Annotated in this window: 55 protein-coding genes (1 of these 55 only partly in view); 28 read left to right on the top strand and 27 right to left on the bottom strand. The window is 62.3% G+C overall.

Features of this window, described 5'->3' with window-relative positions:
* Positions 1-131 precede the first annotated feature (131 nt).
* From DN611_RS03030 to DN611_RS03005, 6 genes are all read left to right on the top strand, one after another.
* Positions 132-644 (top strand): ferritin, encoded by a 513-nt coding sequence (locus DN611_RS03030; RefSeq protein WP_021749276.1) that lies wholly within the window; start codon positions 132-134, stop codon positions 642-644.
* Between the two features lie 120 nt (positions 645-764).
* Positions 765-1442 carry a response regulator transcription factor gene (locus tag DN611_RS03025; RefSeq protein ID WP_025544799.1) on the top strand — a complete coding sequence of 226 codons (678 nt, stop codon included), beginning with the start codon at positions 765-767 and terminating at the stop codon, positions 1440-1442.
* A gap of 1 nt (position 1443) precedes the next feature.
* Complete coding sequence (locus DN611_RS03020) at positions 1444-2367, top strand: sensor histidine kinase (protein WP_025544800.1); 924 nt, start codon at positions 1444-1446, stop codon at positions 2365-2367.
* A 134-nt stretch (positions 2368-2501) separates the two neighbouring features.
* Positions 2502-3173, top strand: coding sequence for an ABC transporter ATP-binding protein (locus tag DN611_RS03015; RefSeq protein ID WP_021749279.1), 672 nt, complete (start codon positions 2502-2504; stop codon positions 3171-3173).
* 5 nt (positions 3174-3178) lie between these two features.
* Positions 3179-5842 (top strand): ABC transporter permease, encoded by a 2664-nt coding sequence (locus DN611_RS03010; protein ID WP_119310612.1) that lies wholly within the window; start codon positions 3179-3181, stop codon positions 5840-5842.
* 163 nt (positions 5843-6005) lie between these two features.
* A complete protein-coding gene (locus DN611_RS03005) occupies positions 6006-7025 on the top strand; it encodes a Gfo/Idh/MocA family oxidoreductase (protein WP_119310611.1) in 1020 nt (339 codons plus the stop codon).
* Between the two features lie 113 nt (positions 7026-7138).
* Here the strand turns inward: DN611_RS03005 and DN611_RS03000 are convergent, their stop codons facing one another.
* The 12 genes from DN611_RS03000 to murI all read right to left on the bottom strand — a co-directional run bounded on the left by DN611_RS03000 (position 7139) and on the right by murI (position 17549).
* Entirely contained in the window at positions 7139-8212 is a 1074-nt protein-coding gene (locus DN611_RS03000) for a TPM domain-containing protein (RefSeq protein ID WP_119310610.1), read from the bottom strand.
* Between the two features lie 217 nt (positions 8213-8429).
* Positions 8430-9602: a toxic anion resistance protein gene (locus DN611_RS02995; RefSeq protein ID WP_119310609.1), complete on the bottom strand. Its 1173-nt coding sequence runs from the start codon at positions 9600-9602 to the stop codon at positions 8430-8432.
* A 26-nt stretch (positions 9603-9628) separates the two neighbouring features.
* Positions 9629-10006 carry a hypothetical protein gene (locus tag DN611_RS02990; protein ID WP_119310608.1) on the bottom strand — a complete coding sequence of 126 codons (378 nt, stop codon included), beginning with the start codon at positions 10004-10006 and terminating at the stop codon, positions 9629-9631.
* A 14-nt stretch (positions 10007-10020) separates the two neighbouring features.
* Positions 10021-10743 carry a 5-bromo-4-chloroindolyl phosphate hydrolysis family protein gene (locus tag DN611_RS02985; RefSeq protein ID WP_119310607.1) on the bottom strand — a complete coding sequence of 241 codons (723 nt, stop codon included), beginning with the start codon at positions 10741-10743 and terminating at the stop codon, positions 10021-10023.
* 125 nt (positions 10744-10868) lie between these two features.
* Complete coding sequence (locus DN611_RS02980) at positions 10869-11405, bottom strand: DUF6512 family protein (RefSeq protein ID WP_119310606.1); 537 nt, start codon at positions 11403-11405, stop codon at positions 10869-10871.
* A gap of 71 nt (positions 11406-11476) precedes the next feature.
* The gene (locus tag DN611_RS02975) at positions 11477-12664 is read right to left on the bottom strand and encodes a hypothetical protein (protein WP_145985050.1); all 1188 of its coding nucleotides are present in this window, start codon (positions 12662-12664) and stop codon (positions 11477-11479) included.
* Positions 12665-12856: 192 nt separating this feature from the next.
* Positions 12857-13192, bottom strand: coding sequence for a branched-chain amino acid transporter permease (locus tag DN611_RS02970; RefSeq protein ID WP_119310604.1), 336 nt, complete (start codon positions 13190-13192; stop codon positions 12857-12859).
* Positions 13189-13914: an AzlC family ABC transporter permease gene (locus DN611_RS02965; protein WP_119310603.1), complete on the bottom strand. Its 726-nt coding sequence runs from the start codon at positions 13912-13914 to the stop codon at positions 13189-13191. Before DN611_RS02965 ends, DN611_RS02970 begins: the two co-directional genes overlap by 4 nt.
* A gap of 26 nt (positions 13915-13940) precedes the next feature.
* On the bottom strand, positions 13941-14222 hold the full coding sequence (locus tag DN611_RS02960; protein ID WP_145985049.1) for a hypothetical protein: 282 nt from the start codon (positions 14220-14222) through the stop codon (positions 13941-13943).
* Between the two features lie 30 nt (positions 14223-14252).
* Positions 14253-15998, bottom strand: coding sequence for an arginine--tRNA ligase (gene argS, locus DN611_RS02955; protein WP_119310601.1), 1746 nt, complete (start codon positions 15996-15998; stop codon positions 14253-14255).
* Between the two features lie 302 nt (positions 15999-16300).
* Positions 16301-16747: a DUF1934 domain-containing protein gene (locus DN611_RS02950; protein ID WP_119310600.1), complete on the bottom strand. Its 447-nt coding sequence runs from the start codon at positions 16745-16747 to the stop codon at positions 16301-16303.
* On the bottom strand, positions 16734-17549 hold the full coding sequence (gene murI / locus DN611_RS02945) for a glutamate racemase (protein ID WP_021751452.1): 816 nt from the start codon (positions 17547-17549) through the stop codon (positions 16734-16736). The genes DN611_RS02950 and murI overlap by 14 nt, the downstream gene beginning before the upstream one ends.
* Positions 17550-17750: 201 nt before the next feature.
* Here murI and DN611_RS02940 point away from each other — a divergent pair, with 201 nt between their 5' ends.
* Both DN611_RS02940 and DN611_RS02935 read left to right on the top strand, forming a co-directional pair.
* Positions 17751-18161: a hypothetical protein gene (locus DN611_RS02940; RefSeq protein ID WP_021751450.1), complete on the top strand. Its 411-nt coding sequence runs from the start codon at positions 17751-17753 to the stop codon at positions 18159-18161.
* Between the two features lie 87 nt (positions 18162-18248).
* Positions 18249-19370: a DUF362 domain-containing protein gene (locus tag DN611_RS02935; protein ID WP_021751449.1), complete on the top strand. Its 1122-nt coding sequence runs from the start codon at positions 18249-18251 to the stop codon at positions 19368-19370.
* 63 nt (positions 19371-19433) lie between these two features.
* Here DN611_RS02935 and DN611_RS02930 read toward each other — a convergent pair whose 3' ends face one another.
* Complete coding sequence (locus DN611_RS02930) at positions 19434-20249, bottom strand: DUF4358 domain-containing protein (RefSeq protein WP_119310599.1); 816 nt, start codon at positions 20247-20249, stop codon at positions 19434-19436.
* Between the two features lie 279 nt (positions 20250-20528).
* Here DN611_RS02930 and brnQ point away from each other — a divergent pair, with 279 nt between their 5' ends.
* The gene (gene brnQ, locus DN611_RS02920) at positions 20529-21809 is read left to right on the top strand and encodes a branched-chain amino acid transport system II carrier protein (RefSeq protein WP_119310597.1); all 1281 of its coding nucleotides are present in this window, start codon (positions 20529-20531) and stop codon (positions 21807-21809) included.
* A 40-nt stretch (positions 21810-21849) separates the two neighbouring features.
* Positions 21850-22242, top strand: a complete 393-nt coding sequence (locus DN611_RS02915; protein ID WP_021751445.1) for a VOC family protein — start codon at positions 21850-21852, stop codon at positions 22240-22242.
* A 129-nt stretch (positions 22243-22371) separates the two neighbouring features.
* Here the strand turns inward: DN611_RS02915 and DN611_RS02910 are convergent, their stop codons facing one another.
* Positions 22372-23661 carry a sensor histidine kinase gene (locus tag DN611_RS02910; RefSeq protein ID WP_119310596.1) on the bottom strand — a complete coding sequence of 430 codons (1290 nt, stop codon included), beginning with the start codon at positions 23659-23661 and terminating at the stop codon, positions 22372-22374.
* A 2-nt stretch (positions 23662-23663) separates the two neighbouring features.
* A complete protein-coding gene (locus DN611_RS02905; protein WP_036631374.1) occupies positions 23664-24377 on the bottom strand; it encodes a LytR/AlgR family response regulator transcription factor in 714 nt (237 codons plus the stop codon).
* Positions 24378-24624: 247 nt separating this feature from the next.
* Between DN611_RS02905 and DN611_RS02895 the strand changes: the two genes are divergently transcribed.
* The 3 genes from DN611_RS02895 to DN611_RS02885 are packed head-to-tail and all read left to right on the top strand — an operon-like array spanning position 24625 to position 28295.
* Complete coding sequence (locus DN611_RS02895) at positions 24625-25398, top strand: TraX family protein (RefSeq protein ID WP_025544916.1); 774 nt, start codon at positions 24625-24627, stop codon at positions 25396-25398.
* A 19-nt stretch (positions 25399-25417) separates the two neighbouring features.
* Positions 25418-26161, top strand: a complete 744-nt coding sequence (locus tag DN611_RS02890; RefSeq protein WP_025544914.1) for an ABC transporter ATP-binding protein — start codon at positions 25418-25420, stop codon at positions 26159-26161.
* Positions 26162-26165: 4 nt separating this feature from the next.
* Positions 26166-28295: an FtsX-like permease family protein gene (locus tag DN611_RS02885; RefSeq protein ID WP_119310595.1), complete on the top strand. Its 2130-nt coding sequence runs from the start codon at positions 26166-26168 to the stop codon at positions 28293-28295.
* A 69-nt stretch (positions 28296-28364) separates the two neighbouring features.
* On the opposite strand, the gene DN611_RS02880 is transcribed toward DN611_RS02885, so the two are convergent.
* A complete protein-coding gene (locus DN611_RS02880) occupies positions 28365-29291 on the bottom strand; it encodes a helix-turn-helix domain-containing protein (protein WP_333637353.1) in 927 nt (308 codons plus the stop codon).
* Between the two features lie 30 nt (positions 29292-29321).
* On the opposite strand from DN611_RS02880, the gene DN611_RS02875 reads away from it, so the two are divergent.
* A complete protein-coding gene (locus DN611_RS02875; RefSeq protein ID WP_051365634.1) occupies positions 29322-29783 on the top strand; it encodes a fumarylacetoacetate hydrolase family protein in 462 nt (153 codons plus the stop codon).
* A 506-nt stretch (positions 29784-30289) separates the two neighbouring features.
* Here DN611_RS02875 and DN611_RS02870 read toward each other — a convergent pair.
* Together DN611_RS02870 and trkA are read right to left on the bottom strand one after the other, a co-directional pair.
* Complete coding sequence (locus DN611_RS02870) at positions 30290-31756, bottom strand: TrkH family potassium uptake protein (RefSeq protein ID WP_025544910.1); 1467 nt, start codon at positions 31754-31756, stop codon at positions 30290-30292.
* 17 nt (positions 31757-31773) lie between these two features.
* A complete protein-coding gene (trkA, locus tag DN611_RS02865) occupies positions 31774-33141 on the bottom strand; it encodes a Trk system potassium transporter TrkA (RefSeq protein ID WP_025544909.1) in 1368 nt (455 codons plus the stop codon).
* A 210-nt stretch (positions 33142-33351) separates the two neighbouring features.
* Here trkA and DN611_RS02860 point away from each other — a divergent pair, with 210 nt between their 5' ends.
* From DN611_RS02860 to DN611_RS02800, 13 genes are all read left to right on the top strand, one after another.
* Positions 33352-33678, top strand: a complete 327-nt coding sequence (locus DN611_RS02860; RefSeq protein ID WP_021751427.1) for a hypothetical protein — start codon at positions 33352-33354, stop codon at positions 33676-33678.
* 160 nt (positions 33679-33838) lie between these two features.
* A complete protein-coding gene (gene acpP, locus DN611_RS02855; protein WP_021751426.1) occupies positions 33839-34069 on the top strand; it encodes an acyl carrier protein in 231 nt (76 codons plus the stop codon).
* A 66-nt stretch (positions 34070-34135) separates the two neighbouring features.
* Positions 34136-34561 carry an acetyl-CoA carboxylase biotin carboxyl carrier protein gene (locus tag DN611_RS02850; protein WP_021751425.1) on the top strand — a complete coding sequence of 142 codons (426 nt, stop codon included), beginning with the start codon at positions 34136-34138 and terminating at the stop codon, positions 34559-34561.
* Positions 34555-35946, top strand: coding sequence for an acetyl-CoA carboxylase biotin carboxylase subunit (gene accC, locus DN611_RS02845; RefSeq protein ID WP_021751424.1), 1392 nt, complete (start codon positions 34555-34557; stop codon positions 35944-35946). Before DN611_RS02850 ends, accC begins: the two co-directional genes overlap by 7 nt.
* A gap of 5 nt (positions 35947-35951) precedes the next feature.
* Positions 35952-36806, top strand: coding sequence for an acetyl-CoA carboxylase, carboxyltransferase subunit beta (gene accD, locus DN611_RS02840; protein ID WP_036628633.1), 855 nt, complete (start codon positions 35952-35954; stop codon positions 36804-36806).
* Positions 36803-37621 (top strand): acetyl-CoA carboxylase carboxyltransferase subunit alpha, encoded by an 819-nt coding sequence (locus DN611_RS02835; protein WP_021751422.1) that lies wholly within the window; start codon positions 36803-36805, stop codon positions 37619-37621. Before accD ends, DN611_RS02835 begins: the two co-directional genes overlap by 4 nt.
* Positions 37618-38565: a beta-ketoacyl-ACP synthase III gene (locus DN611_RS02830; RefSeq protein ID WP_021751421.1), complete on the top strand. Its 948-nt coding sequence runs from the start codon at positions 37618-37620 to the stop codon at positions 38563-38565. The genes DN611_RS02835 and DN611_RS02830 overlap by 4 nt, the downstream gene beginning before the upstream one ends.
* A 98-nt stretch (positions 38566-38663) precedes the next feature.
* On the top strand, positions 38664-39611 hold the full coding sequence (locus DN611_RS02825) for a DUF561 domain-containing protein (protein ID WP_119310593.1): 948 nt from the start codon (positions 38664-38666) through the stop codon (positions 39609-39611).
* Complete coding sequence (fabD, locus tag DN611_RS02820; RefSeq protein WP_119310592.1) at positions 39608-40552, top strand: ACP S-malonyltransferase; 945 nt, start codon at positions 39608-39610, stop codon at positions 40550-40552. The genes DN611_RS02825 and fabD overlap by 4 nt, the downstream gene beginning before the upstream one ends.
* Positions 40552-41295: a 3-oxoacyl-[acyl-carrier-protein] reductase gene (fabG, locus tag DN611_RS02815; RefSeq protein WP_036631366.1), complete on the top strand. Its 744-nt coding sequence runs from the start codon at positions 40552-40554 to the stop codon at positions 41293-41295. The genes fabD and fabG overlap by 1 nt, the downstream gene beginning before the upstream one ends.
* A gap of 339 nt (positions 41296-41634) precedes the next feature.
* A complete protein-coding gene (gene fabF, locus DN611_RS02810) occupies positions 41635-42876 on the top strand; it encodes a beta-ketoacyl-ACP synthase II (RefSeq protein WP_021751416.1) in 1242 nt (413 codons plus the stop codon).
* Between the two features lie 4 nt (positions 42877-42880).
* Positions 42881-43318 carry a 3-hydroxyacyl-ACP dehydratase FabZ gene (fabZ, locus tag DN611_RS02805; protein ID WP_119310591.1) on the top strand — a complete coding sequence of 146 codons (438 nt, stop codon included), beginning with the start codon at positions 42881-42883 and terminating at the stop codon, positions 43316-43318.
* 54 nt (positions 43319-43372) lie between these two features.
* A complete protein-coding gene (locus DN611_RS02800; protein ID WP_021751414.1) occupies positions 43373-43837 on the top strand; it encodes a MarR family winged helix-turn-helix transcriptional regulator in 465 nt (154 codons plus the stop codon).
* Between the two features lie 38 nt (positions 43838-43875).
* On the opposite strand, the gene gluQRS is transcribed toward DN611_RS02800, so the two are convergent.
* The 8 genes from gluQRS to DN611_RS02760 all read right to left on the bottom strand — a co-directional run bounded on the left by gluQRS (position 43876) and on the right by DN611_RS02760 (position 53797).
* On the bottom strand, positions 43876-44850 hold the full coding sequence (gluQRS, locus tag DN611_RS02795; RefSeq protein ID WP_119310590.1) for a tRNA glutamyl-Q(34) synthetase GluQRS: 975 nt from the start codon (positions 44848-44850) through the stop codon (positions 43876-43878).
* A gap of 489 nt (positions 44851-45339) precedes the next feature.
* Positions 45340-47079, bottom strand: coding sequence for a dihydrolipoyl dehydrogenase (gene lpdA / locus DN611_RS02790; protein WP_119310589.1), 1740 nt, complete (start codon positions 47077-47079; stop codon positions 45340-45342).
* A 142-nt stretch (positions 47080-47221) separates the two neighbouring features.
* Positions 47222-48577 (bottom strand): dihydrolipoamide acetyltransferase family protein, encoded by a 1356-nt coding sequence (locus tag DN611_RS02785; RefSeq protein ID WP_119310588.1) that lies wholly within the window; start codon positions 48575-48577, stop codon positions 47222-47224.
* A 27-nt stretch (positions 48578-48604) separates the two neighbouring features.
* Positions 48605-49579 (bottom strand): alpha-ketoacid dehydrogenase subunit beta, encoded by a 975-nt coding sequence (locus DN611_RS02780; protein WP_021749712.1) that lies wholly within the window; start codon positions 49577-49579, stop codon positions 48605-48607.
* Between the two features lie 20 nt (positions 49580-49599).
* Complete coding sequence (locus DN611_RS02775; protein ID WP_021749711.1) at positions 49600-50589, bottom strand: thiamine pyrophosphate-dependent dehydrogenase E1 component subunit alpha; 990 nt, start codon at positions 50587-50589, stop codon at positions 49600-49602.
* A gap of 206 nt (positions 50590-50795) precedes the next feature.
* Entirely contained in the window at positions 50796-51887 is a 1092-nt protein-coding gene (locus DN611_RS02770) for a DctP family TRAP transporter solute-binding subunit (protein WP_021749710.1), read from the bottom strand.
* Between the two features lie 78 nt (positions 51888-51965).
* Entirely contained in the window at positions 51966-53273 is a 1308-nt protein-coding gene (locus DN611_RS02765) for a TRAP transporter large permease (RefSeq protein ID WP_021749709.1), read from the bottom strand.
* Positions 53270-53797, bottom strand: coding sequence for a TRAP transporter small permease (locus tag DN611_RS02760; RefSeq protein WP_036630559.1), 528 nt, complete (start codon positions 53795-53797; stop codon positions 53270-53272). The genes DN611_RS02765 and DN611_RS02760 overlap by 4 nt, the downstream gene beginning before the upstream one ends.
* Positions 53798-54258: 461 nt before the next feature.
* Here DN611_RS02760 and DN611_RS02755 point away from each other — a divergent pair, with 461 nt between their 5' ends.
* A complete protein-coding gene (locus DN611_RS02755) occupies positions 54259-54972 on the top strand; it encodes an MBL fold metallo-hydrolase (protein WP_021749706.1) in 714 nt (237 codons plus the stop codon).
* 60 nt (positions 54973-55032) lie between these two features.
* On the opposite strand, the gene DN611_RS02750 is transcribed toward DN611_RS02755, so the two are convergent.
* Positions 55033-55897, bottom strand: the 3' portion of a protein-coding gene (locus DN611_RS02750; protein WP_051319960.1) for a lipoate--protein ligase. The gene runs 134 nt beyond the window's last position; the window shows 865 of its 999 coding nt (coding positions 135-999); the start codon falls outside the window, past its right edge; it ends in the stop codon at positions 55033-55035.

The following is a 55897-nucleotide window of genomic DNA, read 5'->3' as shown; positions in this document are numbered from 1 at the left end:
TGTAGCACAGCGCCTCCCGCCCGTCCACCGCTTTTTTCCCGGCTGCCGTTGCATTTTCTGCAGTCCGTGATATAATGGTTAGATAGAACAAACAAGGACATTTCGTCCGCTGCAGAAAGGAAGCGCATACAATGCTGAACGAAAAAGTATCCCAGCTGTTGAACGATCAGGTGAACAAGGAATTCTACTCTGCGTATCTGTATCTCCAGTTCTCCAATTTCTATGTGGAGCAGGGCCTTGCCGGTTTTGCCAACTGGTACAAGGTCCAGGCCCAGGAGGAGCGGGACCACGCCATGCTGATGCTCCAGTATCTCCAGAACAACGACGTGCCCGTAACGCTGGAGGCCGTCGCCAAACCGGATGCGGAGCTGAAAGCCAACATGGACCCCCTGAAGGCCGGTCTCGCCCACGAGCAGTATGTCACCTCCCTGATCCACGCCATCTATGAAGCCGCGTACGAGGCCAGGGATTTCCGCACCATGCAGTTTTTGGACTGGTTCGTGAAGGAGCAGGGTGAGGAGGAGACCAACGCCACCGATCTCATCAAGAAGATGGAGCTGTTCGGCTCGGACCCCAAGGGGCTCTATATGCTGGACCAGGAGCTGGCGGCCCGGACCTATGCCGCCCCCTCCCTGACCCTGTGACCCGCGATCCCGCGACCCACGCACGGCGGCCTGTCCGCCGTGCGTTTCTTCTGCCCGCTCTGGACGGCGGCGGCCGCCCGTGGTATACTGGGCGCAGTTTGATCCCAAGGAGGTTCCCCGATGAAAGACCTGCTGATCGTGGAGGATGACCCGACTCTGGGCGAGGGTATCCGCCTGGCCCTCCAGGCGCCGGAGCTCCGCCCCCAGCTCTGCCGGTCCCTGGCGGATGCCGGGGAGCTGCTCTCCCGCCGGAGCTTCGACCTGCTGATCCTGGACATCAACCTGCCTGACGGCAATGGACTGGACCTCCTCCGTGCCCTCCGGCGGGAGAGTGAGGTTCCCGTAATCCTGTTGACTGCCAATGACCTGGAGACAGACATCGTGGCAGGTCTGGAGCTGGGGGCGGATGACTATATCACCAAGCCCTTCTCTCTGGCGGTGCTGCGGGCCAGGGTGAATACTCAGCTGCGCCGGACCGCCGCCCCCCAGGCGGAGCGGGTGCAGCTGGATGGCTTCACCTTCGATTTCGGCCGGATGGAGTTCTCCCGGAACGGCGTTCCGGTGGAGCTCAGCAAGACGGAACAGAAGCTGCTGCGGCTGCTGGTGGAGCACCGGGGCCAAACCCTTACCCGGGCCGCCCTGGTGGACCGGATCTGGACGGACGGGGCGGAGTATGTGGACGAAAACGCCCTCTCCGTCACAGTGAAGCGGCTGCGGGACAAGCTGGAAGACATGCCGTCCAAGCCCCGCTATATCAAGACCGTGTACGGCCTGGGCTACACATGGGCGGTGAACTGACATGACAGTGGAATATACCCTGCTGGCCCTGGCGGTTCCGGCCCTGCTGGCAGCGGCAGGATTCGCCGTCTGGACCCACCTGCGGACCCGCCGGATGCTGGACACTCTGGGCAAGATGCTGGATGACGCCATCCGGGGCGAGTTCCGGGAGTCCCTCTATGACGAGAGCCGCCTCTCCGCCCTGGAGACCCGGATGGCCCACTATCTCTCCGCATCCGCCGTATCGGCCAAAAATCTGGCGGAGGAGAAGGATGCCATCAAGACCCTGATCGGGGATATCTCCCACCAGACCAAGACTCCCATCGCCAACCTCCTGCTGTATGCCCAGCTGCTGGAGGAGCAGGACCTGCCGCCGGAGAGCCGGGAGTATGTCTCCGCTCTGGAGCATCAGGCGGAGAAGCTGCGGTTCCTCATCGACGCGCTGGTCAAGACCTCCCGGCTGGAGAGCGGCGTCCTTGCCATGACGCCCAAGCGTCATGGCATCCAACAGCTGTTGGATGCCGCCTCGGCCCAGGCCGCTCCCGGAGCGGAGGCCAAAGCGATCACCCTGACGGTAGAGCCCACGGACCTGACCGCCCGGTTCGACCCCAAGTGGACGGCGGAGGCCCTGTATAATCTGGTGGACAACGCGGTGAAATACACCCCGGCGGGCGGCGCCGTCACCCTCCGGGCCGTGGGGTATGAGCTGTTCTGCCGCGTGGACGTGACGGACACCGGCCCTGGCATCCCGGAGTCCGAGCAGGCCAGGATCTTCCAGCGGTTCTACCGCTCCCCCTCCGCCAGCGAGGCGGAGGGCGTGGGAATCGGCTTGTATCTGGCCCGCCAGATCGCCGCCGGTCAGGGCGGATACCTGAAGGTCAGCAGCCGCCCCGGGGAGGGGAGCACCTTCTCCCTGTTCCTGCCGAGGGCGGAGGAGAGGACATAGAAGGCGGGGCGTTCCGGCCCGGACATCCCAAATCTTTCAGAACTGTTAGATTTCAGAAAGAATGTGGAAAGATTTCTTTGGTACAGTCTGTATTGTCGAAAGGCAATACAGACTTTTCCTTGGAGGAATGAACAATGACGATCTTGGAAACAAAGGATCTGCGGAAGGTATATGGCTCCGGCGATACGGAGGTCCGGGCCCTGGACGGGGTCGATCTGACCGTGGAAAAGGGCGAATTCGTGGCGGTGGTGGGCACCTCCGGCTCCGGCAAGTCCACCCTGCTCCACATGCTGGGCGGGCTGGACCGCCCCACCGGCGGCACCGTCACGGTGGACGGCAAAGAACTCTCTGCCATGCGCGATGAGGAACTGACCATCTTCCGGCGGCGGAAGATCGGCTTTGTGTTCCAGAACTACAACCTGGTGCCGGTGCTGAACGTGTATGAGAACATCGTCCTGCCCATCCAGCTGGACGGCAACGCGCCGGACAAAGCCTATGTGGAACGGATCATTGAGACGCTGGGGCTGGAGGCAAAGCTCCAAAACCTGCCCAACAACCTCTCCGGCGGCCAGCAGCAGCGGGTGGCCATCGCCCGGGCTCTGGCGGCCAAGCCCGCCATCATCCTGGCGGATGAGCCCACCGGCAACCTGGACTCCGCCACCAGCCTGGACGTGATGGGACTCCTGAAGGTCACCGCCCAGAAGTTCAGCCAGACCATCGTCATGATCACCCACAACGAGGAGCTGGCCCAGATGGCGGACCGGATCATCCGCATCGAGGACGGGCGGATCGTGGTGCGGGGGTGAGCGCCATGATGAAGGTATCCAACGGCAAGACCATCCGCCGTCTGGGCTGGCGGTCCATGAAGGCGGCCAGGACCCGCAACCTCATCGCCGTTCTCGCCATCGCCCTGACCACGGTGCTGTTCACGTCCCTCTTCACCATCGCCATGTCCATCAACGACGGGTTCCAGCAGTCCAACTTCCGTCAGGTGGGCGGCTTCTCCCACGGCGGCTTCAAGTACCTGACGGAGGAACAGTTTAACAATCTGAAGGATGACCCCCTCATCGACCAGTGGGGAATGCGGCGGTTTATCGGAATGCCCACGGAGGTGCCGTTCAACAAATCCCACGTGGAGGTCAGCTACGCCGACGCCAATGAAGCCCACTGGATGTACTGCGACCCGGTGGAGGGCCGTCTGCCCCAGGAGGGCACCGACGAGGCCGCTACCGACACCCACGTGCTGGAGCTGTTGGGGGTGGAGCCGGAGATCGGCGCCAGGTTCACCATCTCCTTTGACGTGGACGGCCATACCACCACCCAGACCTTTACCCTCTGCGGCTGGTGGGAGTATGACGAGGCAATTGTGGCCAACCACATCCTGATTCCGGAGAGCCGGGCGGACGCCATTCTGGACGAGGTGGGAACCGTCCCGCCCGGAGAGGATGGCATGACCGGTTCCTTAAACCTGGATGTGATGCTGAAAAGCGGTTCCCGCCACATTGCGAACGATATCGCTCAAATTCTGGAAAGTCACGGCTATCAGGATCAGAGCGCCGGAGCGCCGGATTATATCCACACTGGCGTCAACTGGGGCTATACCGGCGCCCAGCTCAGCGATAATCTGGACCCCTCTGTGGTGATTGCTGTGGCCGCCATGCTGCTGCTCATCATCTTCACCGGGTATCTCATCATCTACAACGTGTTCCAGATCTCCGTCACCAACGATATCCGGTTCTATGGCCTGCTGAAGACCATCGGCACCACGCCCCGGCAGCTGCGGCGGATCATCCGCCAGCAGGCGCTGACGTTGTCCCTGGCGGGCATCCCCCTGGGGCTGGTGCTGGGTTGGTTGATCGGCGGCCAGCTGACGCCGGCCATTGTGTCACAGCTAAACGGCGTGGTGCCCATGACCTCCGTGAGCCCGGTGATCTTCATCGGCGCGGCGCTGTTCTCTCTGGTGACGGTGCTGCTCTCCTGCCGGAAGCCCGGCCGCATCGCCGGCAAGGTCTCTCCCATCGAGGCAGTGCGCTACACCGAAGGCGGCGGCATCAAGCGCAAGACGAAAAAAGGCCGCAGGGGCGTGTCCCTGCTGTCCATGGCCTGGGCCAACCTGGGCCGCAGCCGGGGCAAGACCGCCGTCACCGTCACGTCCCTGTCTCTGGCGGTGGTACTGCTGACAGTGACGGTGAACTTCACCAACGGCTTCGACATGGACAAGTACGTGTCTCATTTCGCATCCAGCGACTTCATCGTGGCGGACGCCGGCCAGTTCCAGACCGGCGGGGACATCTTCAACACGGATATGGGCATCCCCCAGTCCGTCATTGACGAGATCAATGCCCAGGGCGGCATTATCGACGGCGGCGTGATCTACGGCAAGACGTTCGATGCCCTGGAGTACGTTACCGAGGACTGGTTCCGGCAGAACAAGGAGCACTTCTATACCCAGGAGCAGATGGACAATCTGATCCGCCTGACCGGGCGGAACGAAGAGGGCCTGCTGGCCGACCGGATCCAGTTCTCCGGCATGAGCGATTTCGCATTGGACCACCTGACGGTACTGGAGGGAGACCTGTCCAAGCTCTATGAGGACGGCGGGCGGTATGTGGCCGCTGTGTACAGCGATGATGATTACGGCAATCCGGAGATGGACTCCCACTGGGCCCGGCTGGGGGACATCGTCACCGTCCGGTACGTGGAGGAGACGGAGTATGTAGATCCGGACACCGGCATCGCCTACGCCAGCCCGGAGGACGTGCCCGCCAGTGCCAACTATGTGGCGCAGCCGGTGAAATACCGGGATGTGGAATACGAAGTAGCCGCCCTGGTTGCCGTGCCCATCTCTCTCAGCTACCGCTACTACGGCGCGGACGAGTTCATCCTGAATGACCAGACCTTCATGCAGGACAGCGGCACAGACAGCGTGATGTACTACGCCTTTGATACCACCGACGAGGCCAACGGCGCCATGGAGAAGTTCCTGGCAGACTACACGGAGAACGTGAATCCCCAGTTCGACTATGAGAGCAAGGCGCTCTACGCATCGGAGTTCGAGGGGATGCGCTCCATGTTCCAGCTGTGCGGCGGGGCCCTCAGTTTCATCGTGGGGCTGGTGGGCGTGCTGAACTTCTTCAACGCCATCCTCACCGGCATCATCGCCCGCAAGCGGGAGTTCGCCGTGCTCCAGTCCATCGGCATGACCGGCAAGCAGCTCAAGACCATGCTGGTGTATGAGGGGCTGCTCTATGCCCTGGGGGCGGCGGGGATCTCCCTGGTGCTGACCCTGATTTTCGGCCCGGTGGCCTTCAAGGCGGTGGGGAGCATGTTCTGGTTCTTCACCTACCGCCTGACGCTGACCCCGTTCCTGATCGTGGCCCCGGTGTTCGCCCTGCTGGGCGTCCTGGTTCCCCTGGCGGTGTACCGCTCCGTCTCCAAGGCCACCATCGTGGAACGGCTGCGGGAGGTGGACTGATCCCCAGGGACCACTTTCCCGCAAAACAGCGGCACGGCTCTCAAGAGCCGTGCCGCTGTTCAAGTTCTTTAGCAGTATCCAGCTTTCAAGGCAGGTCCCGCTTGTATTTTTTGGGGGATTAGACTATACTGTAAAATTGAAAACCCCAGAGAGAAGGTGCTATATGGAATCTGTTAAAATCGGCTCTGTCGGCCTGGGCCGTCTGGGCTACGAACATGCAAAAAACTTAGCCGCATCCATTCCCGGCTGCGTCCTCCACGCCATCTGTAACGTGGATACCTCCCGTCTCCGGGCGGTGGCAGAGGAATTGGGCGTTTCTCATACTTACACCGATTTTGCCGCCATGTGCGCCGATCCGGAGTTGGACGGCATCGTCATCGTCTCCCCCTCTTTTCTTCATGTGGAGCAGATCAAAATTGCCATGGAGCACGGCAAGCACGTTTTCTGTGAAAAGCCTCTGGGCACCAATGTGGCTCAGTGCAAGGAAGCTGAAAAGGTTGTTGAGGCCCATCCGGAACTGGTGTTCCAACTGGGCTTCATGCGCCGGTTTGACCCCTCCTATGCTGAGGCCAAGCGCCGTGTGGACGCCGGTGAAATCGGCAAAGTGGTGCTGGTCCGCTCCTGCACCCAGGATCCCCGCAGCACCATTGAATCCACACTGAAATTTCTCCCCCACTCTGGCGGCCAGTTCCTGGACATGTGCGTCCACGATCTGGATCTGATCCGCTGGTTCACCGGCTCTAACATCCGTAACGTCTGGGCCATCGGTGGTGTCTTTGAGTTCGACCTCTGTCGGGAACTGCATGACACAGACAATGCCGCCGCCATGGTCCAGTGCGAAAACGGCGCCATGGGCTTTCTCTTTGCCAACCGCACCCATGCAGCAGGCTGCAATGTAGAGACGGAAATCGTCGGAACCCACGGCACGCTGCGCATCGCCCCCGTGGGCGCCCGGAACCTGCTGCAGGTCGTGGATGAGCATGGTGCGCGGCAGGAGTACTATCCGGACTTCATGTCCCGCTGGCACACCGCTTTTCTGGCTGAGATGCAGGCGTTTACGGACCACATCCGTACCGGCACACACCCTGCGGACCTGACGGTCTACGACGGCACCGCCGTATCCGAGGCGGCCTATCGCTGCAAGGAATCCTTTGAGACCGGCAAAATGCTCCCCATCCGCTGAGCCGCACTGCAAAAGTAATACTTCTTCCAACGCAAAAGCAGGAGGATCGTCCCGGAACTCCGGGGGATCCTCCTGCTTTTCAAATGGCATACAGGCCCCGTTATATCTGTCTCTTACCGGCGCCCGCCGCGGAAAGAGCCTCCGCGTCTCCCCCCGCCGCTGCGGAAGGAGCCTCCGCCAAAGCCGCCGCGACGGCCGCCGCTTCCCCGGAAGGTCCCTCCGCCGAGGCTGCCCCGGGACCCTCCGGCACTCCCGAAGGAGCCTCCGCCGAACATGCCTCCCCGGCTGCCGCCGAAGCCGACCCCGCCGAATGTTCCGCCGGAGGGCGGCCGGCGCGGTGGCTTTGGCGGTCTTGGAGGACGGGGTGGCCTGGGCCGCTGGGGCCGTCCCCAGAAGATGGGGTAGTACAGCACCGTGGGCCGTCCCATACCGGGCCGCAGATACCGCCGGCGGTAGCGGGAGTACCGCATTCCGTCCAGGATCACCCACAGCACCAGCAGCACCACTAGCAGCACCACAACGCCGCTCACCAAGGACCCAAAGGCCGGCGCCACATAGCCGTGGGTCTCCGTATAGTAGTACCCGCTGCCGCTGGAATAGGTCTCCCGGACGGCAGGGATATACCCCTCCCGGATCGTGACGCCGTAGAAGTCGGCAAACCAGGCGATGAAGGCATCAAAAGTCGCCTTCACACCGGCGTCGTACTCCCCGGCAGCGAAATCATTCTCCAGGTAATAGGACTGCAGACTCATGAAATCGTCCGCGTGGCTCTCCAGCCCGGTCCCCACCACCACGCAGTAGTCGCCCATCAGGCCGCTTTGGGAGATGTTGTCCAGCGCCAGCAGCATCACCACGCCGTTGTTCCGCTCTGCGGAGCCTACGCCATAGCTGTTCCCCAGATCCGAGGCATAGTCCATGATGTCCGCGCCGCCAGTGGAGTTCACCACACTTACCAGGATCTGGGCCCCGGTCTGGGCAAACAAGGAGGCGTTCATGGCGTCGATATGCTCCATGGTCTCATCCGTCAGCACCCCGGCGTAGTCATATACATACGTATAGGACCCCACAATGGCGGTGGACGCCTGGCCTCCGGTGTCCGGCTTCTTGGCCTGCCCAATCACCACCCCGGCCACGATGGCTAAAATCAGCACCACCGCCGCCACGGCCCGTTTCTGAAAAAACTTCATAAGCGTATGTCCTCTCCGTCCCTTCCCCGCAAGCGGGAAAGGGGGCTAAGGGAAAGCCTCCGGTTTTCCCCAGTTCTTCCGCCATTGGCGAAAGAAGAAATTTGAATCATTTTCACCGCAGCGTGTACGTGGCGAAACTACCTTGATCCAAGCGCCCCGGGCGCGTTCACCAGTCCGCAGACTGGTGGGGATTCCAAAGGGGGATCCTGCTCTCCCTTTAATTTCTCAGCTCCAACAGCTTTTGCTTCAGCTCGCCCTCGATGCGGCCCAGCTCCGCCTCGGCGGCCCTGCGCTTCTGGGCGCCCTCCCGCTGGATGTTCAGCACCTCGTCCAGCGTGGAGATCAGCTGTTGGTTGGTGTGCTGCAGCGTCTCAATGTCCACCACGCTCCGCTCTGCCTCCTTGGCGGTCTCAATGGTGCCCATCTTCAACAGATCCGCGTTCTTTTTCAGCAGCTCATTGGTCATCTCCGTCACGGCGCTCTGGGCCGCCGTGGCCTGGCGGCCGTGCTCCAGCCCCAGGGCCAGCACCATCTGACTCTTCCACAGGGGGATGGTGTTCACCAGGGAGGACTGGATCTTTTCCACCATCAAGGTATCGTTGTTCTGCAGCAGCCGAGTCTGGGGGCCCATCTGCACAGAGATCATCCGGGTCAGCTCCAGGTCGTGGAGCTTCTTCTCAAACCGCTCACACATCTGGACCATGTCGTTGTATGCCTGGGCGTCCTCCTGAGCGCCGGACTGTTCTGCCTTGGCCTTCAGAGCAGGCAGTTCGCCCGCCCGCATGTCCTCCAGCTTCTTCTTGCCCGCCAGAATGTACATGGTGAGCTCCTTGTAGTATTTCAGGTTCAGCTCATACATCTGGTCGAACATGGCCACATCCTTCAAAAGCGTGACCTGATGCTGCTCCAGCTCCCGGGCGATCTTGTCCACGTTGGACTCCACCTTGGCGTACTGGGCCTTCATGGCCTCCAGCTTGCTACCCGTCTTTTTGAAGAGGCCGAAGAGCCCCTTCTTCTCCTCTTCCTCGCCGAAGCCCTTCAACTCCACCACCAGCTCGCTGAGGGACTTGCCCACCTCTCCCAGGTCCTTGGTGCGCACAGAGTTCAGGGCATTCTCAGAAAAGCTGGCCACGTTCTTCTGGGCCGCCGCGCCGTACTGCAGGATCAGGTTGGAGTCCGTCAGGTCGATCTTCTTGGAAAACGCCTCCACCGCCTGTTTCTCCGCGTCGTTCAGCAGGTTCTCGTCCATCCGCACCGGCGTCGCCTCCGGCTTGGCGGCCTCCGGTGCGGGGGCGGCGGGCGCTGCCGGGTCCAGAGTCAGTTGGGGCACCGCATCCGTCCGGCTGGGATCCAGGGTCAGTTCAGGCATCATGCTCTTCTCGTCTGCCATTGTGTCATCCTCCATCATAGTATCATTCACTCTCTGCCATTTTCTTCATTCCGGCGGGCTTCTCCCGCCGCCCGCACACCGCAGACAGCATAAACCACTGCGTACACCACCCCCAGCACACCGCAGAGGGTACAGATGCCCGGGGCCTGCTTCATAAAACCGATACCTAGCAGCAGCCATATCACAGAAGAGAAAAAGTGATGGGCAGCCTCTCCCCACCTTCCCGCCTGTTTACAGGCCTTGTCCAGCCGAAGGCCCAAAGCCACCGCCCCCGCCAGCCATGCCAGCGGCAGCAGGAGCTCCGCGTTATGCAACCCGCCACGCTCCAGTTTCCAGAACAGAAGGACAAATCCTGCGGCCATATAGAAAACCAGGCCCGCCATTCTGATGGCGATCTTTCTCATGGCGTTTCCTCCGATCACAGCTCCAGCCGGATATCGGTCTCTTTCTTCTCGTCCGGCTCCGCCTTCAGCGGGCTGTCCACCAGTCCCTCCCGGGCCATCATGTTCTCCAGCACCGTGATATCCGTGGAGATGTCCAGGGCCTCGGCGCCGTACAGGCTGTCCAGCTGCTTTTCAAAGGCCGCCACGATGGTCCGCATCATCCCCTCCACCTTGGCCAGGGTGGTGTCGATGTTCTCTCCGGAGACCCCGGTGCCGCTCATGCGGTCATAGGCATTCAGCAGCTTCAGGGTGGTAGGCAGGTAGTAGTCCAGAAAGCGCCTGATCTGGGGCAGCTTCTCCGGGTGCGTGCGCACCTCGTCGAAGATTCGGGCGCTCACCTGCTCCAGCCGCACGATGTCGGCGGAGATGCCGGGGTCCGCGATATTCTCATCCAGCCGTTTCATCTCCCGGATGGCCATCTCCCCGTCGCGGACCATCTTGTCCAGCTCAGGATTTCCTGTAGAGGCCGGTTTCTTTTCAATGGGCTCCTCGGCCTTTTCCGGCGGCGCCTTGCCAGCCTCCTCTCCTACGGGGCCGCCCCGGCACAGGGCGGCCGCCGCCGCGAACGCCAGAAGGGAGGCCCCCGCCGCCAGGGCATAGTGCAGCGGCTCATACAGCGGCAGCACCAGCGCGTAGGCCAGCCATACCGCCGCAGCGGCGTAAAAAGGCGCCGCACGCTTCTGTCTTGTGGTCTTCATCCGCTTCAGCCTCCCCAGGTCGCTTTTAACAATATTATACCCCGCCGGAGAGAGCCGGTCAACGGCAGGGACAGAAAATCCCCGGAAGCAAAGCGGCGCCCCTCTCGAAGGAGGGGCGCCTGCTTTCATTTGGGGAGCCCATAGCCCAGCGTCACCGGGTCCTGCCATAGCCCCAGCTCCGGCGGATGGAACGTGCAGTAGACGAAGAGGAACGCCAGCCCCCATAGCGCCAGCAGGCCCAGGATCTGCTGCCAGAGAGAGGTGAAGCGCCCCCGCCGCAGAAGCCGGAAATCCAGGGCGAATGCCCCCAGCACGGAGAGGTAGAACACGGCGATGTCCGCCCAGAGCAGATGCCGCCCCAGCACGCCGGTGTACGTATAGAACAGCACCGGAATCAGCGCAACCCCTGTCACCGTGCTGACGCCCCGGGCTGCCAGAAAGTTCGGATAGTTCCGTCCCAGGCAGCACACCTGCACCACGGAAAAGAGAAACATGGGGAAAAACAGCAGCTTCATATGTTCCCAGGTGGACTCATTCACCGCAGAGAAGGCAGCCGCCGCGCCCCATCCGCCACTCCAGTCGTAAACAAAGTGCAGCAGCGTCCCCATCGCCGCCGTGAACAGCGCACCCGCCAGCTCCCAGTAAAACAACCGCTTCCCCATATCCACCTCCACGACAAAACAAAAGGACTGCGGCCTGGCCGCAGTCCCAGTTTATACCGGCGTTGGCAGATTTATGCATCCAGATACGCCCCATAGCTTCCCAAGGCCGCCGCCAGCGTCTCCGGCGTCCAGTCCCAGTAGTCGGCGTCCCGCAGGCACCGGCCCAGGACAGCGCACAGCTCCCGGGCCTCTGCGTCTGTCCAGGCGTCCAGCAGGGCGGGCAGGGCCGCCATGTCCTCTGCCGGGCGGCCCAGGATGTAGTTGGGCAGCAGCCAGTCATGGGAGACCCCCTCAGTCAGGAAGAACGCGTCCACCAGCTCCGAAAGCGGGGCTTCTTCCCCAGAGCCGGACAGCGGCAGCGCCACGGCGCTGCCGCCGGTGGCCAGACCGCCGCAGGTCCAGTCGCCGTCCTCATTTTTCTGGATGCCGGTCTCGCCGCCATAGCCGTAGTACCCGTCCGCATCCGGTTCTCCCAGCCCTGCGCCCGCCTGCCAGCTGTTGGCCATCTCTCCATACGGATCATCCACCAGCAGCCGGAACCCCAGCCCGGCACAGAAGTTCTCCGGCTCACCGTAATAGGCGTCAAACACGCTGGCACCGTTGGCCTGGAAGTCCAGGGGCTTCCAGCTGACCCAGTCCGGCACATGGCGGACATTCTCCGCCATGGCCTCGTTCAGCTGCCGGGCGATCTCTTCGTAGTCCATCTCTGCCCCATCCACCGTGGGACCGCAAAACGCCGCGTCCCACAGGGCGTCCTCGGCGATCCCCTGCAGCAGCCCGCTCAGACCGGATTCCCCCTCCGCCGCAGCCGTCACACAGGCATAGTGGGTCTCCCCGTCCACGGTCCACAGCACCACGTCCCCGCCGGTGCAGCACTGGAGGGTGGTCTCCCCGTCCGGGGCGGTCATGGCAAAGAGCCGTCCTCTGCTTTTGATGTCGCTCCACTGGTCTCCCCAGGCCTCCGCCGAGGCCGGCTCCCACTGATAGCCGATGGGGAACAGGTTCTCCCGCCCCGCCACGTTCCAGGCGGCCTCCGGGGTGATGGAGAGGCTGATGCCTGTGGCATCTTCCTCTTCCACATACAGGGTGAAAGTCAGGTCCTTCGTAATCTCAGCGTACGCCGCCATGGCGGAGGGCGTCAGCTCCTCGCCGGAGAGGGGCTCCGTCTCTTCCGTGACTTCCTCCGGCAGCTGCTCCCCGGCAGTGCCGCAACCAGCCAGCAGCGCCAGCAGCACCCCGCAGAGAAGAAATCGCTTCATGTTCCGCACCTCGCTTTCCAGGTCCTGGTTTTTGTGCTCCGTTCTCTGTATTTCATGCCCAGAATACCCTGATTTTTCGCAAAAATCCCCTCAGTTTCACAACAAATTGTAACGATTTGGAAACAAGGAAGCCTCTCCCGGCGCTGAAAAATGCCGGTCGGACTTCCGCCGGCCGGCATCTCTTCTCTTTTTTCACACAAACACCGCCTGTACCAGCACCATGTACAGTACAGTACCCCCAGCGATAGACAGAAGCACATTCCGCTTCCAGAGGTGGAGCCCTGCCACCGCCGCAATGGCGATCAGCTCCGGCGCTCCGTGGGGCACCGACAGCCAGGAGATGCTGCGCAGGCAGTACACCACCAGCAGGCCCATCATGGCGGGCGGAAGGACTTTCCCCAGGTATGCCACTACGGCAGGGGGCTGTTTCTTCTCCGGAAACAGCCAAAAGGGCAGCCATCGGGTCAGCTGGGTCCCGGCAGCCACCGCCAGGATGATGCCCAGCGTCTGCAAAGGCGTCAGCGTCACAGGACTCCCTCCTCTCCGCTGCGGTCCAGGCGGCGCCGTGCACCCAGCAGCACCGCCAGCACCAGCACCATAGCGGGGATCACCATGTTGTCCGCTCCGAACACCGCCAGGCTGGCAGCGGCGCAGAGGATCCCCATCACCCCGGCGGGCCGGTTCTCCGGCTTCTTCCACTGCTCCAGGAACAGCACCACGAACAGCGCCGTCAGAGCAAAGTCCAGGCCCGTAGTGTCAAAGGTGAGGAAACTCCCCAGCAGGCCGCCCAATGCTGTGCCCGTAATCCAGTAGAGGTAGTCCAGCAGGGAGATCCAGAAGTAGAAGTCCCTCCGGGCCACGCCTTCCGGCGGCTCCAGAGTGGACATCAGGGAAAACGTCTCGTCGCACAGCACGTAGATCAGAAACGCCCGAACCTTTCCCAGGCCCTTGTATTTGTCCAGCAGGCTCAGCCCGTAGAACATGTGCCGGGCATTGACCATGACGGACAGCAGAAACGCCTGCACGGGGTCAAAAGCCGTAGTCAGCAGCGTGACGGCCACAAACTGCATACTGCCGCCGAAAGCGATGGCGCTCATGAGGACGGACCATCCCGGCCCATACCCCTTGGACTGCATCAAAAGGCCATAGGCAGTCCCCAGGCACAAAAAGCCCGTCATCACCGGGATGGTGGCGGGAAACGCCGCCCGCAGGGCTCCATTGTGACAGCTTGTACGGCGAATTCTCTCCATAGGCTCTCCTTCTGCATTGGTGGCTGCTACTGCTCTGCGGGCAGGCCGCCACACAACACCACCAGGAACGCCAGTGTCAGCAAAACCGCCATCAGTAAATTGGGTGTGGAGTTGACAAAGCCCATCCGTCCTACCTCTGTCTGCCTCCCCTTTGGGTCCTGGGCCCAGTCGATCCATGCCGCCGCACACAATACCCCCAGGAAGGCGATCTTCCAGCCCGAAAACACGCCGGCCAGCCCGGCCGCCAGCAGGAGCGCGGCCAGCGTCAGCAGGATGATCCGCACCAGCCGCAGGCCCCTTTGCTTCACCACTTCACCCCCAGGTCTGGAATGCGTCGCTTACATCTTCTCCGGTGCGTCCACGCCGATGAGCTTCAAGCCGTTCCGCAGGACGATCCGGGTATCATCCGCCAGCTTCAGCCGGGCGTCCCGGACCGCCGGCTCCTCGCCCTTGATGCGGCAGGCGGTGTAGAACCGGTGGAAGCAGGCCGCCAGCTCCTGGAGATAGCGGTTGATGTGGCTGGGGTCGTAATCCCGGGCCGCCAGCTTGATCTCCTCGCAGAACTGGGCGATCTGCTTCAGCAGGGCCCGTTCCGCCTCGCCGGAGAGCAGGGACATGTCCACGTCCGCCTGTCTGGGCACGGAGGTGCCCTCCTCCGCCAGAGCCCGCAGCAGTGAGCAGATCCGGGCGTGGGCGTATTCTACGTAGTAGATGGGGTTTTCGCTGTCCTCCCGGACCGCCAGGCCCAGATCGAACTCCATCTGGGTATCCGGCTTGGCATTGAAGTACCACCGGGCAGCGTCCACGCTGACCTCGTCCAGCAGGTCGGACAGGGAGATGGCCTTGCCGGTACGCTTGCTCATCCGTACCACCTCACCGTCCCGCAGCAGCTTCACCAGCTGCATCAGCACGATATCCAGCCGCTCGCTGCCGTTGAGGCCGAGCGCGTCCAGGGCGCCCTTCAGCCGGGCCACGTGGCCGTGGTGGTCCGCACCCCAGATGTTGATGACCTTGTCGAAGCCCCGGACAGCGAACTTGTTCCGGTGATAGGCGATGTCCGCGGCGAAGTAGGTGTAAAACCCGTTGGCCCGGCGCAGTACGTCATCCTTCAGGTCCAGCTTCTCGATGTCCGCCTCTTTCTTCCCCTGCCTGCGGTAGTGGTCCCGTAGGATGTCGGCCGTGCGGAGCCACAGGGCGCCGTCCTTCTCATAGGTCCAGCCCCGCTCCGCCAGCAGATCCACTGTCTCCTTCACATAGCCGCTCTCATGGAGAGAGGACTCGTAGAACCAGTTGTCATAGTGGATCTTGTACCGCTCCAGATCGGTCTTCATCTTAGGCAGGTTGATGGACAACCCGAACTGGGCCAGCGCCTCCTGGCGCTCCGCCTCCGGCACATCCAACAGCTTATCTCCGTTTTTCTCATAATAGGCCCGGGCCAGGTCCTTGATGTCCTCACCCTGGTATCCGTCCTCCGGGAAGGGCACCGCGTCCTCCCCCCGGATGATCTGGAGATACCGGGCTTCAATGGAGTGGGCGAACTTATCGATCTGGTGGCCCGCGTCGTTCACGTAAAACTCCCTCGTCACGTCGGCGCCGCACGCCGCCAGCACGCTGGCCAGGGTGTCTCCCAGCACGCCGCCCCGGGCATTGCCCATGTGCATGGGGCCCGTGGGGTTGGCGGAGACGAATTCCACCATGATCTTCTGCCCCTTCAGGTGGTCGGCGGTGCCGTAGCCGGCACCCTCGCTCTCCACCGCCTCGCAGACGGCAGCGTACCAGCTGTCGTTGAGACGGAAGTTCAGAAAGCCCGGTCCCGCAATCTCCGCGGAGGCAAAGTAGCTCCCCGCCAGGTCCATGTGGTCCAGCAGTGCCTGGGCGATATTACGGGGCGGCTGCCGCAGCGCCTTGGAGGCCGCCAGGGCAAACGTGGTGGTGAAGTCGCCGTTGGCGGTGTCCTTGGGGATCTCCACCGGGGCGGTCTTCACCTCCGCCTGGGGCAGCGTCCCGTCCGCCACTGCCGCCTGATAGGCGGCCATGGCCAGCGCCGCCGCCTGGTCCTTCGCGTTTTGTACCATGTTGATCATATCGTTCCCTCTTTCGTGAATGAGGAATTCAGAATGAGGAATTTTGGTGTCCGGCAAAGCCGGACAGATTCCAATTGCCACCTGCGGCGGCACCGCAATTCCTAATTCCCAACCCCTGTTTTTCCCGTTTTACCCGGGTCTTAAAGCTGTTTTTCCCTGTCACCGTGCGCTTCCCACGGGACAGATCCCGGGGGACCCCTTTTCTCGGAATCCCCGGGCGAAATGAATTCGCCCTCCGCCAAAGATTTTGGCTCCTCCAAAATACTTGGACGCGCTGCCGCACGGTTTGCCGGAACGCTCTCTTACTTTCGCTTTACCCGGATCTTGAAGCTGTTTCTTCCTGTCACCGTATGCTCGACCGCGATGGAGTACTTGATCTCCAGCAGGCCGCCCCGCTCGCTGAGGTTGTGCCGCAGGGCGCTGGTCTGGATATCCACCGACAGCTCCCCGTAGGGGGTCTCATACAGGGACGTGTGCTGCCGCCCCTCCTCAAACACCATCTGGGAGTTCACACTGCCCACCCGGCGCAGGATCACCTGGGGCCCGCTGACCTCAAAGGTGGTGGTCGTCCCCTCCATGCCGGTGAGGGCTGTCTCCTGATAGGTCAGCAGCAGGCCCTCCTCCGTCAGCTCCAGGGTCCCCTCCGTCGTCAGCTCCGTGGCATCCGGGTCCACATCGTCAAAATACTGCTCTCCCCGGATGAAGAGCAGCACCGGCAGCTTCTTCTGCCGCGTCTCAATATCGCTCAATGTCAATCCTCCGTGCTGTATGGCGCAGGTCCTCCTGCAGAAACAGCGAGGCCGTCCGCTCAAAATCCTCCACCCGGTCACTGACGTAGAACTCCGTCTCGCCGCGGCGGCGCTCGTCCGCCCGCAGCTCCCGGGCCTTCAGCATCCGTTTCAGCTCAAAGGCGGACTCCTCCCCGGCGGACACCAGCTCCACGCCCGGCCCCATCACGTCCCCGATCACATCCGTCAGTAGCGGGTAATGGGTACAGCCCAGAATCAGGGTGTCCACCCCCGCATTCTTCAGGGGCGTCAGATACTCCCGGGCCACGGTCTCGATCACCACGTCTCCCCGCCGGATGCGCCCGGCCTCCGCCAGGGGCACGAACAGGGGGCAGGCCCGGCTGAACACGGTCACCTCCGGGTCCAGCCGCCGGAGAGCCGCCTCGTAGGCACCGGAGCGGACGGAGGCCGCCGTGGCAATGAGCCCTACCCGCTTGTTTTGGGTCATCAGCACCGCCCGGCGGCAAGTGGGCTCTACCACGCCTACCATGGGCAGGTCGTTTTCCGCCTGCAGCGCCGCCAGCGAGGTGGTGGTCACCGTCCCGCAGGCGATGAGGATGGCCTTCAGATCGAAGGAGCGCAGGAAACGCACATCCTGGCGGGCGTATTTCAAAATGGCCTCCCGGGAACGGCTGCCATAGGGCACCCGGGCGGTGTCGCCGAAGTAGATCAGGTCCTCCTCCGGCAGGATGCGCCAGAGGGAGTGCACCGCCGTCAGACCCCCCAGGCCTGAATCGAATACCCCGATGGGACGCTGGTCCATCCCGCTCCGCCTCCTTCTTCTCCCGCCGCCGGACCGGCGGCCGCTTCATGCTCATTTTGCATCTGGATTACATATTATACTATGCGGCGCCTTCTGCCGCAAGACAGATTTTAGTCTTTTTGCCCTGTTTTTTATGTGGAATTCTGCGTATGTCTCTGCTATAATCGTGACAGTATCATCTATTTGGGAGGTGTCTGCCCCATGAAGATCGAACTGACGGAACAGCAGTTCCGGTATCTGCTGGATCTGGTATACATAGGAAACTGGGTCATCAATTCCACCCGGGAGAACGACCGCATCCAGGAATACGACCAGGTGGAGAGCCTGATTTTCTCCCACTGCCTGCACCACAAGATGAGCAAGCTGGTGGAGCTGTACCGGGGGGAGCTGATCCCCTCCCGGGCCTTTGCGGACGGCGGCATCCACGAGGCCATCGAGCAGTATGAGGACGTGGTGTTCTATGAGATCCTGGCGGAGGAGCTGGCCCTGCGGGACATGGATGGGGAACCCCTGACCCGTGAAAACTATGGGGAGCTGATGGAGCGGATCGACGCTTATCTCTCCGAGTTTGACGAGCACGGCACCGACAACATCTCTGTGGACCTGCCGTAAGGCGGAAGGCACGCCGCCCCGGCACCGGAGAGGTTTCTCTCCAGGCTTGTTTCAAAGAACAGAAAGAGAAAAAGGAGCAACGAGATCATGGCTGAAAAATCCAAAGTCTACTTTGCGGACTTCCGCGCCCCCAGCTGGCGGGAGAACCTGCCCCAGAAGCTGGCCCGGCTGATGATGACCGCCGGCTTCGGCGATATCGATATGGACGGCAAGTACGTGGCCATCAAGATGCACTTCGGCGAGCCGGGCAACCTGGCCTACCTCCGCCCCAACTGGGCCCGGGCCGTGGTGGACCTGGTGAAGTCCCACGGCGGCAAGCCCTTCTTGACGGACTGCAATACCCTGTATGTGGGCGGCCGGAAAAACGCCCTGGACCACATCGAATCGGCTTATATCAACGGCTTCACCCCCTACTCCACCGGCTGCCACATCCTGATCGCCGACGGCCTGAAGGGCAACGACGAGGTGGAGGTTCCCGTGGAGGGCGGGGAGTATGTGAAGTCCGCCAAGATCGGCCGTGCGGTGATGGACGCGGACGTGTTCATCTCCCTGACCCACTTCAAGGGCCACGAGCAGGCCGGCATGGGCGGCGCTCTGAAGAACATCGGCATGGGCTGCGGCTCCCGGGCCGGCAAGATGGAGCAGCACAACTCCGGCAAGCCCTTCGTCAAGCAGAAGAAGTGCATCGGCTGCCGGGCCTGCGCCAGGATCTGCGCCCACGGCGCGCCCCAGTTCGGTGCCGACGGCAAAGCCACCATCGACACGGACAAGTGCGTGGGCTGCGCCCGGTGTCTGGCGGTGTGCCCCAAGGATGCCATCCAGTGCCTGTATGACGAGGCGCCCGCTATTCTGAATAAGAAGATCGCCGAGTACACCAAGGCCGTGGTAGACGGCCGCCCCTGCTTCCACGTGTCCCTGGTGGTGGATGTCTCCCCCAACTGCGACTGCCACGCGGAGAACGATGTCCCCATCGTCCCGGACGTGGGCATGTTTGCCTCCTTCGACCCGGTGGCTCTGGACCAAGCCTGTGCCGACGCCGTGCTGGCCCAGACTCCCGCGCCCAACTCCGCCCTGTTTGACGAGGGCTGCGACTGCTCCTCCGGTGACTACTTCCACGCCGCCCATCCGGACACGGACTGGGCCGTCTGCCTGGAGCACGCGGAGAAGATCGGCATCGGCACCCGGGCATACGAGCTCATCAAAATCTGATCGGAACGAAACGAAGCAGGACTTAAAAAGTCCTGCTTCGTTTTCCGCATTGCGGGACCCCACTCAGGCGAACAGGGCGTTGAACTGCTCCACCACCGCGTCCGCGCCGGTGTGCGCCACCAGCATCACAAAGTTGCCATTGGAGACAATCCGGGACTCGTTCCGCCACATCTCCGTGGGCGCGGGGTACCAGGCACCGCCGGGGCTTGTGCCGTCCCCCACCTGATAGTCGATTCGGGCCTGGAAGATGTCCTTCACCGCCTGGACATCGCCGCTGTTCTCCACCTCTACCAGGGCAATCTCGTCACCGGAGGCGGAGATCATGGCCATCTGCACCAGACACTGCTGGGTGGCGATGGCGGAGAGTCCCGCATAGAACGTATCCAGCGTCTCACCCTCCACGGCCATCAGGGCGGGCCACGTCTCCTGGTCCCCGGTCACGGAAGCGCAGAAATCCGCTAGATCCACGCCGGAAGCAGACTCCGCTGGAGGGGCAGGGGCGGGCTGGGCCGGCGTCTCCGGCTCCTTGTCCGGCTGCTGGGGCTTTGTGTCCTCCACCGGCTGGTATATCGGCTTCTCCGCCGGGTCTGCCGGACGGCTCCCCGTCTCCGGCTCCTTCGCCGGGTCCGCGGGGCGGGAGCCCAGATCCGGCTCGTCCTCCTGGAGCTGCTGGGAATCATCCGCCGTCTCAGGGCCCTCTATGGTCACAGGGACGCCGTCCTCCCCATCGGTTTCCGAAGTCTCTTCCTCCTGGGGCGGCGCAGCTTCCTCCATCTTCTGGTCCTGGGCGGCGTCCTCCTGCGCCTCCGTTCCTCCACAGGCACCCAGCGCCAGTATCAGCGCCAGAGCCAGCAATCCTGCAAGTCCTCTCTTTTTCATGTTTTTCTCCTAACCTCTCACGGGATTTCACGGCGCTCCGCCGCGGTCTGAGAGGTTAGACGGGCTCTACGGAAAAAAGTTCCCGCTCCGGCGATTTTTCTCCGCTGCTCCGCCCATGACCGCCTCGGTGTGTATAACATTGACTTTTTTCGGAAATTCAAATATAATTGTTTCAAGCATAAACATCAAATAAATACACAGGCCGCGCGTCGTCCGCGCGGCCGCTTTGCCCTTATTCAGCGGACATCCGTCCACCTGCAAGGCAAGAGGAGGTCTCCTATGAAGAAACACCTTCAGGACAGCTTGGTCATCGGTTTCGCCCTGTTCTCCATGTTTTTCGGCGCAGGTAATGTCATCTTCCCCCCTTATCTGGGACTGGAATCGGGTCCGGAGTGGCTGGCCGGCTTTTTCAGTTACTTTATGGCCGACATCGGACTGGCCCTGCTGGCTATGTTTGCCATTCTCCGGCAGGGAAGTCCCGACGGGATCACCGCCCGCATCGGCAGGATTCCCTCCACAGCGCTCATGTGCGCCATTGTGCTGTGCATCGGTCCCATGCTGGCCATTCCCCGGACTGCCGCCACCACCTACGAAACCTCTCTGGCCCCGCTGGTGTCCGGCTTCAGTCCGGCGCTCTTCTCCATCCTCTTCTTTCTGCTGATCCTGCTGCTGTGCGTGCGGGAAACAGCGGTGGTGGACATCGTGGGAAAGATCCTGACCCCCGCCCTGCTGATTGGCCTGCTGATCCTGATCGTGGTGGGTGTGGTGAATCCCATCGGGCCGGTGGGTGAGCAGCCGCTGGTGGAGAATGTGGCCGCCACCGGCGTGGAAGCCGGCTATCAGACCATGGACGTGCTGGCGGCCATCGTGTTCGGCTATATCATTCTGAAGAGCGCTCGGGAGAAGGGACACACGACTCCCGGCGCCCAGCTCCGGGTGGTGTCCGGCGCCAGTCTGGTGGCAGGCATCGGCCTGCTGGTGGTCTATCTGGGGCTGACTTATCTGGGCGCCACCACCGCCCGCTTCTTCGACATCACCGTGGACCGCACGTTCCTGGTGGTGTCCATTGTCCGGAACCTGTTGGGGCAGGCGGGCATCATCCTCTTTGCCGTGGTGGTGGCTCTGGCCTGCGTCACCACCGCTGTGGGGCTGGTCAGCGCATGCGCCGATTACTTCTCCGGCCTCTCGGGGGGCCGCGTTTCCTACCGCACGCTGGTGTGCGTCATCTGCGTGTTCAGTGCCGTGGTATCCAACTTTGGTCTCAATGAGATCATCGCCATCGCCTCCCCCATCCTCAGCGTGGTCTATCCCCCCACGCTGGTGCTGATCGTGCTGGCCCTGTTCGGCAGCCGCATCCGCCGGGACTGGGTGTTCCGCCTGGCGGCCCTGGGCGCCCTGGCAGTGAGCCTGCTGGAGGTAGTCCGCACCTACACCGGCGTGGAGCTGGCCTTTCTGGACCTGCTGCCCCTGGCGTCTCTGGATTTCGGCTGGGTGTTGCCCGCCGCTGTCTGCGGCGCAGTGGGCGCCCTGATCCCCGGCGGCCGGACTGCCGCCTCCTGATGCCATATTTTCATTTTTCACATACTGGAGGACTGATTGTATGAAACAGCACTATCAAGGTCTCGGCCACATTGCCGTGTATACGGCGGATATGGATGCCAGCATCGCCTTTTACGAGAAGATCGGCGGCAGCCTGCATCTCCGGGCCCCCGCCTGCCCGCCGGAACAGCAGCGGGAGCTGGCCCTTGTGGAGTTCGGCGGCTTCCTGGTGGAGTTGATCGCCGCCCCTGTGCCGGAGGGTGCGGGCTGCATCCCTCATTTCGCCGTCTATGTGGACGATGTGGACCAAGCCGCCGCGGATCTCCGCGCCGCCGGCGTGGACACCTTCCAGACCGCAGAGAAGTGCGTGATGCCCAACACCTTCGGCGGGTTGGAGAACTGGTTCTTCACTGGCCCCTCCGGGGAACAGATCGAACTTTTGAAGATGCTTTGAGTCCGCTTTGGCTGCGGAGCAGGGAGACCGTCCATTGGACGGTCTCCCTGTTTTTCTGTGCAAATACACCGCAGATATGGAAAATCGAGCTCTCTCCTGTGTCTGCGGCGGCCGTCAGCGCATGGGGATTTACAGTGTTTCGGCCTGCCCTGCCAGGGGCAGGCACACCACCAGCTCGAACCCGTTGTCCCGGACCCCGGCGTCCAGGGTGCCGCCATAGCGCTCCGCGATTTCCCGCATCCCGGGGATGCCGAAGCCGTGGGCGGCCTTGTCCGTCTTGGTAGTTGCAAGATCCGGCTGCACCGCGCCGCCCAGGGTGTTCTCCACCCGCAGCATGAAGAGTCCCTTGTCCGCCTTGCAGCGGATGGTGATTCGCCGTTCCCCGGTGCCCCGGCTGCCCTCGATGGCGTTGTCCAGAGCGTTGCCCAGCAGGGCGCACAGATCCATATCCGCCACAGGCAGGTCCCGGGGCAGGGAGACGGCGAAGTCTGCGGCGACTCCCTCCCGCTCCATGGCCTCCGCCTTGGCGGTGAGGACGGCATTGGCCGCCTCGTTTTCACAGAGCCGTCTGGTTCCCCGCAGGGCCGGGGAACCGGCTATCTGGTCCAGATAGCCGATGGCCCCCTGTTCATCTCCCTGCTCCAGAAAACCCCGGACCGCCGTCAGGTGATTCCGCAGATCGTGGCGGAGACGGCGCACCTGGGTCTCCTGCTGCCGGAGGCCCTGATAGTAGACCTCCCGCAGACCTGCCAGGCGATTTGCCTGCTCCAGCCGCTCGTGATCCGCCAGGATCAAAATGGCGAACAACAGGACCAGAGAGGTCAGAAATACAAAGGGCAGCACCACCATGCCCTGGTACATCGCCACGGTATTGACCTCGATAGAGTCATACCGCCGGAAGGTCAGCAGCACCACGGCGATCAGGGCGCACAGGGGCATGGCCGCTAGACCCAGCACCAGCTTCCACAGCCGCCGGGAGAGCACCACCGGCTCCCGGGGCAGGCGGCGGCGCAGCAACAGCCACAGCGGGCCGAACACCAGCGGGCGGGCCAGGCGCACCAGCACGTCATAGAGCGCATTCCTGTTGATCCGCTCCACATAGGTGTCCAGCAGGGCACACACGGACATCTCCAGGCAGAAGAGGATGATGCACACCGCCACCCGCCCTATCCGGTCACCCCGGGTAGAGAGGAGGAACAAGGCGAAAAACGCCGGCAGCGTATAGAGCAGGTTGGGGTCGCCGATCCAAATCACCATGCCGGTGGACCCCGCCAGGGTCAGAAAGAGCAGCACCCTCCAGAAGCGCCCATTCCGGGGGCGGACAAAGGGGGCACAGAGCTTGTAGAGGAAAAAGCCGCTGGCCGCCACGGTCAGAAAATAGCCGCAGTTGAGCCAGATCTGCCAGAGAACATCCCGCATCCTCATCCCTCCAGCTCCGCCCGGGTAAAGGCCAGCAGGGCCGAGGGCTGGCAGGACCGGCTGACCGGCAGCCGCCGGCCGTCCCGCAGCACCACCTCGCCGCCCTCCATCCGGTCCACAGCTCCTGTCCGAACCAGATACCGCTGGTGGATGCGGACAAAGTCCGCCCCCACCTCCGCCGCCACCGTGTCCAGCTTGCCGTAAAACGTGTACTCCCGTCCGGCGGTGACACAGGCCACCTGCCGCCGGTCCGAGACAAAATACAGAATGTTGGCAATGGGGATCCGGTAGTGGGTGTCCCCGCTGCGGCAGATGTAGGCCCGGTCCAAATCCCGGACCAGCGCCGCCTGTGCCCGGTCCAGCACCTCCTCCAGCTGTTCCGCCTTCGGGGGCTTTAAGAGATACCCCAGGGCCCCCACGGAGTACCCGTCAAAGACGTGCTCTGCATATCCGGTGACGAACACCAGCTGCAGTCCGGCGTCCGCCGCCCGGAGCCGCCGGGCGGTCTCCATGCCGTCCAGCTCCCCCATCTCCATGTCCAGAAACACCAGGTCCAGCTCCCCGGCGTGGCTCTCCAGCCAGCGGAGCAGTCCCTCGCCAGAGGAGAACTCCCGGAACTGCCCTTGAACGCGCCGCTTTTCCAGGACCCGCTCCAGAGCGGCCCGAAGCACCAGCCTGGCGTCGTAGATATCGTCACAGATGCCGATCCGCAGCATCCCCATCACCTCAAACCGAAAACTGCCCGCCGGGGTCCGGCAGGGGGCGCTTTTCGCCCTAAACTACCTGCCCATTCTACCACAGGAACCGCCGTCTGCCAAACCAAACTTGACGGCAAATCCGCCAAACTTGACATCCCCTCCCCTCCCAACGCAAAACTTGACATCCAGGCCGCCGCAGATGACACCCCCGTTTGCGGCGGCTCTTTTTTCGCGGTACGCTGGTGTCAACAAGGAGGGAAACACCATGACAAACGCCACTGCCATCTCCCGCTCCCGTGTGTGGAGCGTGCTCACCACTCCCGCCGCCATCCCCCAGACGGGGCCACGGCTGAAAACCAATCTGGACACGGATCTGCTGAAGCTCATCGCCATCGCCGCCATGCTGATCGACCACATCGGCGGCGCCTTTTTCCCGGAGGTGGGCGTGTTCCGCTGGATCGGCCGACTGGCCTTCCCTATCTTCTGCTACTGCCTGACGGTGGGCCTGCTGTACACCCACGACGTGCGGAAGTACCTGACCCGGCTGGGCATCTTCGCCCTCGTCAGCCAGCCCTTTTACATCCTGGCCTTCCACCCGGTCGGCGAATTCTGGGCCAACCTCACCAACTGGAACATCTTCTTCACCCTGTTCCTGAGCCTGCTGGGCATGTACGGCCTGAAGGAACGGAAATGGTGGCTGTTCGCCCTGGCGCTCTTCACCGTCAGCTGGTGGAACTTCGATTACTCCGGCACCGGCATCCAGCTGATGCTGATTTTCTACCTCTGCCGGAACCGGCCCCGCCTGGGCGCGGCCCTCTACCTCCTCAGTTATCTTCCGGCCCTGATGAACGGCTGGCCGGAGGATCCCCTGTGCCTGACGGTGGGCGGCCTCTGCATCGACTGGTCCATTTTCGCCGTGTTCGCCGCGCCCCTGATCTTCTGCGCCACGCACTCCCGCATCAAGATCAACCGCTGGTTCTTCTACGCCTTCTATCCCGCCCATCTGGCGGCCATCGCCCTGGCGGGGAATATCCTGTGAGACAGAAAGGAAGAGTTTTATGTTAACAGTCAAAGATCTGCACAAATCCTACCAAGTGGGCAAGACCACCTATGAAGTCCTCAAGGGCGTGTCCCTCACGGTGGAGAAGGGGGAGTTCGTGGCTGTCATGGGCCCCTCCGGCTCTGGCAAGACCACGCTCTTAAACTGCATCTCCTGCTACATCCCCATCGACAGTGGGGAGATCATGCTGGGGGATCGGCAGCTGGCAAATCTCAGCGAGGACGCTTTGGCAAAGGTCCGCAACCGGCAGCTGGGCTTTGTGTTCCAGGACTTCCTGCTGCTGGACGGTCTGACGGTCCGGGAGAACATTCTCCTGCCCGCCATCATCGGCGGCGCCGTCACCGGCCAGACGGAGGCCCGGGCGGACCAGCTGTGCGATGTATTCGGTATCTCCGCCATCCGGGACAAATACCCGGCGGAGATCTCCGGCGGTGAGAAGCAGCGTACCGCCGTGGCCCGGGCGCTCATCAACCATCCCCTGCTGATCCTGGCGGACGAACCCACCGGCAACCTGGACAGCAAGTCCAGCCGGGCGGTGATTCGCTCCTTTGAACAGGCCAAGGAATCCCTGGAGGCCACCATCTTCATGGTGACCCACGACTCCTTTGCCGCCTCCTTCTGCGACCGGGTGGTCATCCTCCGGGACGGAGTGGTGTGGCGGACCCTGGAAAAGGGCGCCACGGACCGCACCGCCTTTCAGGACCAGCTGTTGGACGCCATCCGGGACATGGGGAAGGAGTGAGACCATGCGGCACTTTTCCGACGCCTACGCGGCCCTGCGCCGCAAAAACAGGGGCCAGTACGCCTTGCTGGCAGGGTGCAGCTTCTTCTCCGTGCTGCTGATCACTGCCTATGTCTGCATGATGCGCTCCCCCACCATCCTCTCCGTCTTGCCGGAGGGCGGCGACAGCCGCAAGCAGGTGATGATGGTGTTCGTTCTGGCGGTCATCGGCTGCGCCGTGTTCACCGCCTATGCCGCCGGGCTGTTCTTCCGGCAGAAGTCCCGGGAGACCGGCGTGTTCCTGGCTCTGGGGGCCACCCGCCGCCAGCTGCAGCGGGAGATGGGCAAGGAGCTGGCGGTGATCTCCCTGGGCTCCTGCGCCGCCGGGGCGGCCTTAGGCGGCCCTCTGGCTTGGGGCGTGTGGCAGCTGTTCCGCCTGTTCCTGGTGGACTCCCAGGAGATGGCCCTGTCCTTCGATCCCCGGTCCTATCTGCTGTCCATGGTCTTTGCCGCCTACGTGGTGGGGATGCTGTTCTTCCTGGGCGGCCGGTCCATCCGCCGCACCAACATCATCGACATCGTCCAGGAGTCCCACAAGTCCGAGCCTATCCGCGAGGTAAAGCGGTGGTATGGAAGCGTGGGCATCGTCCTGGTGGTGATCGGCGCCCTGGCGGGGTATCTGATGCCGTCGTTCTTTGTCACAGTTCTCCAGTGGTATCCCCCCTCTGGGGTGGAGGCCGTCTTTTACCTGCCGGCGCTGGTCGGCATGTACATGATCCTGCTCCACACGGTGGTGAACGGCTGGCGGAAGCGCCATAAGTACCGGGACATCATCGCCACGTCCATGATGAAGTTCCAAGGCCGCCAGACGGTGCGGAACATGCTGGTGATGACGCTGCTGATCGCCGGTGCCTATTTCGCCTCCTTTTACGCCCCCATGCTGAATACCAGCTCCACCTACAGCTTCTCCACCCGGCCGGTGGACTTCGAGTACCACTGGCGGAATGATCAGAACTGGCCGGAGCGGGGTGAGGTGGAATCTCTGGCGTCGAAGCATGGTGTTGACATCACCTCCTGGACCCAGGTGGACGCCGCCACCCTGGGCTGTGACGGCACCGTCTCCATCGAGCAGAGCGCCGGAGCTCTGGGCACCACCTACACCAAGGAATACCGGGAGATCCAAGGCGGGGCCACCTATTTTTCCGAGAGCGCCTGGAACGCCCTCACCGGCCAAGCTGTGGACCTGGCCCCCGGCACCTGTGCCAATGTGCTGGATGATGAAGGCGGCAGCGACTACCTCTCCGGCGGCGACGTGACGCTGGTCACCAATATGGTCACCGGGGCCAGTCTGTCCGTTACCCCGGCGGAGCCTCTGTGTTTCACCATGCTGCTGGGCTGCTACGTGCTGGATGACGCCGACTACGAGATCCTCACCGCCGGACTCACCGACCTCTGGCGGGAGACCTGGGTATTCTTCAATGTGGCGGACTCGGAGGCCAGCTATCCCTTTGCCGACGCCCTGTTCAACGAGATCGTGGACCGCTCCGGCGACGATGTGCTGCAGATGGACGCCTACGACCTGGTAAGTGCGGCGCTGGCGGAGGAGGCCGGCGAGGTCTATGACTACGACCGGGCACATATCGCCGCCCATGGCTTCCCGGTGATAGAGCGGGAGGACCGGGACACCTCGGAGTTCCGCAACTACTGGCTCTACATGCCCCAGTTCCGGGTGCTGGATCAGAACGACTTCGTCACCACCATGGCGGTGTTTTTGGTGCTGTTCATCTTTATCGCCCTGATCTGCTTCGCGGCGGTCATCGTCATTGCCTTTACCCGGTGCATGACCATCGCCCTCACCAACGCACGGGTGTACGACGACCTGCGGCACCTGGGGGCGCCGAACCGCTATCTGTTCCGGTCCGTAAAGGGGCAGGTGTCCAAGGTGTTTCTTGTGCCCGCCATCGTGGGCACGGCAGTCATCTCCGCCTTCTACCTCATGATTATGTACTTCAATGATAACCGCTTCACCCCCGGCGAGATGGCCGGCATGGCCGTCTGTGCTGCGGTGATCGCCGTGCTTTCGGCGGTGCTCTATGGGGTATACCGCATCACCCGCCGCAGCGTCTGCCGCGCGCTGGGAATCCAAGGCAAGTGAAGCTTCCGCGCTGCCGGAAATTTGGTCCGGGGGCACAGGGATATTCCCTGTGCCCCCGGACCTTTTTGTTTATTTTCCGCCGCTGCCGGCGATCTTTCTCCACAAGGTGCTTCGGCCGATTCCAAGCCGCTTGGCCGCAGCGGACTGATTCATGTTCTCCTCCCGCAGCACCTGTTCGATCACTCTCCGCTCGATGTCCTCCAAGGTCCCGGAGAGATCCACCGCCGGCGGAAGGGCACTCACTTTCCGCATCTCGTTCTGCAGGACCGCGGCCACCTCAGCGGCAGTGATATAAAATCCCGAGGACGCCGCGATCATCTGGCGCAGCACCTTTTCCAGCTGCACCAGATTCAGCGGCCACTCAAATTCCACCATCAGCTCCATGGCATCCGGCTCCATGCCCACGGTGGATTTGGCCAGCGCGGTATTGTACTGGGGAATCATCATATTGACAAAGGCGGGAATATCCTCCTTCCGCTGGGCCAGAGACGGCACATTGATGGTGAATCCGCTGAGCTGCAGATAGAGCCGGCTGGAGAACTGTCCCCGGGCCACCTCGGCAGACAGGTCACAGCAGCTGGAGCTGATTACCCGATGGCGGTGGGTCATCTTGGTATCCTCAATATAGGTCCCCACCTGCTGCTGCAGATCCTTCGGCAGCGTATCCACGTTTTCCAGATATACCGTGTATCCCGTGGCATGAATGGGAGACGCGGCATTATTCAACAGCATGTCCCAGTTTTTCTCCGTCAGGTCCCTGCACTGCAGGCGCATCAGCGTGGTCCCCTCCGTGGCGCTTTTGGTGTGGATGCGACGGGCCACCACGCCCTTGTGGGTCCCCACCGCCCCCTGGATCAGAACGGGCAGCGCGGAACTGCCGGCAGTCTGGATGAGCTTGTCCATTGGGCGCAGATACAGCTCGCTGGAAGCCGGCAGGCTCTGCGCCTGGCGGATGTCCTCCGGGCCCTGGGCGATGGGGAGGCGATCGACGGCCATCTGGATTTTGTCTCCAAGCTGGATTATGAAGTGGAGCTGGCCGTTGTCCTGGGCAGGGACGCGCTCCATGTCCGGGAGGAAGATGTGGGCGACTACATCTTCGGATACAGCGTGGCCAACGACGTCAGCGCCCGGGACGTCCAGTACCGCCACAAGCAGAACTTCCTCGGAAAAAGCCTGGATACCTTTTTTGCCATGGGGCCGGTCATTGTCACTGCGGACGAATTCCCCTGCCCGCCCGCGCTATCCATCAGAAGCTTTGTCAACGGAGAGCTGCGGCAGAACAGCGTGACGGACCAGGTGTTCTTCAATATCCGCCACATCGTCAGTGAGCTCTCGCAGGGCATGACGCTGCCGGCGGGCACCATCCTCATCACCGGCACCCCCGCCGGAGTGGGGATGGGAATGGATCCCCCCTGCTTCCTCAAGCGCGGAGATGTGGTCACCTGCGAGATCGACGGGATCGGTCGCATCTCCAACCCCATCCGCTAGCGTTCTGTTTTGAAACGATTCCTGTCCAATCCCTTCAAGGGGCCCCGGAGGTTTTGCCATTGTCCTCCGGGGCCCCGCTCTTTTGATTCCACAGCTCCGCCGGGGTGCAGCTTCTTCTCGCCCATCAGGATCCGGGCCGGGCGTCTCTCCAGAGCCCGCCTCTGTCCGGATGCCGCCGTCTACTTGCCTCCTCTTCGTATCCGTCAGCCGATCCTTTAGCCGCCGTGATGCCCGAAGCCCATCCCGCGGGACGCCGCTCACAGCGTCCCGCAGGCCCTCCTGTCCGCTTGCCGGTGGGGCGGCGCTCCGGGGAAACATATTCCTCTGTTTGGGGCGGGCAGCTTTGGAGACGCGGTTGCCGGTGGCCGTTGTCCCGCGCTGCCCGGCAATTTCCCCCCACCGCAGAAAAAAAGCGCCCTCCGCGGCGGCGGGCGCTTGACAGGACGGCAGGACTGCCGCAGATCTCCGCGGCGGTCCTGTTCCGTTGGATTTGATTTTCAGGCAAGTCAGTCCACCAGCCTGCGGGACGGCAGCCGCCGTTTCCAGATGGAAGGGGCGAACAGAAGCAGCATGGGGAAGATCTCCAGCCGTCCCACCAGCATGTCGAAGGACAGCAGCAGCTTGGACCAAGGGGAGAAGCTGGAGAAGTTACCCATGGGACCTACAATCTCCAGACCGGGCCCCACGTTGTTGATGCAGGCAGCCACCGCTGTGAACGTGGTCACCAGGTCCAACTGCTCCAGAGACACCAACAGGCAGGACGCCACGAAGACCATCAGGTACACCGCCAGAAACAGATGGACGCCCCGGATGCTCCGCTCGTTCAGGGGCTTGCCCTCGAACTGGATGGCGGGCACCGCATTGGGGTGGAGCATCCGCCGCATCTCGCTGACAGACACCTTCTGCAGGATCACCACCCGGGCCACCTTGATGCCGCCAGCGGTGGAACCGGCGCAGCCGCCGATAAACATCAGCGCCACCAGAATGGCCTTTGAAAAGGTGGGCCAGGTGTTGAAATCCACCGTGGCATAACCGGTGGTGGTGATGATGGAGGACACCTGGAAAAACGCGTGCCGCAGGCTGGTGCCCACCGACTCGTACATGTGCACGATATCCAGGGTGATGGCAGCCACTGCCGTCGCCACAATGAGGACATAGGCCCACAGCTCCTCGGACCGGAACACGTCCCGGAACCGCCGCACCAGCAGGAAGTAATACAGATTGAAATTGATGCCGAAGAGCAGCATGAAAATGCCGATCACAATTTCAAAATAGGGGTTGTTATAAGCTCCCACACTGAGATTCCGGCTGCTGAAGCCGCCGGTGCCCGCACTGCCGAAGGAGTGGATGCAGGCGTCAAACAGCGGCATCCCGCCCGCCAGCAGTAGCACGATCTCAATGACAGTCATCACCAGGTAGATGCCGTAGAGGATTTTGGCGGTGTCGCTCATGCGGCTCACCAGCTTTCCCACCGCGGGTCCAGGCATCTCCGCCCGCAGCATGTGCATCCCGTGGCCATCCCCGCCCATAGGCAGAATGGCCATGACGAACACCAGAACACCCATGCCGCCCACCCAGTGGGTGAAGCTGCGCCAGAACAGAATGCCCCGGTTCAGCGACTCCACCTCCGTCAGGATGGTGGCCCCCGTGGTGGTGAAGCCGGAGACTGTCTCAAAGAAGCAATCTACAAAGCTCTCTATGGAGCCGGAGATGTAAAAGGGCAGCGCACCGAAGAGGGACACGGCAATCCACGCCAGCGCCACTACCGCCAGGCCGTCCCGTGCGAACAGAGACGCCTGCCGCGGCTTTTTGAAGCTCAGCAATCCTCCGCACAGCACCAGCAGCGCCGCAGGGAGCAGATACGGGACAGGGGATTCCCCATATCCCAGAGCCACCGCCATGGGAAGCAGCAGCAGCGCCGCCTCCACCAGCAGGATACGGCCAATGGCAAAGCCGATCATTCGATAATTCACAGAACTTACCTGCCTTCTCACTCTGCAAGGATATCCCGAAGATCCTCCAGCTGGGTGTCCGTGGTCACTACGATCACATCGTCGTGGAGGTGCAGGACATCATTGCCGGAGGGGATGACGATCTGCCCGTTCTGCCGCACGATACCTGCCAGTAGCAGGCCCCGCTTCAGATTCAGATCCCGCAGGGGCACGCCGGCGAAGGAGATGTCCGGCGTCACGCTGAACTCCAGAGCCTCCACCTTCTCATCCACGATGCGGTGCAGCGTTTTCACCTTGGAGGCGGAGGCGTTCTTCATGGCCCGGATATACTGGAGGATCAGCTCTGTGGTCACCGCACCGGTGGACACCACACTGTCGATCAGGCTCTCGGTGGAGACCAGCTCCAGCAGGGACTTGCGGTTGATCTTCGCCACCACCTTACAGCAGTCGCCGGACTGCTTGGCGGCGCTGAGTGCCATGAGGATGTTGGCCTCGTCCAGGCCCGTGATGGCCACGAAGGCGTCCGTCTGGCTGATTCCCTCCTCGCTGAGGAGCTCGCTGTCCGTCCCGTCTCCCACGATCACCAGCGCGCGGGGCAGTTTCTCGCTCATCTCCACGCACCGCTGCTCGTTTTGGTCGATGATCTTTACGGACATGCCCATCTCCAGCAGCTCAGATGCCAGATAGTAGCACATTTTGCTGGCGCCCACGATCATGACCGAAGAGGCCCGGGCCCGGAATACGCCCAGAAGCCGGAAGAACTTCTCCAGTTCCCGGGGTGCGGCGGTGAGATAGATCTTGTCTCCCGCCCGCAAGGTGAAATCGCCGGAGGGAATGATCGTCTCCCCCTGCCGGGCCACGGCGCAGATCAGCACCCGGACCTTGAAATTCCGGTACAGTTCCGAAAGCCGGGTGCCGTCCAGGGCCGTGTGCTCCGCCACCCGGTACTCCACCAGCTCCAGCCGCCCCTTGGAGAAGGACTCCAGCTTCATGGCGGTGGGGAACCGCAGCACACGGGCAATCTCACGGGCCGTTGCCGCCTCCGGATTGATGGCCATGGACAGCCCCAGCTCACTGCGCATAAACCGCAGCTGGCGGCCGTATTCCGGGCTGCGGATACGGGCGATGGTGTGCTGCACACCCATTTTCTTCGCCACAAGGCACGTGAGGATATTAATCTCGTCGCTGGAGGTAGTGGCGATCAGCAGATCGGCCTGCTCCACATCCGCCTCCTTCTGCACATCGTAGCTGGCGCCGTTGCCGCATACGCCCATCACATCATAGATGTTGATGATGTTCTCAACCAGATGTGGATTTTGGTCGATCACTGTGACCCTGTTCTCCACGGCCAGATGGCGCGTCAGGGCCACGCCCACCTTGCCCGCGCCCACAATGACGATCTTCATGCGGTCCTCCATCCTTTCTTCCGCCGGGACAGGTTCCGTTGGGGATCCTCCGGCGCAATCCTCCCACATTATAGCGGATATATCGGCAAAAGCAAATATCTTTTTCGTCAAATCTCCAAAAAATAGGACGCCGTCTTTCCCCCTGCCTCCCCTTGTGGTATGCTGTTCTGCGGAATATGGGCCCCGCCCGGAGAATAAGGAGACGATGAAATGAGCACCCCTGTCAAACTGCGCCTGTACTGTTCCATCTGTGCCCGGAACGACTTCTACATGGACCGCATCCGGGCCGTTGCCGACGGTCTCGGCCTGGACTACACTCTGGAGAAAATCACAGACGACGATGTGATCGACCGGATGGACCTGCTGATGCCCTGCCTGTACGCCTACTGCCCCGGCTGCCGGGTGCTGAACGAACAGGTGACGAGTGAGCATCCGGAGACCCTCTGCACTCCCGCCCTGGAGATCAATGGAACACTCCGGTTCTGGGGCGTCCCCGCCAGCGACGACGCGCTGCGGCAGGCGCTGTCTTCCTTATAATTAAATAAGGTGCGGCTGCCACGTCCCGGAGAAGGCGGGCGTTCTCCAAAATTTTACTTGACAAACCGGCATAAACCGCATAAAATCAACGTGAAATTATTTTAGTTAAATTATTTTAATTAAAATAATTTCATCATTTTTCGACATAAGGAGTACCAATATGGAATTCGAGCAAGTACGTGATATCATCGTGGAGACCCTGGGCTGCGACGCGGAGCAGGTCACAATGGACGCCTCCCTGGCTGACGATCTGGGTGCTGATTCCCTGGCTTCCGTGGAACTGGTGATGGCTCTGGAAGAGGCCACCGGCATCTCCATTGAGGATAGCGCCCTGGCGGAGATGAAGACCGTCGGCGACGTGATGAACTACCTGAACGCCCACAAGCAGTAATCCCTGCCCCGCCGGCGGGCCCGCGCCCTCCGGCGGGTTCACTTTCCGCTGAGAAAGGAATGCGCTATGACCAACCAAGAGTTTTTTGAGATTGTCGCCTGCTTCGACCGCAGCACCGCTCAGACGATGAAGCTGTCCACGCAGGAGTTCACCATAGAGCTGACCCGTGGCGGCGCGTCTGCGCCTGCGGCCAGCGCACCTGCGGCCGCTCCGGCTGCCGCCGCTGCTCCGGTGCCTGCGCCCCAGAGCAGCTCCTCCTCTATTGACGCGCCTCTGGTGGGCACGTTCTACGCGGCGCCCGCCCCGGACCAGGCCCCCTTTGTCCTGCCCGGCGACCGGGTGTCCAAGGGCCAGACCGTCTGCCTGATCGAGGCTATGAAGATGATGAGCGAAGTTCCCGCTCCCTGTGACTGCGTCATTGAGAGCGTGTGCAAGAGCAACGGCGAGCTGGTGGCCTTCGGCGAGCCGCTGTTCCGTTATCGGCCATGCTGAGGCGGGTATTGATCGCCAACCGGGGAGAGATCGCCCTGCGGGTCCTGCGGGCCTGCCGGGAGCTGGGGATCGAGACGGTGGCCGTATACTCCCAGGCGGACGCGGACGCGCTCCATGTCCAGCTGGCGGGACAGGCGGTGTGCATCGGCCCTGCCCGGGCGGCAGACAGCTATTTGAATCAGGATGCTCTTCTGACAGTGGCCAAAGCCACCGGGTGCGACGGCGTCCATCCCGGCTATGGCTTCCTCTCTGAAAACGCCGACTTTGCAGACGCCTGCGCCGCAGCTGGCCTGACCTTCATCGGCCCCTCCGGCGACGCCATCCGCAAGGCCGGCTCCAAATCTGCCGCGCGGGACCTGATGCGCGCCGCCGGCGTGCCCGTGACCCCCGGCTCCGACGGCCCGGTCGCCTCTGTGGAGGAGGCGCTGACCGCGGCAGAGTCCGTAGGCTATCCTGTGCTGCTGAAGGCGTCCGCCGGCGGCGGCGGGCGGGGCATCCGCCGGTGCGACCGGCCGGAGGATCTGTCCGCGGCCTTTGCGGAGGCCAAGGCAGAGGCCCAGGCCTGCTTCGGCAATGACGAGATGTATCTGGAGAAGCTGGTGCTCCGGCCCCGGCACATCGAGTTCCAGGTGCTGGCGGACCGCTACGGCAACGTCATCCATCTGGGGGACCGGGACTGCTCGGTCCAGCGGCGGAACCAGAAGCTCATCGAGGAGGCCCCTGCCCGGTGTTTGACGCCGGAGCTGCGGGAGCGGATGGGCGCCGCCGCCGTAAAGGCGGCCAAAGCCGTTGGCTATGAGAATGCCGGCACAGTGGAGTTCCTGCTGGACCCGGACCGGGAGCATTTCTATTTCATGGAGATGAACACCCGCATCCAGGTAGAGCACGGCGTCACCGAGCTGGTCACCGGTGTGGATCTGGTGCGCCAACAGCTGCGGATTGCCTCCGGCCTGGCGCTGCGCCTGCGGCAGGAGGATGTGACGCTCCAGGGCCATGCCATCGAGTGCCGCATCAACGCCGAAGACCCTGTGCAGGGGTTCCGCCCCTGCCCCGGACGGGTGGATTTCCTCCATTTCCCCGGCGGCCCCGGCGTGCGGGTGGACTCCTGCCTGTACAGCGGGTGCGAGCTGTCTCCTTACTACGACTCTATGGCAGCCAAGATCCTGGCCTACGCCCCCACTCGGATGGAGACCATCCGGCGGATGCGCCGCTGCCTGGAGGAGTTCACTCTGGAGGGCTTCCCCACCAATGCGGAGCTCTCCTATCAGATTCTGTACCATCCGGAGTTCATTCTGGGAGAGTGCACCACTGCCTTCCTGGATGAACACCTGTCGGAGCTGCTGGAATTCAGCCGCAAGCTCAGTGAAAGCGGGGTGGATGCATGAGTGGGATGAACGGCGTCTTCGCCAAGCGCCGGGCGCGCCTGCTGGCCATGAAGGCCATCCGGGACAATCACATTCCCGGCGATAAAGCCATCACCTGTCCCAAGTGCGGGCAGGACAGCGACCGCAAATCCGTGGCGCAGAACCTGTCGGTCTGCCCCAAGTGCGGCTACCATTTCCCCATCGGCGCCTACTATCGACTCAGCACGATTCTGGACCCCGGCTCCTTCCGGGAGCTGTTTGAAAAGCTGCCTGCGGCGGACCCGCTCTCCTTCCCCGGCTACCGGGCCAAGGTGGAGGCCGCCCAGCGCAAGACCGGCCTGACGGAGGCCGTGGTCACCGCCACCGGCACCATCGGGGGCCGCAAATGCGTAGTGGGTGTGCTGGACAGCCGCTTCTTCATGGGCTCCATGAGTGCCGCCGTGGGTGAGAAGATCACCCTGGCCATTGAGTACGCCACCAAGAACCGCCTGCCCCTGATCCTGTTCGCCGCCAGCGGCGGTGCCCGGATGCAGGAGGGCATCCTCTCCCTGATGCAGATGGCCAAGACCAGTGCGGCGCTGGCCCGCTTCTCGGAGAAAGGGCTTTTGTATATTTCCGTCTTTACGGACCCCACCACTGGTGGGGTCACTGCCAGTTTCGCCTCTCTGGGCGATATCATCCTGGCGGAGCCCGGCGCTCTGATCGGCTTTGCCGGTCCCCGGGTCATCCAGCAGACCATCGGCCAGACCCTGCCGGAGGGCTTCCAGCGGGCGGAGTTCCAGGAGGAGCACGGCTTTGTGGACGCGGTGGTGCCGCGCCTTCAGATGCGGGACACCCTGTCCCAGCTGCTGCGGCTCCATGAGAAAGGGGGACGCACATGAGCGAACCGCTGACCGCCGCCCAGCGGGTGGCCATTGCCCGCCACCCCCAGCGGCCCAATATCACAGATTATATTCAGGCGCTGTTCACAGACTTCTTTGAGCAGAAGGGCGACCGCCTCTGCGGCGAGGATGCCGCGATCTTGGGCGGCGTGGCCCTGTACCACGGCCGCCCTGTGACCGTCATCGGCACCCGGAAGGGCAAAACGCTGGAGGAGAACCTCAAGTGCAACTTCGGCATGCCCAATCCGGAAGGGTACCGCAAGGCTCTGCGGCTGATGCGCCAGGCGGAGAAGTTCCGCCGCCCCATCCTCACGTTTATCGACACCTCCGGCGCCTATCCTGGCCTGGAGGCCGAGGCCCACGGCCAGGGCGAGGCCATCGCCCGGAATCTCTATGAGATGAGCCGCCTCACCGTCCCCGTCATCGCCCTCATCACCGGCGAGGGCAACAGCGGCGGCGCGCTGGCGTTGGGCGTTGCCAACCGGGTGCTGATGCTGGAGAACTCTGTGTACGCCATCCTCTCTCCGGAGGGCTTCGCCTCCATTCTGTGGAAGGACTCCGCCAGACATGAGGAAGCCTGTGAGCTGATGAAGCTGACGGCGCCGGACCTGCTGGAGCTGGGCGTCATCGACGGCATCATCCCTGAGCCGGAGGGCGGCGCCCATCTGGCTCCCGCCGCCCACATGCGGCAGGTGGATCGGGCTCTGAGCCGCTGCCTGGCGGAGCTCTCCAAAGAGAGCGGAGCCGCTCTGGCCGCAGGCCGGTATCAAAAATTCAGACGCATGGGCGCAGCACCCCAGAAGGAGGAAGCATGAGCGGAATCAAAATCAGAGGCACCGGCCGGTTCGCCCCTGCGAAAATCGTCACCAACGACGACCTGGCAAAAATCGTGGATACCAGCGACGAGTGGATCACCACCCGCACCGGCATCCAGACCCGCCACCACTGCACCACGGAGACCCACACGGATATGTGCGTGGGCGCCGCCCGGCAGGCGCTGGAAAACGCCGGGATTTCCCCGGAGGACATCGGCGCCTGCGTGGTGGCCACTTTCTCCTCCGACTACCTGTCCCCCTCTGCCGCCTGCATGGTGCAGCGGGGGCTGGGGCTGCCCCACGACGCGGTGTGCTTTGACCTGAATGCCGCATGCAGCGGCTTCCTGTTCGCCATCCACACCATGGAGTGCCTGCTGGCCCAGGCCCCCCGGAAGTACGGCCTGGTGATCGGCGCAGAGATGCTCTCCCGGTTCATCAACTGGGAGGACCGGGGCACCTGCGTCCTCTTCGGAGACGGCGCCGGCGCTGTGGTGGTGGAGTGGCGGGAGGACTATCCCTCCATCCACGCCGTTCTGGGCTGCCACGGCGACCCGGACATGCTGGGCGTCACCGGCGCGGAGAAGCCGGCGCCGGCCCGCATCTTCATGCACGGCCAGCCCACCTTCAAGTTCGCCGTTAAGGCAGTGCCCTACTGCATCGACCAGGTGCTGGAAAAGGCCGTCATGGCCATTGAGGACGTGGACTTCTTCGTCTTCCACCAGGCCAACGCCCGGATCATCGACCTGGCAGCCAAAAAGTACCACATCCCCCCGGAGAAGTACTACAAGAACATCCAGAAATACGGCAACACCTCCGCCGCCAGCATCCCCCTGGTCATCAGTGAGCTCCATGACCTGGGAAAGGTGGGGCCCGGCTCCCGGGTCCTGGTGGTGGGCTTCGGCGGCGGCCTCACCTGGGGCGGCGCCCTGGTGGAGTTCGCCTGACTCCCTGCACGTCAAGCAGGCGCTCTGGACGCAAGCCTGTTACCGGCGAAAACTTCAGCTTTATTTAGGCCGCGCACAGCGGCGAATGGGAGATTTTTATGAAAAAGCTCAATGAAATCCTGGGAACCAAGTACCCCTTTATCCAGGGCGGTATGGCCAACATCGCCACCGGCGAGTTCGCCGCCGCCTGCTCCAACGCCGGGGCCCTGGGCATGATCGCCACCGGCGGCTGGGACGGCGACCGTCTCCGCCAGGAGATCCGCCGGGCCAAGGAGCTGACGGACAAGCCCTTCGGCGTCAATCTGATGCTGATGAGCCCCTATGCCGACGACATCGCCCAGATCATTCTGGAAGAGGGCGTGAAAGTGGTCACCACCGGCGCCGGCAATCCCGGCAAGTACATTCCCGCCTGGAAGGAAAAGGGCATCAAGGTGATGCCCGTAGTGGCGGCGGCGGTTCTGGCCAAGCGGCTGGATCGCTATGGCGTGGACGCCATCATCGCCGAGGGCACGGAGTCCGGCGGCCACGTGGGCGAGATGACCACCATGGCCCTGGTGCCCCAGGTCATCGATGCGGTAAGCGTTCCCGTGGTGGCGGCCGGCGGCATCGCGGACGGCCGTCAGGCGGCTGCGGCCTTTGCCCTGGGTGCCTGCGGCATCCAGGTGGGCACCTGTTTGCTTGCCAGCGAGGAGTGCCCCATCCACCCCAATTACAAGCAGGCTGTGCTGAAGGCCAAGGACAGTGATACGGTGGTCACCGGCCGCTCCATCGGCGGCCCGGTCCGAATCCTGAAGAACAAGATGGCCCGGGAGTATCTGGCCCTGGAGAAGCGCGGCGCCTCTCTGGAGGAGCTGGAGAAGGTCACCCTGGGCGGCCTGCGCCGGGCCGTGCTGGAGGGCGATGTGGAAATGGGTAGCGTCATGAGCGGCCAGGTGGCTGGTATGCTCCACGAGATCCGGCCCGTGGCCGAGATTTTCCGTGATCTGTATGAGAGCGGTATCGCACGGGCGAAGGCCACCGCCGCAGAATGGAGCGACGCAGAATGAAACTGGGCTTTTTGTACGCCGGTCAGGGCAGCCAGCATGCCGGCATGGGCGCCGATCTGTACGAGGCGTTTTCCGCTTTCCGGGCTGTTTACGACCATGCGGAAGTGGATTTTGACCTGAAGAAGGTCACCTTTGAGGACCCGGACGGCATCATCAACCAGACCCGCTACACCCAGCCCTGCATGGTGGCCTTTGCCGCCGGTATGACGGCGGTGCTGCGGGAGAAGGGCATCACCCCCGCTGTGGCGGCGGGCCTCTCCCTGGGTGAGTACTCCGCCCTTCACGCCGCCGGTGTGTTCGACGCCGCCACAGCTATCCGTCTGGTGGCTTTCCGGGGCAAGGCCATGGAGGAGGCGGCTGCCGGCCGGGAGAGCGCCATGATGGCCGTCCTGAATCTGGACCGCAGCCCCCTGCAGGATGCCTGCGACGCGGCCTCTGACCTGGGGTGCGTGGTAATCGCCAACTACAACTGTCCCGGCCAGCTGGTCATCGGCGGTGAGAAGGCCGCTGTGGAGAAGGCCGCCGCCATTGCCAAGGAGAAGGGCGCCCGCCGGTGCCTGCCCCTGAAGGTCAGCGGCCCCTTCCACACCCCCCTGATGGCCCCTGCCGGGAATGCCCTGCGGGAATACTTCCAGGGCGTGGCGTTTGCGGATCCCCAGATCCCCGTGATCTTCAACTGCCTGGGGGATGTGAAGGATGACAGCACCCCCATCCAGGAGCTGTTGGTGAAGCAGGTGCAGAGCAGCGTGTTCATGGAGGACTCCATCCGGAAGATGGCCGACATGGGCGTGGACGCCATCGTGGAGATCGGCCCGGGCAAAGCCCTCAGCGGTTTTGTGAAAAAGACCGTTCCCGGCATACCGGTCTGCGCGGTGGAGACCGCAGCGGATGTGGAGAACCTGCCCGACACGCTGGAACAACTGATAAAGGAGAAGGCATGATGAATTTTGCTGGAAAGACCGCCGTGGTCACCGGCGGCAGCCGGGGCATCGGCCGGGCCATCTGCGAGGAGCTGGCCCGGGGCGGCGCCAATGTGGTGCTGTGCTACGCCGGCCGGGCGGAAGCTGCCCAGGAGACCGTGACCGCTTGCGAGGACCTGGGTGCCAAGGCCCTGGCCGTGCAGTGCAACGTGGCGGACGAGGCCCAGGTGAAGGCCCTGATGGATGCCGCTGTGAAGGAATTCGGCCGGATTGACATTCTGGTGAACAATGCCGGCGTCACCCGGGACGGCCTTGTGATGATGATGAAGGAGGCCGACTTCGACGCGGTGATCGACACCAACCTGAAAGGCACCTTCCTGTGCATGAAGGCCGTGTCCCGAATCATGATGAAGCAGCGGTACGGCCGGATCGTGAACCTCTCCAGCGTGGTGGGCCTCCGGGGCAACGCCGGCCAGGTGAACTACGCCGCCAGCAAGGCGGGTGTGGTAGGCATGACCAAGTCCCTGGCCAAGGAGCTGGCCTCCCGGGGCGTGACGGTCAACGCCGTGGCCCCCGGCTTCATTGAGACGGACATGACCGCTGCCATGCCCCAGGCCGCCAAGGACGCCATGATGCCCACCATCCCTATGCAGCGGCTGGGTGCACCGGAGGATGTGGCAAAGGCCGTGGCCTTCCTGGCCAGCGACGAGGCCGCCTATGTCACCGGCCAGGTCCTGGCCGTCGACGGGGGCATGGCGATGTGAAGCATTCAAGGGGGACAGTGTCCCCCTTGGACGCTCCGCCGGTATGCCACCGGCTCCGCTGAACCCCCATCACCAGTCTGCACCCCAAGGGCACTTCTGCGCCGCTTTCAGCGGCTTGGGTCAAAGTATTTTCGGCAGGTACAGAAGGTGAATTGCCCCGCAGGGGCAAGAGAAGCCGCCCTGGGGTGCGCCCTGCCGAAAATGATTGGAATTTCTTGATCTGCCTCTGGCAGATCAACCGGGGAACCCCGAATGGATTTCCCCAGCCCCCTTCCTTTTGCGGGGCCTTTTGGAACACCTTTTCCGGGTGCTCCCAACTCTATCTACAGGAGGTATACTATGGAACGACGGAGAGTCGTGATCACCGGCCTGGGGGCCGTGACCCCCATTGGCCTTACCGCGGCAGAGAGCTGGCAGGCTGTGAAGGACGGTGTGTGCGGCATCGCTCCCATCACCCAATTCGATCCCACCGATCTGAAGGTCCATCTGGCCGCGGAGGTCAAGGGCTTCGTGCCGGAGAACTACATGAGCAAGCCAGAGGCCAAGCGGATGGGCCGCTTCACCCAGATGGCCGTCGTCTCCGCCAAGGAGGCACTGGACGGTGCTGGCTTCACGTTGGATGAAGCGGAGGCGGATCGCTGCGGCGTCATTGTCTCCAGCGGCATCGGCGGCCTCTCCATCACGGAGGCAGAGCACGACAAGGGCAAGGAGAAGGGCTGGGACCGGGTCTCTCCCTTCTATATCCCCACCGGCATCTGCAACATGGCCGCCGGCCAGATCGCCATCCACACCGGCTTCCGGGGCATGTGCTCCTGTCCGGTGACCGCCTGTACCGGCGGCACCAATGCCGTAGGCGATGCCTTCCACTATATCCGGGACGGTTATGCTGATGTGATGCTCTGCGGCGGCACGGAGTCCGCTGTGACACCTCTGGCCATCGGCGCCTTCACCTCCATGAAGGCCCTGACCCAGAATCCCGATCCCAAGCGGGCTTCCATCCCCTTTGACGCGGAGCGCAGCGGCTTCGTGCTGGGCGAGGGTGCGGCCATCCTCCTGCTGGAGGAGCTGGAGCACGCCAAGGCCCGGGGCGCCCGAATCCTTGCGGAGGTCGTGGGCTACGGCGCCACCTGCGACGCCTATCACATGACCGCTCCCCGGCCCGACGGCAGCGGGGCCGCCAAGGCCATGGAGATGGCCCTTGCAGACGGCGGCGCCAAGCCGGAGGATGTGGACTATATCAACGCCCACGGCACCTCCACCCCCCTGAACGACGCCGGCGAGACGGCCGCCGTCAAGACTGTGTTCGGTGACCACGCCTACAAGCTGGCCATCAGCTCCACCAAGTCCATGACCGGCCACATGCTGGGCGCCGCCGGTGCTGTGGAGGCCATGTTCTGCGCCATGGCGCTGCATGACGGCTATCTTCCCGCCACCATCAACTATCAGGTGCCGGATCCCGCCTGCGACCTGGACGTGGTGCCGGGTCACGGCCGCAGCGCCGATGTGCGCTACGCCATGTCCAACTCTCTGGGATTCGGCGGCCACAACGGCAGCCTGCTGTTCAAACGATGGGAGGCGTGAGACCATGGCAAACGAATTGAATTCCAACCAGATCGCGCAGATCCTACCCCACCGGTTCCCCTTTGCTCTGGTGGACCGGATCACCGATTACGAGCCCGGCCAGTGGGCCAAGGGCCGCAAGTGCGTCAGCGTCAATGAGCAGTTCTTCTGCGGCCACTTCCCCCAGGAGCACGTCATGCCCGGTGTGCTGATCTTGGAGGCCATGGCCCAGGTGGGCGCCGTGGCCATCCTCTCCCTGCCGGAGAACCAGGGCAAGATCGCCCTGTTCGGCGGCGTGAAAAACGCCCGCTTCCGCCGGAAGGTGACCCCCGGCGACGTGCTGGAAATGGAGTGCGTTCTCACCAAGCGCCGCGGGCCGGTGGGCATCGGCGAGTGCAAGGCCACGGTCAACGGCGAACTGGCCTGTACGGCGGAACTGACCTTCGCCATCGGTGCGGAATGACAGCCGACGCTTTCCCGCCATGCGGGCAAGGCGCGGGAAAGAGGGCTTGCAGCCATGCTGAAAGACGCTTTTTTTAACGTGTACACCAAGTTCAAGCTGCACTTTTACCAGGAGATCTTCAGCCGCTTTCAGGATCGTGAGGCCAGTCTGACGACGGTGGAGACCTTCTGCATGGAGGCCATTCAGGCTCTGGGCAGTCCCACGGTGAATGAATTTGCCACCTTCATGCGGATCTCCCCTCCCAACGCGGCATACAAGGTCAACAGCCTCATCAAGAAAGGCTACATCCGCAAGGTCCAGTCTTCCGACGACCGGCGGGAATACCATCTGGAGATCACTCAGAAGTATATCGACTACTACAACATCAGCACGGCCTACATGACCGCCGTCATGAACCGCATCACGCAGCGGTTTACCCCGGCGGAGTGCGCCAAGCTGGAGGAGATGCTCACCATCATCAGCCGGGAGCTGATGGCAGAAGTGGAGATTCCAGACGCCCTTTCGGGACAAAGCAACTAAAGAAGCGGCACAGGCTGTCAGCCTGTGCCGCTTCCTTTTCAAAACAGTCCCTCCGGAATGCGGATATCCGCTCTGGGGACCTTCTCCCAGGCAAAGTCCTCCAGCAGGCTCTCCCCGCTTCTGGGTTCTGCCGAGGGGTTGAAGCCTGCGAGATATGCCAGCTTTCCCAGGATTTCCGGTGCCGTATACCGCTCTCCCAGCGTGTCCAGCCCTGCATCCGCGTTCCGCTTGCTGAGCCGCTGTCCATCGCTTCCCAGAAGCAGCGGGAAATGGTAAAACGCCGGTGCCTCCAGTCCCAGCAGCCGATACAGCAGCAGCTGTCTGGGGGTGGACGCCAGCAGGTCCGCCCCCCGCACTACTTCTGTGACGCCCATGGCCGCGTCATCCACCACCACCGCCAGTTGATAGGCAAATATGCCGTCCGACCGCCGCAGCAGAAAATCCCCGCAGTCCGCAGGCAGCCACTCCCTGTACTCCCCCATGTGGCCGTCGGTGAAAGTGATCTCCTCCTCCGGCACCCACAGCCGCAGGGCGGGGGCGCGGCCTGTGCGCCGGGCCCGCTCTGCCGCCTGCTCCGCGGTCAGACCGCGGCAGGTCCCCGGGTAGACCACCTGTCCATCCTCCCGGTGGGGAGCACTGGCGGCATGGAGCTCCGCCCGGGTACAGAAGCAGGGGTAGACCAGCCCCTGGGCCTCCAGTCGCCTCAGAGCAGCCTGATACAGCGCCGTCCTCCGGCTCTGCTCATAGGGGCCGCTGGGGCCGCCGATGACAGGTCCCTCGTCCCAGTCCAGTCCCAGCCACTGGATGTCCCGGCACATCTGCTCCCCATAGCGCCGCGGACATCGCGCGATATCCAGATCCTCGATCCGCAGGATCACTCTCCCGCCCTTCTGCCGGGCGCTGAGCCAAGCCAGCAGGCAGCACAAAATATTCCCCAAATGGATGCGCCCGCTTGGCGACGGCGCAAACCGTCCGGTCACCGCCATGGTCTCCTGCCCTCCTTGTCCGTTCATGCCACCCCATTATAGCGGGATTTCTCCGCTTCTTCAAGGCCGTTCCTCCCGTTTCTCCATGGTGAAATGTATCAGATGCAAAACATGCGCAATATCTTCACTCTATTTATGATATAACCATAACGACAGGCAGGTATATGCCAGAAAAGCGTGAACATGACAGTTGAATCCCCCCGCCTCATCCCATGCTTCAGCGTTCAGCGTGCATCTCCTGATCGGCATTTCTCATAAAAGATCGGCGTGGACAAGCAAAGGAGAAAATGAAACGCCCCGTCTTTCCCGACCGGTACAGTACCCCCTGCAGCTCCACACGCTGTATTCCTGTTACGCTGTCAGGCAAATCTGGAGGTATACGGGGGCTTCCCGCATTTATATCCTCCTGGACTGCACACTGGAGTTTTGCCGCGCCATTTAGGCACCATACCGTTCTTCACGCAGCAACAAGGGCCGCCACTTGATAGCGGCGGCCCTTGTCATCGGGAAACGCAATCAGTTCTTGATGTGGATGGCGCGCTTCTGGACGTTCAGAGCGCACTCCCGCACGGACTCGGAAACCGTGGGATGAGAGTGGATCGTGGAGATCAGCTCATCCACGGTGGCCTCCAGCCGCAGAGCCAGAGCACCCTCGGCAATCAGGTCCGTAGCCCGGGGCCCGATGATGTGCATACCCAGCACTTCCTCGTACTTGGCGTCAGCGATGATCTTCACCAGACCCTCGCCGCCATTGATGATGAGGGACTTGCCGTTGGCCACCAGCGGGAACTTGCCCACCTTGTAGTCGATGCCCTTGGCCTTGCACTGCTCCTCGGTCAGACCGACAGAGGCAGCCTCCGGCTCCATATACACACAGGTGGGGTTGGTCTTTTCGTCATACACGGCAGGGATCCCCATGATGTTCTCCGCAGCCACTTCGCCCATGGCGCTGGCGGTGTGGGCCAGCTGGGCCTTGCCGAAGACACAGTCGCCGATGGCGTACACGCCGGGCACGCTGGTCTCCATCTTGTCGTTGACGATGATCCGGCCCCGGTCGTTGGCAAGGCCGGCAGCCTCCAGGTTCAGGCTGGCGGTATTGGCCTTCCGGCCGATGGCCACCAGCACCTTCTCCGCCTCAAAGCTGACGGTCTCGCCGGCCTTGTTCTTGCAGACCACCTTGGCGCCCACGGGAGAGGCCTCCACGGCCTGCACCGGGCACTCCAGGTTGAACTCCATGCCCATCTTCTTCATGTGCTTCACGCCGATGGCAGTCAGGTCGCCGTCCAGCATGGGCAGCATGTGGTCCAGTGCCTCCACCACGGTGATCTTGGTGCCGAAGGCCGCGTAGGCGCAGGCCAGCTCCAGGCCGATGACGCCGCCGCCGATGACCACCATGCTCTTGGGCAGCTTCTCCAGGCTCAGCGCACCGGTGGAGTCGATGCAGTTGGGATTCTCCTTCAGCCCGGGGATGGGCGGCTGGGCGTTGACGGAGCCGGTGGCCACGATGATGGCGTCGGCGGTCATCTCCTCCACGGAGCCGTCGGACTTCTTCACAGAGAGGGTCTTGGGGCCGGTGAAGCTGGCCTCGCCGTCCACGCGGGCGACCTTGTTCTGCTTCAGCAGACCGGCAACACCCTGGGTCAGCTGCTTGCTGATGGCGTTCTTGTGGGCGATCACCTGGGGGAAATCCACTTCCACACCGGAGACCTTCACGCCGATGTCAGCACCCTGTTCCTTGATCTCGGACACCAGCTCCGCGCTGTGCAGCAAGCACTTGGTGGGGATGCAGCCGATGTTCAGGCAGGTGCCGCCGATGTGCTCGCGCTCCACCAGGGTCACCTTGGCGCCCAGCTGGGCCGCCCGGATGGCAGCCACATAGCCGCCGGGGCCGCCGCCCACGACGATAACGGTCTTCTGGCCAGCTGCGGCGGGGGCTGCAGCCGGGGCAGGTGCAGCAGGAGCGGCGGGAGCGGGTGCGGCGGGAGCCGCGGCGCCGGCAGCATCGGGAACCGCCTCTCCGGCGGCGCCGATCCAGGCGATCACGCTCTTGCAGGGGGCGGTCTCGCCCTCCGGCAGCAGGATCTTCAGCAGGGTGCCGTCCTCCTCGGCCTCCACGTCGTTGGTCAGCTTATCGGTCGCCACGGAGAACAGGATGTCCCCCTTCTTGACGGTGTCTCCCTCTTTGAACTTCCACTCTTCAATGGTGCCCTCGGTCATCGTCAGACCCAGCTTGGGCATCAGAACTTCAGTTGCCATAATTTCTGTCCTTCTTTCATGAACTTACCCAAAAACCGCCTCTAATTCGGCCTTTGAGTTGTTTGGATCGTCAAATTTTGGACAATGACCCCTCAAAGGGAACCCGGCACAGGCCGGGTTCCCTTGAATGGGTTGTTTGATCTCACACCAGGAGCATGTAGGGGTTCTCCAGCAGCTCCGCGATCCGCTTGAGGAACTTGGAGGCCATCACGCCGTCGATCACGCGGTGGTCGGCAGTCAGGCTCAGGTTCATCATGGTCCGGATCACGATCTCGCCGTTGCGCACCACAGGGGTATCCACCATGTCGCACACGCCCAGAATCGCCAGCTCAGGCTGGTTGATGATGGGAGAGAAGCTGGTGATGCCATAGGGCCCGAGGCTGGAGATGGTGAAGGTGCCGCCGGTCATGTCCTCCATGCCCAGCTTGCCGGTGCGGGTGGCCTCGATCAGAGCCTCCGTCTCCTGGGCGATCTGTGCCAGGGACTTCTCCTCGCAGTTCTTCACATTGGGCACGATCAGGCCATCGCCCTTGGCGACCGCCAGGCCCATGTTCACGTGCTTGTGGCGGGTCAGCATATTGTCCGCGAAGCTGGCGTTCACGTCGGGGAACTCGGTCAGGGCCTTGGCAACCACCTTCATCAGGATGTGGTTGTAGGTCAGCTTGATCCCCTGCTCCTTCAGGCCGTCCTTCAGCTTGGCCCGCAGGTCCTTCATAGCCGTGACCTCCACCGGACGGGTGTAGGTGACCCGCGGAGAGGTGTGCCAGGAGTTGGTCATGTTGGCAGCGATGCTGCGGCGCAGCGGATTCACCTTCACAGGCTTCTCGTCGTTGCTCTCAACAGCGGCAGCGGCCTCAGCGGCGGGAGCTGCGGCTGCACCCACACCGGCGGCGGCCAGCACGTCCGCCTTCATCACGCGGCCCTGGACGTCCAGCTTGCTGACGTCCACGCCCAGCTCGGCAGCCAGCTTGGCAGCCATGGGGCTGGTCTTGGGACCGGCCACAAAGTTCTCCACGTCCTTGGCCACCACGGTCCCGTTGGGGCCGGTGCCGGGGATCTGGGAGAGGTCATAGCCCTTTTCCTTCGCCAGCTTCTTGGCGTAGGGAGTCGCCAGCACGTAGGCACCGGCGGGACGGTCCGCATGGGCCGTGGGGGCGGCGGCAGGAGCCGCGGCAGAGGCTGCGGACGGCGCAGCGGCAGGAGCAGCAGGCGCGGCCGCGGCGGGCGCGGCGGCACCGGAGGCATCCGGAATCGCCTCGCCGGGCTGGCCGATCCAGGCGATCACGCTCTTGCAGGGGGCGGTCTCGCCCTCCGGCAGCAGGATCTTCAGCAGGGTGCCGTCCTCTTCGCACTCCACGTCGTTGGTCAGCTTATCCGTCGCTACGGAGAACAGGATGTCCCCCTTCTTGACAGCGTCGCCCTCTTTATATTTCCACTCTTCAATGGTGCCCTCGGTCATCGTCAGGCCGAGCTTGGGCATCAATACTTCAGTTGCCATACTTGAAAATCTCCTTTTCAACAGGCATTAAAACATGCCCTTGATGCCCTTTACCAGGTCCTCCGGAACCACTTTCACCATCTTCTCCAGGGTGGGAGCGAAGGGGATCGGGCAGAAGGGAGCGCCGTACCGCAGGATGGGGGCATCCAGATACTCCATGGCCTCCTCCGCGACGGTGGCGGAGATCTCCGCGCCGAAGCCGCCCTGCTTGACAGCCTCGTGGACGATGCAGAGGCGGTGGGTCTTCTTCACACTGTTCAGCACGGTCTCCTTATCCCAGGGAGACAGGGTGATCAGGTCGATGACTTCGGCCTCAATGCCCTCCTTGGCCAGCAGGTCCGCAGCGCCGCGGGCATTCTTCATGCCGATGGAGTAGGACACGATGGTCACATCCTTCCCCTCACGCTCCACGCGGGCCTTGCCCAGGGTGTAAGGCTCCTCCTCGCCGATCTCGGGCACTTCGCCTTTCTCCTTGTACAGGATCTTGTTCTCGAAGTACAGCACGGGGTCGTCACACTCGATGGCGGCCTTCAGCACCATCTTGGCGTCATAGGGATTGGAGGGCGCCACAACCTTGATGCCGGGGATGTGGGCGAACCAGGACTCCACGCACTGGGAATGCTGTGCAGCGCCGCCGCCGGCAGAACCGTCGGGCGCACGCAGGACCAGGGGCACCTTGGCCTGGCCGCCGAACATGTAGCGGACCTTTGCCATCTGGTTGAAGATCTCGTCCATGGGCACGCCGATGAAGTCGGCGAAGTGCATGTCCACCACGGGACGGGCGCCGGCCAGAGCCGCGCCTACGCCGCCGCCGATGATAAAGGTCTCGGAAATGGGGGTATCAATGATCCGGCCGGGGAACTGCTGGGGCAGGCCCTTGAACTGACCGAAGATACCGCCCTGACGGGCCAGGTCCTCGCCCATTGCGAATACAGTGGGGTCTTTCGCCATCGTCTCGGCCATGGCCTCTTGAGTGGCCTGAGAAAAAGTGATCTTACGCATCGTATTTGTCCTCCTTCGCCTTAGTCATCCACGTAGACGTACTTCATGTACTCGGACGCATCGGCGTACTCGCTCTGCATAGCGTACTCCTTGGCGTCTTTGATCTTCTGCTCACACTTGGCATCGATGGCGTCGCACTCCTCGGCGGTCATCAGCTTCAGCTTAGCGGCCTTGGCGCGGAACATCTTCAGAGGATCGGTGTCGTGATAGATCTTCTGGGTCTCGGCGTGGTCACGATACAGTTCAGGGTCGCCCACGAAGTGGCCCTCAATGCGGTAGGTCTTGGCCTCGATGAACGTGGGGCCTTCGCCGGCACGGGCACGGGCAACAGCCTCCTTGGCGGCCTCATACACAGCAAAGACATCCTGGCCGTCCACGATCACACCGGGCACATGATAACCCGCCGCGCGGTCGGAGATGTTCTCCACATTGCAGGTGGTGCGGTAAGGCGTGGTGGAAGCCCAGCAGTTCATCTCGTTGACGAAGATCACGGGCAGCTTCCAGGCGGAAGCGACGTTCATGGCCTCGTGGAAAGTGCCGCGGTTGGAGGCACCGTCACCGAAGAACACCACGGAAACCCGGTCGTTCTTCAGGATCATCTTGCTGGCCAGGGCAGCGCCGGTGGCCAGGTTGTAGCCGCCGCCCACGACGCCGTTGGCGCCCAGCATACCCACAGAGAAGTCGGCAATGTGCATGGAGCCGCCGCGGCCCTGGCACAGGCCGGTCTTCTTGCCGAAGATCTCAGCCATCATGCGGTTCACATCCGCGCCCTTGGCCACACAGTGGCCGTGGCCGCGGTGAGTGGACTCGATCATATCGTCCTTCCGCAGAGCGGAGCACACACCAGTGGCGATGGCCTCCTCACCGATGTACAGGTGCACGAAGCCGGGAATCTCACCATTCAGGAAGTCGTGCTTCACGCTCTCCTCAAACTTGCGGATGGTGCACATGGTCTCATAAAAGTGCTCCGCCAGTTCCTTGGTGTATTTTGCTGCCTTTGTTGCTGCCATAGGAAAAACTCCCTTCTGCCGACTCTCCTGTCGGCACTCTTTGAAATTTGCTGGGACAGATGCGCTGGGCGGTGAAATCGTCAAAATTTTCACCTATGTTCTCTGAAAAGACGTGGCAACAGTTTCCTGCAGCCACGTCCTCTCAGCTAACGCAACTTACGAAACCTTAACCGTTGTTTATACGGAAACGCAGGCTGCCTCTTCAATTAGGCGGCGGGCTCAGTGGTGCCAGCATCAGCCTGAGTGACGCTGGTGAAAGCCTCGATCAGCTCGGGGGTCAGCTCGTCGGCGAACTCGTCGTACACGGGGGCAGAAGCCTCAGCGAACTCAGCAGCAGCCTCGGGAGTCAGCTCGGTGATCTCAACGCCAGCCTCGGCCCACTTGTCCATGATCTCCTGATCCTGGCTGCGGTTCAGCTCACGCTCGTACTCGCAGGCAGCCTGGCCGGCCTCGTCAACGATGGCCTGCAGCTCGGGAGACAGGGAGTTGTACAGCTCAGCGTTCATGCAGAAGAACAGGCAGTCATAAGCGCCGGTCCAATAGGTCAGATAGCTCTGGACCTCCTGGATGGAAGCGGCATCAGCGGTGGGCAGGGGGTTCTCCTGGCCGTCGTAGGTGCCGGTCTGCAGAGCGGTGAACACCTCGGACCAGTTGGCGTTGGTGTAGTCGGCGCCCCACAGCTCATAGGAGCGGTTCAGCAGCTGGGAACCCGCGACACGCATCTTCAGGCCGTTCATGTCAGCCTTGCTGGCGATGGCGTGCTTGCTGTTGGTGATGTGGCGGAAGCCGTTCTCCGCAATGCCCAGCAGGTGCACGTTGTAGGTGCTCTCCAGAATCTCGCCCAGAGCCTCGCCGCCGGCGCCGTCCAGGGCCGCGTCAGCCTCTTCCGTGCTGCTGAACAGGAAGGGCAGGGAGACCACGTTGAACCGCTGGTCGAAGGAGGACCAGATCAGGTTGGAGTGCATGGACAACTCGGTGGTACCGTCCATCAGGGCCTGGATGCCGTCGGTCTGGTTGCCGGCGGTCAGCTGGTCAGCGGGATAGTACTGAACGGTGATGGCACCGCCGGTCTTCTCGCCCACGATCCGGGCGAACTCCTTGGCGCCGTCCACCCAGGGAGAGGTCTCCGTGGCGGAGCAGGCGAACTTCCAGGTCATTTCCTCGAACTCGCCAGTGGAAGCGGCAGCATCATCGCCGCTGTCGGCAGTGGTATCGCTGGCAGCGTCATCGCCACCGCCGCAGGCCACCAGGGCCAGAGCCATGGTGAGCGCCAGGAGCAGTGCAAGAAACTTTTTCATTGTTTTGCCTCCTTAAAATAGTTGTAGCAGGTATTATCTGAAACCGCAAAGCGCGGTTACAGCCAAGTCAGGAGATGCTTATTTGCCGAACAAGAGCACGGTAGAGAACCAGGGCACATAGGTGATGAGCAGCAGCGCAATAATGCATGCCACAATCTGGGGCCACACAGCCTTGGACATAGAGACAATGGTGACCTTGGTCTTGTCCCGCAGGCCCTGAAGCTTCTCGGACACACCGATGGCGACGAACAGGTTGACACCCACGGGAGGAGTCACCTGGCCGATAGCCAGGTTCACTGTGGCGATCACGCCGAAGTGGACGGGGTCGATGCCCAGCTGGGTGGCTACGGGGTACATGATGGGGATAAAGATGTACATGGCGGAGTTGGCGTCCACGAAGCAGCCTGCAATCAGGAAGATCACGTTGACGATCAGCAGGAAGATGTACTTGTTGCCGGAGATCTCCAGCAGCAGAGCCTGGGCCGCCTGCGCAATGCCGAACACCGTGCACACATAGGAGAACAGGGTGGCCGCGCCGATGATCAGCATGATGCCGCCGGTGGTCTTGCCGGAGTCGACCAGAATATCGATCATATCCTTCATCTTGACCTCACGATAGATGAAGACGCCGACCACCAGACCGTATACCACGGAGACGGCAGCCGCCTCGGTGGGGGTGAAAACGCCGCCGTAGATGCCGCCGATGATGATGACGGGCATCAGGAAGCCCCAGAAGGCCTCACGGAAGGACTTCCAGCGCTGGCCCCAGGAGGACTTTGCCTTGGATGCCTGGATGCCCTTCTTGCGGCACTCGATCATGATGATGATCACCAGGGACAGGCCCATCATGATGCCGGGAATCCAGCCGCCCATGAACATATCGCCCACGGAGACGCCGGTGATGGAGGCGTACACCACGAATGCGATGGAGGGCGGAATGACGATGGCGATGGAGGAGGCGCTGGCCATCAGGGAAGAGGCGAAGGGGGCGGAGAAGCCGCCGCGGTTGATCATGGCGGGAATCAGGATAATGCCCAGAGCCGCCACGGTGGCGGGACCGGAGCCGGAGATGGCGCCGAAGAAGCAGGCCACGATAACAGCCACGATGGCGATGCCGCCGCGCCGATGGCCGACGCAGTCATCAGCAAACGCCACCAGACGGCTGGAGATGCCCGCCTTGGCCATGATGTTGCCGGACAGAACAAAGAACGGAATAGCCAGCAGCAGGAACTTTGCCATGCCGCTGTACACGTTGGTAGGGACGACCGTCAGGGGGGAACTGCTGAAGAGCAGGGCGAAAATGGAAGACATACCCAGGCTGACGGCAATGGGGATATTCAGCAGCAGCATCACGAAGAAACTGCCGAACAGGATCAAGTTAATCATACAGTCTCTTTGCCTCCCTCTGTCTCAGCCGGCTTCACACAGGCGGCCTTGTTGCTCATCACGTCGACCAGATACTCGATCGCATGGAGCACCAGGAAGATGGAGCCGATGGGCAGCAGGATGGTAAACACCCATTCGGGCCAGCCCAGAGAGAAGGTCTCTTTGCCGGTGCTGATCTGATCGAACACCTTGTTAAAGCCGGTGTAGATCAGGATGGCGTAAAAGATCAGGTTCACGACCGTGTCAATCACGGTCAGAATCTTTTTACCCCCGACGCCCACATTGTCGAAGATCAGGGACAGCGTAATCATGCTGCCGTCTCTGGTAGCTAGGGCGCAGCCCAGCATGATCATCAGGATGAACACGTTGATGACCAGCTCCTCGGACCACGCGAAGTTGGAGTGGAAAACATACCGAGAGAGCACGTTGATAAACGTGATCGCTGTAACCACGACGGTAATCACACAGAGCACGAATTCCTCGACTTTGGTGAGCCCGTTCATGATCGTCTTGTAGGTTTTCATTCGATCAATCCCTTCAGTTAGTGTGGCGCCCCGTCTTAACAGAATATTTATACGTCTCCTGCGCATGAATAGTTGCCTGTCTATCATGCCGTATGAATAAACTGCCGCAAAGCCGCCTGTTTCACAGAAATACATATTAAATTTCTGTTAACGGAGACAAGTATATCATTTTGCCAATTCAATATCAATCAGCAATCAGAAATTTGTCATTTTGCCCATTTTTGTTCTGTGGCTCTTTGCCAATTTTGTACAAACAGCAAAAATATGGCAATTTTAACAGAAAAATAAATTATTTTTGGACTTTTTGCTGATTTTTCGGAAAAAGTATGGTATAATCAACCATAAAACCGCAAAGCGCCGATTCTTACGCAAACCTTACGCAAATCATGGCATTTTGAAATTTTATTCTGAAAGACGTTTGTCCCGCAAGTAAAAATCCTGTACACACAAGGAGCGACATCATGTCCCATTGCCAAATCACACTCAGCGTCAACGCCGGGGTCGCCCTGCATCTGGGTGCCATGCGGGTCTGGTCCGACGCGCTCCACGACCGTCGGGTTGTGGGGTTCTCCACTGTCACCCCTGAGCGCTGGAACATTCTTCAGGCTCATCCGGACTTCGCCAGCCCGGATCTGCTCTTTTTCACCCACTGCCATCCGGACCATTACTCCCGCGCCCTGACAGAGCAGGTGATTGCCCGAAATCCGCAGGTGGCCCTGGTGCTGCCGGAGCAGGAGTTTGACCGCCAGCTGGTGCTGGCCGGTCCCAGCAGCCATCTCACCCTGGAGGGGCTGCACATGGACTTCATGCGCCTGACTCACGAGGGTGCACAGTACCGGGAGGTCCCCCACTACGGCTGTATCCTGGAATATGACGGTTTCCGGGTCCTGATCGCCGGAGACTGCGCCGTGGCGGACCCGCAGCTGCGGGATTTCATCGGCAGCCGCCCCATTGATCTGGCCCTTTTGAACTTCCCTTGGGTGACTCTTCGGAAGGGCCGTCACTTCATCGAACAGGCCATCCGGCCGGAGCATCTGGTGGTATACCATCTCCCCTTCTCCCACGATGACCGCTGGGGATATCGGAATGCCGCCGTCAAGGGTGCGGGCCAGCTCCAGGGGGTGCCGGATGTCCGGCTGCTGCTGGAGCCGTTCCAGCGGGAAATCCTGGCCTGACAGAAGCAAAAAGAGAGACGCGCCGGGCGCGTCTCTCTTTTTGCTTCTGCGGACGCTGTCTCAGTCCACATAAAATATTGTATCCAGCACCTGGTCCCGGGTGATGGTTCCGAAATAGTCCCGAAGGGGGAAGCGGTCCAGCACCGCCCCCACGTCCTCCCGCCGGAATGGCGTGCCCATCAGGGCGCCGGTCACCTCGTCCATGGGGCTGACAGCCAGAAAATCTCCGTAGAACACGATCTGGCGGATGATCCCCTGGTCCACCTCCACGCAGGGCTCCAGGGTGCCGCCGTCCCAGCGGCGCTTGTTCCGCAGGTTGTACTTGGGGGAACGGCCGAAGTTCCACTCCCAGGTGTCGTACTTGGTGCGCTTCAGCTCATCCACAGCAGCCAGTTCCTCATCTGTCAGGTGATCCTCCACCAGACCGCTACCAGCCAATGTTTTCTTCAGATAACTCCAGAAGGCGGGCATATCCATATCCGTCTTCAGGAACTCCCGGATGTTGCCGATCCGACTGCGCACGGATTTTGCGCTCTTGGACTCGAACTTTGCCGGGTCCACATTCAGCGCCCCGGACACCATGCCGGGGTTGGCGTCGAACAGCAGTGTCCCATGATACAGGAAGCGCCCGCGGAGCAGCCGCTGGGCTGTGCCGGACACCTTCCGCCCCTCCACCAGGATGTCATTGCGGCCGGAGGCCTCCGCCTGCAGGCCCAATCCCTGTAAGGCCTCCACAATGGGACGGGTGAACCGCTCCATGGTCAGCCGCTCCGCGTCTCCCACGTCGGTGATGAAGGAGTAGTTCAGGTTGCCCAGATCATGGTACACGGCACCGCCGCCGGTGGTGCGGCGCACCACATGGATTTGATGGGCCTCCACAAAGGCCCGGTTGATCTCACCCTCGGCGTTCTGGTTCTGCCCGATG

This window comes from Oscillibacter sp. PEA192 (assembly GCF_003574015.1).
Classification (GTDB): domain Bacteria; phylum Bacillota; class Clostridia; order Oscillospirales; family Oscillospiraceae; genus Oscillibacter; species Oscillibacter welbionis.
Note: the sequence above shows the minus strand (reverse complement) of the source record. Positions and strands in the feature narration are given on the sequence as shown.

Bases quoted from the DNA above. Each gene is read 5' to 3' on its own strand.
- DN611_RS03030 (WP_021749276.1), top strand. From the start codon at position 132: ATGCTGAACGAAAAAGTATCCCAGCTGTTGAACGATCAGGTGAACAAG.
- DN611_RS03025 (WP_025544799.1), top strand. From the start codon at position 765: ATGAAAGACCTGCTGATCGTGGAGGATGACCCGACTCTGGGCGAGGGT.
- DN611_RS03020 (WP_025544800.1), top strand. From the start codon at position 1,444: ATGACAGTGGAATATACCCTGCTGGCCCTGGCGGTTCCGGCCCTGCTG.
- DN611_RS03015 (WP_021749279.1), top strand. From the start codon at position 2,502: ATGACGATCTTGGAAACAAAGGATCTGCGGAAGGTATATGGCTCCGGC.
- DN611_RS03010 (WP_119310612.1), top strand. From the start codon at position 3,179: ATGATGAAGGTATCCAACGGCAAGACCATCCGCCGTCTGGGCTGGCGG.
- DN611_RS03005 (WP_119310611.1), top strand. From the start codon at position 6,006: ATGGAATCTGTTAAAATCGGCTCTGTCGGCCTGGGCCGTCTGGGCTAC.
- DN611_RS03000 (WP_119310610.1), bottom strand. From the start codon at position 8,212: ATGAAGTTTTTTCAGAAACGGGCCGTGGCGGCGGTGGTGCTGATTTTA.
- DN611_RS02995 (WP_119310609.1), bottom strand. From the start codon at position 9,602: ATGGCAGACGAGAAGAGCATGATGCCTGAACTGACCCTGGATCCCAGC.
- DN611_RS02990 (WP_119310608.1), bottom strand. From the start codon at position 10,006: ATGAGAAAGATCGCCATCAGAATGGCGGGCCTGGTTTTCTATATGGCC.
- DN611_RS02985 (WP_119310607.1), bottom strand. From the start codon at position 10,743: ATGAAGACCACAAGACAGAAGCGTGCGGCGCCTTTTTACGCCGCTGCG.
- DN611_RS02980 (WP_119310606.1), bottom strand. From the start codon at position 11,405: ATGGGGAAGCGGTTGTTTTACTGGGAGCTGGCGGGTGCGCTGTTCACG.
- DN611_RS02975 (WP_145985050.1), bottom strand. From the start codon at position 12,664: ATGAAGCGATTTCTTCTCTGCGGGGTGCTGCTGGCGCTGCTGGCTGGT.
- DN611_RS02965 (WP_119310603.1), bottom strand. From the start codon at position 13,914: ATGGAGAGAATTCGCCGTACAAGCTGTCACAATGGAGCCCTGCGGGCG.
- argS (WP_119310601.1), bottom strand. From the start codon at position 15,998: ATGATCAACATGGTACAAAACGCGAAGGACCAGGCGGCGGCGCTGGCC.
- murI (WP_021751452.1), bottom strand. From the start codon at position 17,549: ATGGACCAGCGTCCCATCGGGGTATTCGATTCAGGCCTGGGGGGTCTG.
- DN611_RS02940 (WP_021751450.1), top strand. From the start codon at position 17,751: ATGAAGATCGAACTGACGGAACAGCAGTTCCGGTATCTGCTGGATCTG.
- DN611_RS02935 (WP_021751449.1), top strand. From the start codon at position 18,249: ATGGCTGAAAAATCCAAAGTCTACTTTGCGGACTTCCGCGCCCCCAGC.
- DN611_RS02930 (WP_119310599.1), bottom strand. From the start codon at position 20,249: ATGAAAAAGAGAGGACTTGCAGGATTGCTGGCTCTGGCGCTGATACTG.
- brnQ (WP_119310597.1), top strand. From the start codon at position 20,529: ATGAAGAAACACCTTCAGGACAGCTTGGTCATCGGTTTCGCCCTGTTC.
- DN611_RS02915 (WP_021751445.1), top strand. From the start codon at position 21,850: ATGAAACAGCACTATCAAGGTCTCGGCCACATTGCCGTGTATACGGCG.
- DN611_RS02910 (WP_119310596.1), bottom strand. From the start codon at position 23,661: ATGCGGGATGTTCTCTGGCAGATCTGGCTCAACTGCGGCTATTTTCTG.
- DN611_RS02905 (WP_036631374.1), bottom strand. From the start codon at position 24,377: ATGCTGCGGATCGGCATCTGTGACGATATCTACGACGCCAGGCTGGTG.
- DN611_RS02895 (WP_025544916.1), top strand. From the start codon at position 24,625: ATGACAAACGCCACTGCCATCTCCCGCTCCCGTGTGTGGAGCGTGCTC.
- DN611_RS02890 (WP_025544914.1), top strand. From the start codon at position 25,418: ATGTTAACAGTCAAAGATCTGCACAAATCCTACCAAGTGGGCAAGACC.
- DN611_RS02885 (WP_119310595.1), top strand. From the start codon at position 26,166: ATGCGGCACTTTTCCGACGCCTACGCGGCCCTGCGCCGCAAAAACAGG.
- DN611_RS02880 (WP_333637353.1), bottom strand. From the start codon at position 29,291: ATGGCCGTCGATCGCCTCCCCATCGCCCAGGGCCCGGAGGACATCCGC.
- trkA (WP_025544909.1), bottom strand. From the start codon at position 33,141: ATGAAGATCGTCATTGTGGGCGCGGGCAAGGTGGGCGTGGCCCTGACG.
- DN611_RS02860 (WP_021751427.1), top strand. From the start codon at position 33,352: ATGAGCACCCCTGTCAAACTGCGCCTGTACTGTTCCATCTGTGCCCGG.
- acpP (WP_021751426.1), top strand. From the start codon at position 33,839: ATGGAATTCGAGCAAGTACGTGATATCATCGTGGAGACCCTGGGCTGC.
- DN611_RS02850 (WP_021751425.1), top strand. From the start codon at position 34,136: ATGACCAACCAAGAGTTTTTTGAGATTGTCGCCTGCTTCGACCGCAGC.
- accC (WP_021751424.1), top strand. From the start codon at position 34,555: ATGCTGAGGCGGGTATTGATCGCCAACCGGGGAGAGATCGCCCTGCGG.
- accD (WP_036628633.1), top strand. From the start codon at position 35,952: ATGAACGGCGTCTTCGCCAAGCGCCGGGCGCGCCTGCTGGCCATGAAG.
- DN611_RS02835 (WP_021751422.1), top strand. From the start codon at position 36,803: ATGAGCGAACCGCTGACCGCCGCCCAGCGGGTGGCCATTGCCCGCCAC.
- DN611_RS02830 (WP_021751421.1), top strand. From the start codon at position 37,618: ATGAGCGGAATCAAAATCAGAGGCACCGGCCGGTTCGCCCCTGCGAAA.
- DN611_RS02825 (WP_119310593.1), top strand. From the start codon at position 38,664: ATGAAAAAGCTCAATGAAATCCTGGGAACCAAGTACCCCTTTATCCAG.
- fabD (WP_119310592.1), top strand. From the start codon at position 39,608: ATGAAACTGGGCTTTTTGTACGCCGGTCAGGGCAGCCAGCATGCCGGC.
- fabG (WP_036631366.1), top strand. From the start codon at position 40,552: ATGAATTTTGCTGGAAAGACCGCCGTGGTCACCGGCGGCAGCCGGGGC.
- fabF (WP_021751416.1), top strand. From the start codon at position 41,635: ATGGAACGACGGAGAGTCGTGATCACCGGCCTGGGGGCCGTGACCCCC.
- fabZ (WP_119310591.1), top strand. From the start codon at position 42,881: ATGGCAAACGAATTGAATTCCAACCAGATCGCGCAGATCCTACCCCAC.
- DN611_RS02800 (WP_021751414.1), top strand. From the start codon at position 43,373: ATGCTGAAAGACGCTTTTTTTAACGTGTACACCAAGTTCAAGCTGCAC.
- gluQRS (WP_119310590.1), bottom strand. From the start codon at position 44,850: ATGAACGGACAAGGAGGGCAGGAGACCATGGCGGTGACCGGACGGTTT.
- lpdA (WP_119310589.1), bottom strand. From the start codon at position 47,079: ATGGCAACTGAAGTTCTGATGCCCAAGCTGGGTCTGACGATGACCGAG.
- DN611_RS02785 (WP_119310588.1), bottom strand. From the start codon at position 48,577: ATGGCAACTGAAGTATTGATGCCCAAGCTCGGCCTGACGATGACCGAG.
- DN611_RS02780 (WP_021749712.1), bottom strand. From the start codon at position 49,579: ATGCGTAAGATCACTTTTTCTCAGGCCACTCAAGAGGCCATGGCCGAG.
- DN611_RS02775 (WP_021749711.1), bottom strand. From the start codon at position 50,589: ATGGCAGCAACAAAGGCAGCAAAATACACCAAGGAACTGGCGGAGCAC.
- DN611_RS02770 (WP_021749710.1), bottom strand. From the start codon at position 51,887: ATGAAAAAGTTTCTTGCACTGCTCCTGGCGCTCACCATGGCTCTGGCC.
- DN611_RS02765 (WP_021749709.1), bottom strand. From the start codon at position 53,273: ATGATTAACTTGATCCTGTTCGGCAGTTTCTTCGTGATGCTGCTGCTG.
- DN611_RS02760 (WP_036630559.1), bottom strand. From the start codon at position 53,797: ATGAAAACCTACAAGACGATCATGAACGGGCTCACCAAAGTCGAGGAA.
- DN611_RS02755 (WP_021749706.1), top strand. From the start codon at position 54,259: ATGTCCCATTGCCAAATCACACTCAGCGTCAACGCCGGGGTCGCCCTG.